45 protein-coding genes, 2 tRNA genes and 2 pseudogenes (1 of these 49 only partly in view) are annotated in these 42,139 nt (G+C 70.0%); 31 read left to right on the forward strand and 18 right to left on the reverse strand.

Annotated elements, in window-relative coordinates; translation table 11 throughout:
* On the reverse strand, positions 1 to 1,701 hold the 5' portion of the coding sequence (locus tag HBH26_RS10630; protein ID WP_168134564.1) for a pilus assembly protein. Its footprint begins 318 nt before the window's first position; 1,701 of the gene's 2,019 nt are visible here — the first part of the coding sequence; the start codon lies at positions 1,699 to 1,701; the stop codon falls past the left edge of the window.
* A 121-nt stretch (positions 1,702 to 1,822) separates the two neighbouring features.
* Here HBH26_RS10630 and HBH26_RS10635 point away from each other — a divergent pair, with 121 nt between their 5' ends.
* Positions 1,823 to 2,473, forward strand: a complete 651-nt coding sequence (locus HBH26_RS10635; protein WP_168134565.1) for a squalene/phytoene synthase family protein — start codon at positions 1,823 to 1,825, stop codon at positions 2,471 to 2,473.
* On the opposite strand, the gene HBH26_RS10640 is transcribed toward HBH26_RS10635, so the two are convergent.
* The 6 genes from HBH26_RS10640 to HBH26_RS10665 form a co-directional block, all read right to left on the reverse strand.
* On the reverse strand, positions 2,470 to 2,913 hold the full coding sequence (locus HBH26_RS10640) for an NfeD family protein (protein ID WP_168134566.1): 444 nt from the start codon (positions 2,911 to 2,913) through the stop codon (positions 2,470 to 2,472). The two genes, HBH26_RS10635 and HBH26_RS10640, sit on opposite strands and share 4 nt — an antisense overlap.
* Positions 2,910 to 3,884: an SPFH domain-containing protein gene (locus HBH26_RS10645; protein WP_168134567.1), complete on the reverse strand. Its 975-nt coding sequence runs from the start codon at positions 3,882 to 3,884 to the stop codon at positions 2,910 to 2,912. The genes HBH26_RS10640 and HBH26_RS10645 overlap by 4 nt, the downstream gene beginning before the upstream one ends.
* 80 nt (positions 3,885 to 3,964) lie before the next feature.
* Positions 3,965 to 4,639, reverse strand: a complete 675-nt coding sequence (pyrF, locus tag HBH26_RS10650; RefSeq protein ID WP_168134568.1) for an orotidine-5'-phosphate decarboxylase — start codon at positions 4,637 to 4,639, stop codon at positions 3,965 to 3,967.
* Positions 4,639 to 5,010 (reverse strand): lipopolysaccharide assembly protein LapA domain-containing protein, encoded by a 372-nt coding sequence (locus HBH26_RS10655; RefSeq protein WP_168134569.1) that lies wholly within the window; start codon positions 5,008 to 5,010, stop codon positions 4,639 to 4,641. Before HBH26_RS10655 ends, pyrF begins: the two co-directional genes overlap by 1 nt.
* 49 nt (positions 5,011 to 5,059) lie before the next feature.
* Positions 5,060 to 7,408 (reverse strand): patatin-like protein, encoded by a 2,349-nt coding sequence (locus HBH26_RS10660; RefSeq protein ID WP_168134570.1) that lies wholly within the window; start codon positions 7,406 to 7,408, stop codon positions 5,060 to 5,062.
* Positions 7,405 to 8,100: an endonuclease/exonuclease/phosphatase family protein gene (locus tag HBH26_RS10665; protein WP_168134571.1), complete on the reverse strand. Its 696-nt coding sequence runs from the start codon at positions 8,098 to 8,100 to the stop codon at positions 7,405 to 7,407. Before HBH26_RS10665 ends, HBH26_RS10660 begins: the two co-directional genes overlap by 4 nt.
* Positions 8,101 to 8,272: 172 nt before the next feature.
* On the opposite strand from HBH26_RS10665, the gene HBH26_RS10670 reads away from it, so the two are divergent.
* On the forward strand, positions 8,273 to 8,944 hold the full coding sequence (locus HBH26_RS10670; protein ID WP_168134572.1) for an energy transducer TonB: 672 nt from the start codon (positions 8,273 to 8,275) through the stop codon (positions 8,942 to 8,944).
* A gap of 13 nt (positions 8,945 to 8,957) precedes the next feature.
* Here HBH26_RS10670 and HBH26_RS10675 read toward each other — a convergent pair.
* The 4 genes from HBH26_RS10675 to HBH26_RS10690 all read right to left on the reverse strand — a co-directional run bounded on the left by HBH26_RS10675 (position 8,958) and on the right by HBH26_RS10690 (position 11,577).
* A tRNA-Thr gene (locus HBH26_RS10675) sits at positions 8,958 to 9,033 on the reverse strand.
* Positions 9,034 to 9,049: 16 nt separating this feature from the next.
* Positions 9,050 to 9,925 carry a hypothetical protein gene (locus HBH26_RS10680; protein WP_209308465.1) on the reverse strand — a complete coding sequence of 292 codons (876 nt, stop codon included), beginning with the start codon at positions 9,923 to 9,925 and terminating at the stop codon, positions 9,050 to 9,052.
* Positions 9,909 to 10,274, reverse strand: a complete 366-nt coding sequence (locus HBH26_RS10685; RefSeq protein ID WP_338057325.1) for an MmcQ/YjbR family DNA-binding protein — start codon at positions 10,272 to 10,274, stop codon at positions 9,909 to 9,911. Before HBH26_RS10685 ends, HBH26_RS10680 begins: the two co-directional genes overlap by 17 nt.
* Positions 10,258 to 11,577, reverse strand: a complete 1,320-nt coding sequence (locus HBH26_RS10690) for a replication-associated recombination protein A (RefSeq protein WP_168134573.1) — start codon at positions 11,575 to 11,577, stop codon at positions 10,258 to 10,260. The genes HBH26_RS10685 and HBH26_RS10690 overlap by 17 nt, the downstream gene beginning before the upstream one ends.
* A gap of 111 nt (positions 11,578 to 11,688) precedes the next feature.
* On the opposite strand from HBH26_RS10690, the gene HBH26_RS10695 reads away from it, so the two are divergent.
* Both HBH26_RS10695 and HBH26_RS10700 read left to right on the forward strand, forming a co-directional pair.
* Positions 11,689 to 12,276 (forward strand): PadR family transcriptional regulator, encoded by a 588-nt coding sequence (locus tag HBH26_RS10695; RefSeq protein ID WP_168134574.1) that lies wholly within the window; start codon positions 11,689 to 11,691, stop codon positions 12,274 to 12,276.
* Positions 12,273 to 12,578 (forward strand): DUF2218 domain-containing protein, encoded by a 306-nt coding sequence (locus HBH26_RS10700; RefSeq protein ID WP_168134575.1) that lies wholly within the window; start codon positions 12,273 to 12,275, stop codon positions 12,576 to 12,578. The genes HBH26_RS10695 and HBH26_RS10700 overlap by 4 nt, the downstream gene beginning before the upstream one ends.
* Here the strand turns inward: HBH26_RS10700 and HBH26_RS10705 are convergent.
* The 5 genes from HBH26_RS10705 to HBH26_RS10725 form a co-directional block, all read right to left on the reverse strand.
* Positions 12,545 to 13,696, reverse strand: a complete 1,152-nt coding sequence (locus HBH26_RS10705; protein ID WP_168134576.1) for a glycosyltransferase family 4 protein — start codon at positions 13,694 to 13,696, stop codon at positions 12,545 to 12,547. The two genes, HBH26_RS10700 and HBH26_RS10705, sit on opposite strands and share 34 nt — an antisense overlap.
* A 47-nt stretch (positions 13,697 to 13,743) precedes the next feature.
* On the reverse strand, positions 13,744 to 15,531 hold the full coding sequence (locus tag HBH26_RS10710) for a cation:proton antiporter domain-containing protein (RefSeq protein WP_168134577.1): 1,788 nt from the start codon (positions 15,529 to 15,531) through the stop codon (positions 13,744 to 13,746).
* Between the two features lie 47 nt (positions 15,532 to 15,578).
* Complete coding sequence (locus HBH26_RS10715) at positions 15,579 to 16,619, reverse strand: hypothetical protein (protein WP_168134578.1); 1,041 nt, start codon at positions 16,617 to 16,619, stop codon at positions 15,579 to 15,581.
* Positions 16,616 to 16,867 carry a PadR family transcriptional regulator gene (locus HBH26_RS10720; RefSeq protein ID WP_239024705.1) on the reverse strand — a complete coding sequence of 84 codons (252 nt, stop codon included), beginning with the start codon at positions 16,865 to 16,867 and terminating at the stop codon, positions 16,616 to 16,618. The genes HBH26_RS10715 and HBH26_RS10720 overlap by 4 nt, the downstream gene beginning before the upstream one ends.
* A 208-nt stretch (positions 16,868 to 17,075) precedes the next feature.
* Positions 17,076 to 18,296: an NADP-dependent isocitrate dehydrogenase gene (locus HBH26_RS10725; protein WP_168134580.1), complete on the reverse strand. Its 1,221-nt coding sequence runs from the start codon at positions 18,294 to 18,296 to the stop codon at positions 17,076 to 17,078.
* A 181-nt stretch (positions 18,297 to 18,477) separates the two neighbouring features.
* Here HBH26_RS10725 and HBH26_RS20695 point away from each other — a divergent pair.
* The 4 genes and pseudogenes from HBH26_RS20695 to HBH26_RS10740 all read left to right on the forward strand — a co-directional run.
* A pseudogene (locus tag HBH26_RS20695) lies at positions 18,478 to 19,314 on the forward strand (SGNH/GDSL hydrolase family protein); the annotation flags it as partial.
* Positions 19,315 to 19,350: 36 nt separating this feature from the next.
* A pseudogene (locus tag HBH26_RS21295) lies at positions 19,351 to 19,452 on the forward strand (PEPxxWA-CTERM sorting domain-containing protein); the annotation flags it as partial.
* Between the two features lie 44 nt (positions 19,453 to 19,496).
* Positions 19,497 to 20,234, forward strand: coding sequence for a phosphatidylserine decarboxylase (locus HBH26_RS10735; protein ID WP_168134581.1), 738 nt, complete (start codon positions 19,497 to 19,499; stop codon positions 20,232 to 20,234).
* Between the two features lie 85 nt (positions 20,235 to 20,319).
* Positions 20,320 to 21,099: a CDP-alcohol phosphatidyltransferase family protein gene (locus HBH26_RS10740; protein WP_168134582.1), complete on the forward strand. Its 780-nt coding sequence runs from the start codon at positions 20,320 to 20,322 to the stop codon at positions 21,097 to 21,099.
* On the opposite strand, the gene HBH26_RS10745 is transcribed toward HBH26_RS10740, so the two are convergent.
* Positions 21,038 to 21,274 carry a hypothetical protein gene (locus HBH26_RS10745; RefSeq protein ID WP_209308466.1) on the reverse strand — a complete coding sequence of 79 codons (237 nt, stop codon included), beginning with the start codon at positions 21,272 to 21,274 and terminating at the stop codon, positions 21,038 to 21,040. The two genes, HBH26_RS10740 and HBH26_RS10745, sit on opposite strands and share 62 nt — an antisense overlap.
* A 317-nt stretch (positions 21,275 to 21,591) precedes the next feature.
* Here HBH26_RS10745 and rpsB point away from each other — a divergent pair, with 317 nt between their 5' ends.
* The 13 genes from rpsB (at position 21,592) to HBH26_RS10810 (ending at position 33,531) form a co-directional block, all read left to right on the forward strand.
* A complete protein-coding gene (gene rpsB / locus HBH26_RS10750) occupies positions 21,592 to 22,410 on the forward strand; it encodes a 30S ribosomal protein S2 (RefSeq protein WP_168134583.1) in 819 nt (272 codons plus the stop codon).
* Positions 22,411 to 22,540: 130 nt separating this feature from the next.
* The gene (tsf, locus tag HBH26_RS10755) at positions 22,541 to 23,494 is read left to right on the forward strand and encodes a translation elongation factor Ts (protein WP_168134584.1); all 954 of its coding nucleotides are present in this window, start codon (positions 22,541 to 22,543) and stop codon (positions 23,492 to 23,494) included.
* Between the two features lie 212 nt (positions 23,495 to 23,706).
* On the forward strand, positions 23,707 to 24,438 hold the full coding sequence (gene pyrH, locus HBH26_RS10760; protein WP_168134585.1) for a UMP kinase: 732 nt from the start codon (positions 23,707 to 23,709) through the stop codon (positions 24,436 to 24,438).
* Complete coding sequence (gene frr / locus HBH26_RS10765; RefSeq protein ID WP_168134586.1) at positions 24,438 to 24,995, forward strand: ribosome recycling factor; 558 nt, start codon at positions 24,438 to 24,440, stop codon at positions 24,993 to 24,995. The genes pyrH and frr overlap by 1 nt, the downstream gene beginning before the upstream one ends.
* A 46-nt stretch (positions 24,996 to 25,041) precedes the next feature.
* Positions 25,042 to 25,764, forward strand: a complete 723-nt coding sequence (uppS, locus tag HBH26_RS10770) for a polyprenyl diphosphate synthase (RefSeq protein ID WP_168134587.1) — start codon at positions 25,042 to 25,044, stop codon at positions 25,762 to 25,764.
* Positions 25,765 to 25,829: 65 nt separating this feature from the next.
* Positions 25,830 to 26,573 carry a phosphatidate cytidylyltransferase gene (locus HBH26_RS20700; protein WP_168134638.1) on the forward strand — a complete coding sequence of 248 codons (744 nt, stop codon included), beginning with the start codon at positions 25,830 to 25,832 and terminating at the stop codon, positions 26,571 to 26,573.
* Positions 26,570 to 27,727, forward strand: coding sequence for a 1-deoxy-D-xylulose-5-phosphate reductoisomerase (gene dxr, locus HBH26_RS10780; RefSeq protein ID WP_168134588.1), 1,158 nt, complete (start codon positions 26,570 to 26,572; stop codon positions 27,725 to 27,727). Before HBH26_RS20700 ends, dxr begins: the two co-directional genes overlap by 4 nt.
* On the forward strand, positions 27,724 to 28,863 hold the full coding sequence (locus HBH26_RS10785) for a M50 family metallopeptidase (RefSeq protein ID WP_168134589.1): 1,140 nt from the start codon (positions 27,724 to 27,726) through the stop codon (positions 28,861 to 28,863). Before dxr ends, HBH26_RS10785 begins: the two co-directional genes overlap by 4 nt.
* Positions 28,864 to 29,019: 156 nt before the next feature.
* Entirely contained in the window at positions 29,020 to 31,671 is a 2,652-nt protein-coding gene (gene bamA / locus HBH26_RS10790; protein ID WP_168134639.1) for an outer membrane protein assembly factor BamA, read from the forward strand.
* Positions 31,671 to 32,333, forward strand: coding sequence for an OmpH family outer membrane protein (locus tag HBH26_RS10795; protein WP_168134590.1), 663 nt, complete (start codon positions 31,671 to 31,673; stop codon positions 32,331 to 32,333). Before bamA ends, HBH26_RS10795 begins: the two co-directional genes overlap by 1 nt.
* Before the next feature lie 7 nt (positions 32,334 to 32,340).
* A complete protein-coding gene (fabZ, locus tag HBH26_RS10800) occupies positions 32,341 to 32,814 on the forward strand; it encodes a 3-hydroxyacyl-ACP dehydratase FabZ (RefSeq protein WP_168134591.1) in 474 nt (157 codons plus the stop codon).
* Between the two features lie 95 nt (positions 32,815 to 32,909).
* Positions 32,910 to 33,140, forward strand: a complete 231-nt coding sequence (gene rpmE, locus HBH26_RS10805; RefSeq protein WP_168134592.1) for a 50S ribosomal protein L31 — start codon at positions 32,910 to 32,912, stop codon at positions 33,138 to 33,140.
* A gap of 61 nt (positions 33,141 to 33,201) precedes the next feature.
* Positions 33,202 to 33,531: a PilZ domain-containing protein gene (locus tag HBH26_RS10810; protein ID WP_168134593.1), complete on the forward strand. Its 330-nt coding sequence runs from the start codon at positions 33,202 to 33,204 to the stop codon at positions 33,529 to 33,531.
* Positions 33,532 to 33,545: 14 nt separating this feature from the next.
* On the opposite strand, the gene HBH26_RS10815 is transcribed toward HBH26_RS10810, so the two are convergent.
* Positions 33,546 to 33,635: transfer RNA gene (locus tag HBH26_RS10815), tRNA-Ser, on the reverse strand.
* Positions 33,636 to 33,748: 113 nt separating this feature from the next.
* Between HBH26_RS10815 and HBH26_RS10820 the strand changes: the two genes are divergently transcribed.
* From HBH26_RS10820 to HBH26_RS10865, 10 genes are all read left to right on the forward strand, one after another.
* On the forward strand, positions 33,749 to 34,786 hold the full coding sequence (locus HBH26_RS10820) for a lytic murein transglycosylase (protein ID WP_168134594.1): 1,038 nt from the start codon (positions 33,749 to 33,751) through the stop codon (positions 34,784 to 34,786).
* On the forward strand, positions 34,770 to 35,612 hold the full coding sequence (locus HBH26_RS10825) for an SPOR domain-containing protein (RefSeq protein WP_168134595.1): 843 nt from the start codon (positions 34,770 to 34,772) through the stop codon (positions 35,610 to 35,612). The genes HBH26_RS10820 and HBH26_RS10825 overlap by 17 nt, the downstream gene beginning before the upstream one ends.
* Positions 35,613 to 35,620: 8 nt before the next feature.
* Positions 35,621 to 36,805 carry a D-alanyl-D-alanine carboxypeptidase family protein gene (locus HBH26_RS10830; RefSeq protein ID WP_168134596.1) on the forward strand — a complete coding sequence of 395 codons (1,185 nt, stop codon included), beginning with the start codon at positions 35,621 to 35,623 and terminating at the stop codon, positions 36,803 to 36,805.
* A 7-nt stretch (positions 36,806 to 36,812) separates the two neighbouring features.
* Entirely contained in the window at positions 36,813 to 37,439 is a 627-nt protein-coding gene (gene tmk / locus HBH26_RS10835) for a dTMP kinase (RefSeq protein ID WP_168134597.1), read from the forward strand.
* Complete coding sequence (locus HBH26_RS10840; RefSeq protein ID WP_168134598.1) at positions 37,436 to 38,416, forward strand: AAA family ATPase; 981 nt, start codon at positions 37,436 to 37,438, stop codon at positions 38,414 to 38,416. The genes tmk and HBH26_RS10840 overlap by 4 nt, the downstream gene beginning before the upstream one ends.
* A gap of 10 nt (positions 38,417 to 38,426) precedes the next feature.
* On the forward strand, positions 38,427 to 39,980 hold the full coding sequence (gene metG / locus HBH26_RS10845; protein WP_168134599.1) for a methionine--tRNA ligase: 1,554 nt from the start codon (positions 38,427 to 38,429) through the stop codon (positions 39,978 to 39,980).
* The gene (locus HBH26_RS10850) at positions 39,980 to 40,759 is read left to right on the forward strand and encodes a TatD family hydrolase (RefSeq protein WP_168134600.1); all 780 of its coding nucleotides are present in this window, start codon (positions 39,980 to 39,982) and stop codon (positions 40,757 to 40,759) included. The genes metG and HBH26_RS10850 overlap by 1 nt, the downstream gene beginning before the upstream one ends.
* Positions 40,756 to 41,535, forward strand: a complete 780-nt coding sequence (locus tag HBH26_RS10855; RefSeq protein ID WP_168134601.1) for an MBL fold metallo-hydrolase — start codon at positions 40,756 to 40,758, stop codon at positions 41,533 to 41,535. The genes HBH26_RS10850 and HBH26_RS10855 overlap by 4 nt, the downstream gene beginning before the upstream one ends.
* Positions 41,532 to 41,696, forward strand: a complete 165-nt coding sequence (locus HBH26_RS10860; protein ID WP_168134602.1) for a hypothetical protein — start codon at positions 41,532 to 41,534, stop codon at positions 41,694 to 41,696. The genes HBH26_RS10855 and HBH26_RS10860 overlap by 4 nt, the downstream gene beginning before the upstream one ends.
* Positions 41,697 to 41,832: 136 nt before the next feature.
* The gene (locus HBH26_RS10865) at positions 41,833 to 42,081 is read left to right on the forward strand and encodes a helix-turn-helix domain-containing protein (RefSeq protein ID WP_239024706.1); all 249 of its coding nucleotides are present in this window, start codon (positions 41,833 to 41,835) and stop codon (positions 42,079 to 42,081) included.
* Positions 42,082 to 42,139 lie beyond the last annotated feature (58 nt).

Genomic DNA, 42,139 nt, shown 5'->3' on the forward strand with positions numbered 1-42,139 from the left:
TGCCTCGCCATCCGTCATGAAGATCAGGTGCCGCTGGATCTCTCCGCCGCGTGGTGTGAATTCGTTCTCCGAGCGGAAGATGCCCGTAGGCCACATCAGGCGAGCACCCCATATCAGACCGATATCATGGTACGTATTGCCGGTAGGCACGAGAGAATCGACGTAGTTGTCAAAGAGGCCTGGATCGTCCATCACCTCGAGCTTTCGCGCGGCTGCGGGACAAGTTACGGTCACGCGGCCGCTCTGGTTTGAGCCCCACAAGTGATTGAAGGTGCGCACCTCGTCGCGCGTAAGTTGACCATCCGCGTTTCTGCGCGCAAAAATGGCGCTGGGGAGCAGGGGTGCCCACTGCGTCGTCTCGTCGCCCGTCGGCGAGCTCTCGACGTCAAGATCGAGAGCACCCGCGGGAATGGGATCGTAGTTCATCGCGCGGACGGTCTGGCGCTCCTCGATGCAACCGTTCCAAGGAACGTTGACCCAAGACCCGGACACTCCAATGGGCAACGACACCTGCGCCATGTTGGGCGAGTTCTTGAGGGCGGCAATATTGTGCCGCACGGGGCGGTAAACCCAGATCGGGAAGGCAACGGCATTCTCGTCGGTGCGATTGGCGCGGCGGTGCCAAGCGTTTCGCGTAGCCGACCGCTCGCGATACCGCAGCGTGCAGACCCGCGTCGATGACGTGTAGGTCGTCGAGTATAGCCGGTGCGTTACCGGCGTTAGTGCGCGCCAGTTCGTCCCATCATAAGAGTTTTCAATGGGCCATCCACGGGCGGCTAGCGTCGGCGTATAGTTGTCGGTCGCGACACCGAAAGCGCCGACGTTGCAATCGGCGTCTCTGTTCGTCAGCATCGTCCGATCGGTCGTGAATCCGCCGTAGGCGCCCGTGTTGGTGACGCTGGTGTCCGAAAAGCCGTTGAACACGCCGAACGTCGAGTCATCTTCGACCTCGCGCGACTGATAGGTCCAATTATCCGCCAAGAAGTTCTGTGGCAGCAAGCGGCCCACGTTCACATTGCTGCTATACGGCACGAAGCCGAAGCGGACCTGCACCTGGTCGCTGAGGCCGCCCGATGGTGGTCCGCCGACACAATTCTCATCCGTGTCCAGCTTCTGCACGATCTCGTAGAAGCACTTCACGGCCGAGCGGAGCGCCTGGATCTTCGTCTGCGTGTCGCTGGACACGGCGCGATCGCTCATCGACCCGGTCACGTCGAGCACGAACATGACGTCGGTGTTCGGCAGCCGCATCTCCGCCTCGCAGGTGACGGCGATCGTCTCCTCGGTGAAGCCCATGATGCGGGTCAGCGTCATCGGCACCTTGGCCGACGCCTTGCCCGTGACCTTGCCCGCCTGTTCCGTGAACGTGCGCTGCGTGTCGCGGCTGCCATAAGCGTCGTTCTCGAAATTGGCGGTGAAGAACCGCTCGGCGGTGGTGCGCGGGCGATAGCTGGACTGCGACCACTGCCCTCCGCCCATCGACTTGCGCCCGGCGAGCGCCCCGGCGTCGCAGGCGTGCTGCATGCGCGTCTTCACCAGGTACATGCGGGTGAGGTCGAGGCCGCCGCCCAGCATCCCGGCGAGCGGGACCAGCGCGACCGCCATGATGGCGAGCGTATTGGCCCTGCGATCGCGCAGGAGGCGTGCGAAGAAGCCTTCGCGACGGTCGGTTCGGCGGTTGCGGTGGCGTGTCAGGCGCATGGATCACTCTCTTCCATCGCCCCGCATCGCACGGGCATGACCAACGCCGGTTCAACGGACGTGGTAAATGAGGCGTTAGCGCGCTTGCGCCCCACGGACAGCGTCCCCATCGCAGGATGCCATGACGCCACGCCCGCTCACCCCGCCCGCCACGGTCTTCGCCTGGAGCGCGACCGCCTTCGGCGCGGCGCCCGCGGCGCTGTTCGCGCTCGACGCGGCGCTGGCGGACGTCGTGCGCAGCACGCGGACGCCGATGGTGGGACAGATGCGGCTCACCTGGTGGCACGATGCGCTGCACGCGCTGGATGCCGCCGCCGCGCCGGCGCAGCCGGTCCTGCGCGCGCTGGCGGCGCACGTGGTGCCGCGGGTGCCGGGCGCGGTGCTCGCGCGGATGATCGAGGGGTGGGACGTGCTGATCGAGGAGGAGCGGCTCGATGCGGCGGCGCTCGAGCGGTTCGCGGAAGGACGGGGTGCGCGCCTCTTCGCCGCGCTCGCGACGGTGTTGCAGGCGGCCGACGACCCGGCGATCGGCGCCGCTGGGCGCGGCTGGGCGCTGGCCGACCTCGCCAGCCACGTCGAGGCCGGTGCCGACGCGATCGCGGCGGAAGCGCGCCGTTCGCTTGCCGAAGCGGAGATCATGCGATGGCGTGGCGCGGCGCGGCCGATCGGCGCGCTCGCCCGCGACGCGGCGCTCGCGCTGGCGGGCAAGGGGGAGTCCGGCGGGCCGCGCCGCGCGGCGGGGGTGCTGCGCCGCGTGGTGACCGGGCGCTAGAGCGGCTCGACCACCAGCACGCCGCCGTCGACCGCCGCCACGCGCATCCGCGTGCCCGCCACGGCGTCCGGCCCGCGTGCCGGCCAGGTGCCGTCGCCCAGCACCACGCGGCCGCGGCCGTCCGCCAGCTCCTGTTCGACCGTCACCACCTGGCCGACGATCCGTGCCCCGCGATCGTTGAGCAGCGCGTCACCGCTCGCCACCGGGAAGTCGCGATACCATCGGCGGCCGACCAGCACCGCCACCACGCTCCACGCCGCGAACGAGGCCAGCTGCACCGCCGCAGGTATTTCGCCCAGCGCCAGCACCGTCGCCCCGGTGATCGCCGCGGCGACCGCGAGGAAGACGAGGAAGACGCCGGGTACCAGCAACTCGGCGATGGCGAGCGCCAGTGCGGCGGCCAGCCACCACGCGCCCGGTCCGCCGATCCAGTCGGTCATTGCGGGGGCAGCTCGAACGGTCCGCGCTTCGTGGGCGCGGCAGGCTGCGCGGCAGGCTCCGCGGCCGGCTTGAACGCCTCCTTCGCCAGCTCGCCGATCCCTCCCAGCGTGCCGATCAGGTTGGTCGCCTCGACCGGGAACAGGATGGTCTTCGCGTTGGGGCTGGTGGCGAACTTGCCGACCGCCTCGACGTATTTCTGCGCGACGAAATAGTTGATCGCCTGCGTGCCCCCGCCCGCGATCGCGTCGCTGACGACCGCGGTCGCCTTGGCCTCCGCCTCCGCCGCGCGCTCGCGCGCCTCCGCGTCGCGATAGGCGGATTCGCGGCGACCCTCCGCTTCGAGGATGCGGGCCTGCTTCTGCCCCTCCGCGCGCAGGATCTCCGACGCGCGGGTGCCCTCCGCCTCAAGGATGTTGGCGCGCTTCTCGCGCTCCGCCTTCATCTGCCGGCCCATGGCGGACACGATATCCGCGGGCGGGCGGATGTCCTTGATCTCGACGCGGGTGATCTTGACGCCCCACGGAACGGTAGCGTGATCGACGACGGACAAGAGGCGCGCGTTGATCTCGTCGCGCTTCGACAGCGTCTCGTCCAGGTCCATCGCGCCCATAACCGTGCGCAGGTTGGTGGTCGTCAGCTGCAGCAGCGCGACGTAGAGGTCGCTCACCTCGTACGCCGCCTTGGGCGCGTCCAGCACCTGGAAGAAGACGACGCCGTCGGTGGAGACGATGGCATTGTCCTTGGTGATGATCTCCTGCCCGGGGATGTCGATCACCTGCTCCATCATGTTCACCTTGCGGCCGACGCGATAGAAGAAGGCGGGGTAGAAGTTGAACCCGGGCGATGCGGTGGTGGTGTACCGGCCGAAATGCTCGATCGTGTACTGATAGCCCTGGCGCACGATCTTGATGCTGCTCATCAGGTAGAACAGCACCAGAGCCAGCAGCAATATGGCAATCCCGATCGACATGTCGTCCACCCTCCCGTCACGCTACGATAGCGGGCGGCGGGAGCGACTCCTAGGTCGAACGCCGGCGAAAAATGCGTACCCTACAACGTGCCGGCGATGGCGCGGGCGGCGCCGTCCGGATCCTCCGCCTGGGTGATCGGACGCCCGACGACCAGAATGGAGGCGCCGTCGTCCAGCGCCTGTCGCGGCGTTACCACGCGCTTCTGGTCGCCCGCATCCCCGTTCGCCGGACGAACGCCGGGGACGACGAAGAAGCCCTTGGGCCAGGCGGCGTGCGCGGCCTTCACCTCCGCGCCCGAGCAGACGATCCCGTCCAGCCCCGCGACCCGCGCCAGTTCGGCGAGGCGCAGGACGTGGTCGTGCGCGCTGCCGGCGACACCGGTGGCGACGAGATCGCTCTCGTCCAGGCTGGTCAGCATCGTGACCGCGACGACCTTCGTCGACGGGTGCGCCGCCGCCTTCGCATCCTCCAGCATGGCGCGGCCGCCGGCGGCGTGGACCGTCAGCACCGCGGGGGCGAGCGGAGCGAGCGACTGTACCGCCTTGGCCACCGTGTTCGGGATGTCGTGGAGCTTCAGGTCGAGGAAGACCGGAAGCTCCAGTTCCTCGATCGCGCGTACGCCGGCGGGCCCGTTGGCGCAGAAGAATTCCAGCCCCAGCTTCACACCGCCGACGTGGTGCCGCACGCGTGCGGCGACGTGGCGCGCGCGGTCGAGGTCCGGCGTGTCGAGCGCGACGAAGATGCGGTTCGACATCACGCCACTCCCGGCGGTACGGCGGTGGGAACCGTCGCCGGAGCGGGAACAGGCGTCGGAGGGGAGGCGGGCGGCGGGACGACCTCCGGCTCCGTCGCCGGGTCGACGCGCGGAGCATATAGCGCGCGCTCGGTCTCCAGCGCCCGCTCCGCCGCGGTCAGCCGCTGCCGGAGCCGCCAGCGCACCCAATGCTGGTAGGCGAGCGTCGGCACGAAACCGAGCAGGAAGGTGACGAGCAGCAGCAGCGGCAGGTTCACCTCCGCCACCAACCCGCCGAACAGCTGGAGCGATACGGTGGTCCAGTTGCCGAACGTGAAGACTGCGGCGACGAACGCCAGCAGGCACCAGAACAGGATCTTCAGGAACTGCATTGCGCGAAAGCTACGGGAGGATGCGGCGGATTGCCAGCCCGTACGTCGTTCACCCGATCTCGCGCCGCAGCGACCCGATCAGCTCGCCCGCGGTGGAAAGGCGCGGTGCCTCCTCGTCGAGGACGGCGAGGAACGCCTGCCGCTTCACCGCGGCTACACGGCCCGGCTTCAGCCGCGCGTCGGCGGGAAGGGTGGAGACGAGGATGTCGATCATCCGCTCCGCCCCGTGCAGCCGCCCCCACAGATAGTCGTTCTCGCGGTAGGCGCGGCTGAAGAAGGCGCCGAAGGCGTTGAACTGGATCCCCTTCAACGTCGCCTCCGCGCCCCCCTCGCGGATGCCGCGGGCGTCGTCGGGCGAGATGCGGTCGACCTTGATCGGGTCGTACTCATCGACGCCCTCGCCTTGCAGCAGCGGCAGGGCGACCACGTCGAAATAGGGGAAGCCCAGATAGTTGAGCAGCATCGGTCGCCGCACCTCGCGCGGCAGACCCGCGAGCGCGGCGGCGATCCGCTCGTCCGTGGCGGCGTCCAGCGCGGTGAGGTCCAGCCCCGCCGCCAGCCGGTCGAGCGCCGCGCCGGCATCGTCGCGCAGGTTCCGCACCGACTCTTGCAACGCGGCGTGATGGCCCGCCTCCTTGCGCGCGACATAGTCGGTCAGCGAGGCGAAGATCGCCTCGCGCAGCGGTCCCAGCGCCTCGTCGTCCTCGCCGCCCTCCACTTCGCCGACCCGGCGCGCCAGCATCCGCAGGCGGCGGACGCGAAAATTGAGGTCGTAGGTGCGCAGAAAGTCGATCATCGCGTCGCTGGCACCGCCGGCATGGATCGCCTCCGCCACCACGCCGCGCGCCGCCAGCGCGGTTTCGACCAGCGCGCGGGTGCGGCTCCACCGATCGCCCCCCGTCTCGCCGCCGGCAGCGTGGAGCAGCCCGGTGACGAAATCGACCACCCCCGACGCCTTCAGATTGCCGTAGCCGGCATAGGCGTAGCCGGAGCGGTCCGCCGCCGCCTGCTGCGCGCGGCGCCGCCATGCCACGAGGCGCGCGGGGGTGGGGCGGTCCAAGAACAGCGTGCGGCCGAACAGCGCCTCGATCTCGCCCTCCACCTGCGGGCGGATCGCATCCATGATCGCACGCATCCGCTCGATCCGGCGGGTCCGTTCGGCGATCGCTTCCAGGTTGTCGCGGATCGGCTGGTGCCGGGGCAGCTCGCTCAGCGCGCCGAGGATCGTCTGGAAAAAACCGGGGACGCCGGCGGGGCTGCCGCCGCCATCGTCGGTACTGCCGCCGGTCAGGCCCAGCTTGAACCCGGGGGAGGGGTCGACATAGACGAAGCGGCGGTCGACCTGTCGCCGCGCCGGCCGCTCGCGCAGGGCGTCGATGGCGGGGCGGAAGGGGCGGTTTGCCAGCACCGACCCGTCGATCAGGACCGCCTTCTCCGCCGCGCCGGCGGCATGGTGGCGCGGCAGGACGCGGCGAAGGAACGCGTCGCGGCCGTTCCAGTCCTGCTCTCTCGCCTGCAACGCGGCGTCCAGCTCGCCCACGGTGAAGGGCGGGAAGGCACCGGGAAAGCTGGAGGTCGCGCGCGCCGCAAAGGCGAGCTCGGCGGCGTCGGCCAGCGTCTCGCACGGGTCGCCATGATCGCTGAAGGTGACGACCAGGCGGTGCTCGGTCTCCAGCACCTCGGGCGGGGAGTGGAGCCGCAGCCGCTCGGGATGGCCGCTGAAGTCGGTGACGGTGACGAACAGGTCGAGCGGCTGGCCGGGGGGCAGCAGTCGCGGCCCGCGCGGCGCGGCGGCCATCGCGTCCAGCGCCTCCAGCAGCCGCGCGGTGAAGCCGCCGCCGCTGAACGGCGGCTCGAACCAGCGCGACCGGACGAAGTGCGACAGCTTGGCGCGCACCTCCTCGCGCGTCGTCTCCTCCAGCTCGTCCAGCTTGTCCGCGCTGCGCCCCGCCGCCATCCAGGCGAGCGGCAGCGCCCATACCTTGGAGAAGCGGGAGGAGGGGGCGGCGTCACGGTCGATCAGCTGCTCGACGTCGGCATGGTCCAGCCACAGGTCGGTCAGCGGGTCCAGGCTGTGCCCGGCCGCGATCGCCTGCGCCAGGAAAATGCCGTTGATGCCTCCCGCGCTCGCGCCCGCCACGATGTCCGGCATGACGCGCAGGCGCAGTCCGGCCTCGTCCGCGATCCCGTCCAGCAGCGCGGCATAGACCGCCGCGGTGCCCCCCGGGCCGGTGCCGTCCGTCAGCGGCTCGCCCGCCTGCACCGCGCGGCTGGCGCGGGCGACGTGCCACACCTCCTTGGTGATGCCGTGCATGTAGACCGCGAGGCTGATCCCGCCGTAGCAGACCAGCGCCAGCCGCAGCTCCTTCTCCCGCGCGCGGCCGCCCCCATCACTCATGCGGTGAGTTCCGCCCATATCGGCAGATGGTCCGACGCGACGCGCGAGGCGGGGGAGACGTGGACGCCGCACCGGTCGATCGCGAATTCGTGCGACACCATGATCCGGTCCAGCCGCGCGATCGGGCGGCGGGCGTGGAACGAGGGGCCCGTCTCCGCGAAGCGATAGTCGGCGCCGAAGTCGCGCAGGCACCCCGCGGCACGCGACCATTCGTTGAGGTCGCCCATCATCACCGTGGGATAGCGGTGCGTGCTGGCGGCGACATGCGCCAGGATCGCGTGCGCCTGCTTGCGCCGCCACAGGCCGGAGAGGTCGAGGTGCATGCCGACCACGCGCACCACCTGCCCGCCGATCCCCACGTCCACCATCACCGCGCCGCGCGGTTCCAGCGCGGGCAGGTGCACCGCCTCGCAGCCGAGGACCTCCGCCGAGCGGCGCACCAGCACCGCATTGCCGTGCCATCCCATGCTGGCGGCGCGCACGCCGAAATGCACCGCCTTCCAGTCGCCGTGCTCGTCCAGCAGGTGCGGCGCCAGCACCGCCGCGCGCTGCCCGAAGCGGCGATCCGCCTCCTGCAGCGCGACGATGTCGGCATCCACCTCGCGCAGCACCTGCAACACCCGCTCGGGATTGCGGCGGCGATCGGTGCCGATCGCCTTGCGCATGTTGTAGCTCGCGACCTTGACCTTCATGCGTGACGGATCTTCATGCTCGTGGCGTAACGATAGCGGATCGGCCGGGTTGCACCAGTGGCGGGCCGCTTGACCGTTGCCGCGAAGAAGCGCAGCTTTCCGTAACGGAAGCTTGTCGTCAGACGAGCATGACGCCCGGTCACGGCACCTTCCGCCAGCGAAGGGACATGCCATGGCATATGCAGACCAGGTTCGCGGTTCCCGCCGTGTCTCCATCATCGCCGGCGTGGCCGCGGTGCATGGCGCGATCGGCTATCTGTTCGTCAGCGGAATGGCGGTGGAGATCGCGACGAAGTTCGTGCCCACGCTGCTGACGACGAACGTGCCGATCGACGTCCCTCCGCCGCCCCCGCCGGAACCGGCGCCGCCCGCGTCGAAGTCGATCCCGGCGCCGCGGAGCGCGACGATGCCGGCGCCGCGGATCGAGGCGCCGGCGTCCAGTTGGACCGTGGCCGTCGATCCCGGCCTCGTGACGCTGCCCGGCGTGGATGCCGTGACCCTTGCGGTCGAACCCACCGCGGAGCCGACGCCGTCGCGGCCGAGCCTCGCCGCTGGTCCCAGCGTGCGCGGCAATCGCATCGCGTGGTTCAGCACCGACGACTACCCCGCCGCCGCGCTGCGTGCCGGGGACGAGGGGACGGTCGCGGTCACGCTGGCGATCGCGCCCGACGGGCGGGTAGCGGATTGCGCCGTCACGCAGCCGAGCGGTTCGGCCACGCTCGACCAGACCACCTGCCGGCTGTACCGCGCGCGCGGCCGATTCACCCCCGCCCGGGACGAGGCCGGCAATCCGATCGCGGCGACCTATCGCGACCGCGTGCGCTGGCAGCTTCCGCCGCAGTGAGGAGAGGGGGGCGTGGTGCCGGTTGCAGGGATCGAACCCGCGACCTTCGGTTTACAAAACCGCTGCTCTACCAGCTGAGCTAAACCGGCGTCCCGCCCCCATGCGTCAGCCGATGCCGAAGGTCCAGCCTTCGGTGGCGGCGACGTGGGGCGTCATGCCGGCTGGCCGCCACAGCGCAGCGTCGTGCGCGACGGTGCGCAGCCACGCCGCCGTCAGCAGCGCATCGCACTGATGATCGGTGACGGGATCGGCGATCCCGGCGGGCGGGCTGCCGATGGCGGCCAGCGCGGCGTCCAGTTCGGCCACGGTCCGCATCTTCGCGCGCCCCTTGCGCCGTCCAGCCGCCAGCGCGGCGATGGTGGTGTAGATCTCGACGATCACCGATCCTGTCGCGGGGACGCGATCGAACGGCCAGATCGCGATCGTGCCCGACAGGCGATGGAGCACGCGCATCCCGGTCAGGCTCGACTTGCCGACCTGCGCCGCGCCGACGAGGTTCAGGTTGGAATAGGGATTCAGCCCCGCCGCCGCCTGCGCCCGCTCCGTCACGCGCAGGCGTCCGCGACCGGGTTCGAACAGATCGCCCACCCGGCCGCCGTGCCGCCGGAAGTGCCGCGCCGCCTGCTCGTGCGCGACGAAGCCGGTGGCGGCGAGGTGCGGATCGGCCGCGCTCCACCGCTCCACCAGCCGCCACAGCGCCCGGGCGTCCGCCGGGCTCTCCGTCCACCCGGGGAAATAGGCGCCGCGATCGACGAACGGCAGCGCGGCGCCGAGGTCCAGCCCGACCAGCGTGTCCGGCGGCAAGGCATCGCATAGCCACCCGCCCACGTCCGCGCGCGACCAGACGTGTCCGGGCCTCACCAGCGCGGGCGCGCCTTCCCTCCCGCATATCGCCACGGCGATGCCGGGCTGGCGCTCGCCCACGGCACCGGACCAGTCAATTGCGGAAAAATGCCGGAAGCGGTCAGGGGCGATCGCCATAGTCCCTGCGCTGCGCCACCTTTGCCCGGTCCCACCACGCCCGCGCGAGCAGCAGCGCGATCCGCTCGCGCGCGGGCGTGCCGTAGCGCACGAGGACGGCGGGCCAGCCGCGATAGTGGTCGGTCTCATGGAAGGTGACGGGATCGGTGGCCATCAGCACCTCCTTGTCCGCCACCGCCACGTGGAGGACGAAGCTGCCCGCGTCGGGCGCGGTGGCGGCGGCGATCATGCGGCCATTCATCTTCACCGCGGGCTTGCCGTAGCTGGTGCCTTCCTCGACGCCGGGCAGCGCGGCGGCGAGCGCCACCACCTCGGCCCAGCCGTGCAGGCGGTCAGGCGTCGCGCTCACGCCGCCGCTCCTCCCACCACGCCATCCGCTCGGCGATCCGCTTCTCCGTGCCGCGCCCGGTGGGCTCGTAGAAAGTCTGCGGCGGCAGGTCGTCGGGCCAGTAGTTCGCGCCGGAGAAGCCGCCCTCGGCGTCGTGATCGTACTCGTATCCCGCGCCGTAACCGATCTGCCTCATCAGCTTCGTCGGCGCGTTCAGGATGTTGGCGGGCGGCATCAGCGATCCCGTTTCCCGCGCCGTGCGCCACGCCTTCTTCTGCGCCGTATAGGCGGCGTTCGATTTCGGCGCGGTGGCGAGATAGAGGCACGCCTGCGCGATCGCGAGTTCGCCCTCCGGCGAGCCGAGGAAGTCGTACGCCTCCTTCGCCGCCAGGCATTGCGCCAGCGCCTGCGGATCGGCGAGCCCGACGTCTTCCACCGCCGCGCGGGTCAGCCGCCGCAGCAGGTAGAGCGGCTCCTCCCCCGCGGTCAGCATCCGCGCGAGATAGTAGAGCGCGGCCTGCGGATCGGAACCGCGGATCGACTTGTGCAGCGCGCTGATGAGATTGTAATGCCCCTCCCGGTCCTTGTCGTAGACGGCGACGCGGCGTTGCAGAAAGGACGATAGTTCCGCAGGTTGCAGCGGATCGGTGAGGTCGACGGAGAACAAGGTCTCGACCTGGTTGAGCAGGAATCTCCCGTCGCCGTCCGCGCTCGCGACCAGCGCGTCGCGCGCCTCGAGAGAGAGGGGCAGGGGGCGCTCCTCCATCGCCTCTGCCCGCGCGATCAGCTGCTCCAGCGCGGCACGATCGAGCCGGTGAAGGATCAGCACCTGCGCGCGGCTGAGCAGCGCGGCGTTCAGCTCGAAGCTGGGGTTCTCCGTCGTCGCGCCGACCAGCGTCACGGTGCCGTCCTCGACATAGGGCAGGAAGCCGTCCTGCTGCGCGCGATTGAAGCGGTGGATCTCGTCGACGAACAGCAGCGTGCGCTTGCCCAGGCGGGCGTGGTCGCGGGCCTCGGCGAACGCCTTCTTGAGGTCCGCCACGCCGGAGAACACCGCGGAAATGGCGGCGAAGCGCAGCCCCACCGCATCGGCCAGCAGCCGCGCGATCGTGGTCTTGCCCGTCCCCGGCGGCCCCCACAAAATCATCGACGAGAGCCGCCCGGCCGCCACCATCCGCCCGATCGCCCCGTCCGCGCCGGTCAGATGCTCCTGACCCACCACCTCCTTCAATCGCTGCGGACGCAACCGGTCGGCGAGCGGCGCCTGCTCGGGCAGCGGGGCGGGGGCGGGCGCGGGGTCCATGCCCGCGAACAGGTCGGCCATGCGCGAGGAGATAGGCGCGCGCGGGCGCGCCGTCATCCTTTTGTCGGTGGCCCGGCTTGACGAAGCTGTATCGCGATATATCTTGATAGCATCACGTCACACAGGATCATCATGTTCGGACATCATCACCCCCGCTGCGGGACACGCGGCAGCCGGTCGTTCGGACCGTTCAACGTGGAGTGGAGCTTCGACGCCCCGCGCGGCCCGCGCGGCGGCGGTTACGGCGGCGGGCGCGGCCGGCGGATGTTCGACGGCGGTGAATTGCGGCTGGTGCTGCTGCGCCTGATCGCCGACGAGCCGCGCCACGGCTACGAGCTCATCAAGGCGGTGGAGGAGCTGACCGGCGGCGCCTACGCGCCCAGCCCCGGCACGGTCTATCCCACGCTGACGATGCTGGGCGAGATGGGGCTGACCCGCGAGCAGGCGAGCGACGACACGCGCAAGCGGTTCGAGGTGACGCCCGAGGGCGCCATGCACCTAGAGGAGAACAGGGAGCAGGTCGAGGAGCTGATCGCGCGCCTCCAGGCGGTCGGCGCACGGCGCGAGCGCGCGGACAAGGCGCCGATCCGCCGCGCCATGGGCAATCTGCGCGTCGCGCTGGGCCACCGGCTGGAGAAGGGCGAGTTCAGCGACGACACGCTCCACGATATCGCCGCGCTGATCGACGAAGTGGCGCAGAAGATCGAGCGGCTGCGATGATCGCCGTCACCGTCGCCCGCGTGCCCACCGCCTCGGCCAGCCGCTACCTGCAGCAGCTCGCCAAGCATTGGTCGCACAAGATGGACGTCGCCTTCTCCGAGGAGGAGGGGACGATCGCCTTTCCCAACGGATCGCGGCTGGAGATGCGGGCGGACAGCGCCACGCTGGACCTCGCGCTCACCGTGCCGGCGAGCGAGGACATGGCGCGGATGCAGGAGGTGGTGGCGACGCACATCGACCGCTTCGCCTTTCGCGAAGCGCCGCTGACCTACGACTGGCGCGACGCCAGCACCTCGCGATAGGCCCGGAGCACCGCCGCATTGGCGGTGTCCCACCGAAAGGTCGCCGCCCGCGCGTTCGCCGCCGCGCCCATGCGCGCGCGGAGCGCGGGGTCGGCGACCAGCCGGGCGATCGCGTCGGCATAGGCGGCGACGTCGCGCGGCGAGACGAGGAAGCCGGATACGCCCTCCTCCAGCAGGTCGACCGCGCCCGTCGCGCGCGCGGCCACGACGGGGACGCCCGCCGCCATCGCCTCCGAGGTCACCTGTCCCCACGTCTCCGTCACGCTCGGGTTGAACAGAACGTCCATGCTGGCCACGGCGCGGCCCAGGTCGTCGCCGGTCTGGAACCCGGCGAACGCGGCCTCGGGCGTCTGTTTGGCGAACCACTCCTCCGCCGGCCCCTTGCCGACGACGAGCACGCGGTGCTTCACGCCGCGCGCCCGAAGCGCCGCGATCACCTCGGCGAAGATGCCCAGCCCCTTTTCCAGCACCAGCCGGCCGAGGAAGCCGACCGCGACCTCGTCGTCGGCGATGCCGAGCGACCGGCGCCATTGGAGGCTGCGCGCCTCCGGCCGGAAGCGCTGGTGATTGACGCCGCGCGGCCACAGCGAGATCGGCGTGGCGACACCCAGCTCACGGATCGTCTCGGCCACGGAGGGTGTCGGCACGATCACCCGGTCGGCCCGATCGTAGAAGCGGCGCAGGATGGCGCGGATGCCGGGCTGGATCAGCTTCAGGCCGTAATATTGGAAGTACGTCTCGAACCGCGTGTGCACCGCCGCCACCACGGGGACGCCGTGCGTGCGCGCCCAGGTGACGGCGGCATGGCCGGTGAATTCGGGCGAGGAGACGTGCACCAGCGTCGGTGCGAACGCCTCCAGGTCGCGGCGCGGCCGCGCGGGCAGGCCGCGCCCCAGCCGGTACTCGCCGCGCCCTCCGGGGAAGGGAACGGAAGGTACGTCGACGACGTCGCCGCGCGCCTGGAACGCCGGGATCGGCGCGGTGGGCGAATAGACGCGGACGGGCACGCCGGCGTCCAGGAGCGAGCCGACCAGCAGGTTCTGCGCCTGGTTCGCGCCGTCGCGCGTGTAGTTGTAATTGCCGCTGAAGAGCGCGACGCGCAGGTCGGTGGGGGTCATCGCCATCGATCTACAACGTCTTTCCGGCGATTTGGCGACAGGATGTGTCAGGCCTGCGACGTTTCCACCTCGTCCTGCCGGCGCAACCGGCGGATCCGCGGCTCACGCGTCATCATCGCTTCGCTGCGGATCGCGGCGCGCAGCTCGTCCCGCTTCTCGTGGATGGAGGCGATCACCGGACCCATCGCGACTCCCAGGTCGACGAGCACCGCCTCGGACAGTTGCAGCGAGCTTTCCAGCGTCTCCGGCACCGCGTCGGTCACGCCGGCGCGGTACAGCTCCGCGGCATGGCCGGGATCGCGCGCGCGCGCGATGATCGGGAGATCCGGATGCGTGGTGCGCAGCCGCTTCGCCAGCCGCACCGTCAGCACCGGATCATCCATCGTCAGGATCAGCGCGCGCGCGTTCGCCAGGTCCAGCCGCTCCAGCAGCTCCGCCCGCGCCACGTCGCCGAAGACGATGCGATAGCCCGCGGCGCGCGCTTCCGTCACCGCGTCGATGTCCGCCTCCACGGCGACGTAGGGCTGATCGTGCCGCGCCAGCATGTCTGCGACCATGCGCCCCACGCGGCCAAAGCCGAAGACAATCGCGCGCGATCCCTCGCCCGCCTCCGCGCCATCGTCGGCCAACGTGTCGCGCCCCTCCAGCCGGCGCGAGACGAAGGTGCCCAGTTTCGCCAGCAACGGCGTCAGCGTCAGGCCGATGGCCGTCACCGTCTGCCAGAAGGCGGCGGTGGACGGCAGGATCAGCTGCGCCTGCGCCGCGGTGGCGAGCACGATCAGCGTCGTCTCCGACGGGCTGCCCATGAGGAGCCCTGTCTCCGCCGCCACCCCGGCGCGCGCCTGCGCCACGCGCAGCAGCAGGTAGGTGACGACCGCCTTCACGGCGACGACGCCGACGACGGCGAGCAGCAGCGACGGCCAGTTGGCGAGGATCAGCCGCAGGTCCAGGCTCATCCCCACGGTGATGAGGAACACGCCGAGCGCCAGCCCCTTGAACGGCGCGGTGATGACTTCGACCTCGCTGTGATACTCGGTCTCCGCGATCAGCAGCCCGGCGAGCAGCGCGCCGACGATCGGCGACAGGCCCGCCGCGGTGGTCGCGACGCTCGCGACGATCACCACGAGCAGCGAGGCGGCGAGGAACAGCTCGGGACTCTTCGTGCGGGCCGCCTGCGCGAACAGCCGCGGCAGCACCAGCCGCCCGGCGATGTAGATCGCGACCACCGTCAGCCCACCGCGCAGCGCCGTGCCCGCGAGCCCCGCCCAGCCGTCGTCGCTGGCCGTCGGCGCCATCGCGCCCAGCGCGAAGATGATGGGGACGAGCGCCAGGTCCTCGAACAGCAGCATCGCGAAGGCGCGGCGTCCCACCTGGCTCGCAGTCCCCGCCAGCGGCAGCACCAGCGCGGTGGACGACAGCGCGACGGCCAGGCCCAGCCCCGCCGACCCGGCCCAGTCCTGCCCCAGCCAGTGCAGCGCGACCGCGATCAGCGCGGCCGAGCCGAACAGTTCCGCCGCGCCGATGCCGAAGACCAACTGCCGCATCGCCCATAACCGCCGGAAGCTGAGCTCCAGCCCGATCGAGAACAGCAGCAGGACGATGCCGAACTCGGCGAACGGCTCGATCGATTCCCGGTCGGAGATGGTGAGATAATACAGCCAAGGGTGCTCCGGCACGAGCGCGCCCAGCCCCGCCGGCCCGACCAGCGCACCCACCAGGATGAAGCCGATGACGGGGCTGACGCGGAAGCGCGCGAAGGCGGGGATCACCAGCCCGGCGGCACCCAGGATCACCAGCGCGTCGGAGAAACCTGCATTGTCGAGACCGATCGCCATGCGCGCGACCTTAGGCGGAGGCGACCGGTCCTGTCAGCGCCTGTCGCTCAGGCGAGGCGAAAAAGTCTGTCGTCGCGCGCCGCGTCACGCATCGCGGGCACGGGATCGATGGCGCGTGCGGCCGGGCGGGCGGGCAGGCACGCGGCCGCGAGCAGGTAGCCGAGGATCGCGCTGCCGCCGTAGCCGACCAGCGGAGTCGGGTAATTGCCGAGCGCAGCCGCGGCGACGACCGCCCCCCATGTCGCGCCGAAGGCACGCGTGTCGGCACGGGCATCGCGCAGGGCGAAGAGGGCGGGCGCCAGCAGAACCGCGGTTCCGCCGATCACGGCGAGACCCGGCAGCACGCCGCGCGCGACCGCGGAGAACAGGACGCCGTCGACCCATTCCACCCCCGGCAGGTCGTCGACGCGCAGCAGCGTGATGGCGAACGCCGCCGCCGCCGCAAGGATCGGCACCGGCCCGGATCGCCTTCCGCCGGCGAGCAATGCCGCCAGCAGCGCGCCGGCCATCGCGCGGTCGGGCTGCCACGCCAGCGCGAGCGCCGCAACGACCATCGCGCCGGCCGTCAGCGCACTGCGTCGCGTCAGGTGCGCCAGGATCGCGGCGGGCAGCAGCACGAGGCTCGGCTGGACCGCGACGCCGAGGTGGAGCCAGCGCGCCGCGCCGTCCGCCGCCGCGCCGAGGAGCGCGGTGGCGAGCAGCAGGAAGGCGGTGAACAGCGCGGTCGCATCGGACAGCAGGACGCGCCGCGGCACGGCAACCCCCGCCAGTCCCAGCGCGATCGCTCCCGCGTTCGCTGCCAGCATGGTCGCCGGCGCCCCGGTCCTGCCGAGGTAGACGAGACCGAGCAGCGCGGCCACCACGCCGCAGGACACCGCCGTCATCCTCGGTCGCTCGCTCACCTGTTCCATTGCTCGTCCTCCAGTCGTTCGCAGGCGCAGCCCCATCGCCGCGCACAGGCATCCCATGGCGAAGCGTCGGTCGTCCCGCGCCGCCACGATCTCGCACGCCATCGCCTCCGCCCAAGCGGCATGCTCCGCGGGGACCACGCGCAGGATCGCGCGCGCGATCAGGCGCGGCGCGATCACGCGGGTACCGCGCGGCCGGCGCCGTCCTCGTTCGCGGAGAGTTCGGCAGCCAGCCGCGCGCCCTGCGCGGTCAGTCGATAGGCATGGCGGGGCGGGCGGCCGGGCTCGACCGGCGGTTGCCACTCCGCCTCGAGCAACCCCTGGGCCGCCAGCCGGATGAGCATGGGATAGAGCGTACCGGACTTGATCCCCGTCTCGCGCACGATGTCGTAGCCGTGCCGCCACGCTCCCCCGCAACCGGCGAGCATCAGGAGGACGCGACGGGTTGCGAATGAGGGAGAACGAGCCATACCCGTCTAATCTACATAGGTAGACTTGAAGTCAAGCGCGTCGTAGGCGTCTCACCGGTAATGAAGGATCGTCGAGAGCACCGGACGCCCGGCGTGGTCATCGTCGCCAACGAAAAGGGCCCGGCGGTCGCCCGCCAGGCCCTCGCCGCTTCCGGATCGCGACGGCTTACGCCCAGGTCGCCATCTTCTTCTCGAGGTTCAGGCGCACCGCCTCGAAGAACTGCTCGGTCGTCATCCACTTCTGGTCGGGGCCGATCAGGATCGCGAGGTCCTTGGTCATATCGCCGTTCTCCACCGTCTCGATGCAGACGCGCTCCAGCTCCTCGGCGAAGCGGGTCACGTCCGGCGTGCCGTCGAAGCGGCCGCGGAACTTCAGCCCGCCGGTCCAGGCGAAGATCGACGCGATCGGGTTCGTCGACGTCGCCTTGCCCTGCTGGTGCTGGCGATAGTGGCGCGTGACGGTGCCGTGCGCGGCCTCCGCCTCCACGGTCTTGCCGTCGGGCGTCATCAGGACCGAGGTCATGAGGCCCAGCGAGCCGAAGCCCTGCGCCACCTGGTCCGACTGCACGTCGCCGTCGTAGTTCTTGCACGCCCACACGAACTCGCCGTTCCACTTCAGCGCGCTGGCGACCATGTCGTCGATCAGGCGGTGCTCGTAGACGATGCCCAGTTCCTTGAACGCCTCGGCGAACTCCGCCTCGTACACCTCGGCGAAGATGTCCTTGAAGCGGCCGTCGTACGCCTTCAGGATCGTGTTCTTCGTGCTGAGGTACACCGGCCACTTGCGATTGATGCCGTAGTTCAGGCTGGCGCGCGCGAAGTCGCGGATCGATTCGTCGAGGTTGTACATGCCCATCGCGACGCCCGCGGCGGGGAAGTCGAACACCTCGCGCTCGATCTCGTCGCCGTTCTCGCCCGTCCACTTCATCGTCAGCTTGCCCTTGCCGGGCACCTTGAAGTCGGTGGCGCGATACTGGTCGCCGAAGGCGTGGCGGCCGACGACGATCGGGTGGGTCCAGCCCGGGATCAGGCGCGGCACGTTGCGGATCACGATGGGCTCGCGGAAGACGACACCGCCCAGGATGTTGCGGATCGTGCCGTTGGGCGACTTCCACATGCTCTTCAGATCGAATTCCTCGACCCGCGCCTCGTCCGGCGTGATCGTGGCGCACTTCACGCCGACGCCGTACTTCTGGATGGCGTGCGCGCTGTCCACCGTCACCTTGTCGTCGGTGGCGTCGCGGTGCTCGATGCCGAGGTCGTAATAATCGAGATCGATGTCGAGGTACGGCTTGATGAGCCGCTCGCGGATCCACTCCCAGATGATCCGCGTCATCTCGTCGCCGTCGATCTCCACGACGGGCGTCTTCACCTTGATCTTCGCCATCTTCGCTTCCTTGCAAGGGGGAGGGTTGCCGGGGGCGATAGGCATTCGCCCGGCGGCTGGCAACGCCCGGCGCCGCGGCGATTTGCGCGTGCATTGCCGATCAATGACGATATCATGACGCCATAACAGAAAAGCGAAGGGATCGAGGATGTTGACCAAAGGGTTCGCGATGGCCGCGGTGATGCTGGCGGCCTTGCCGGCGGGTGCGCAGACGGCAAAGCCGTACGATCGGCTGTTCGTGTTCGGCGACAGCCTGGTCGATGCCGGCAATGCGCAGGCCGGACGCGCCGCCTCGGGCGGGGAGGATCCGGCACCCGCCGCGCAGGGATATTACCAGGGCCGCTTCTCCAACGGGCTGACCTACGCCGACTGGCTGTCGCGCGGGGTGGAGGGGCAGGTGACCACCGCCTCGGCCTATGGCGGCCGCAACTTCTCCGTCGGCGGCGCGCAGGCGCGCGAGGTGGCGGGCGACGCCAGCCCGAGCTTCGCCGAGCAGGTGGCGAGCTTCCGCACGTCGGGCCAGCAATTCACCGCCGATTCGCTCGTGCTCGTCACGCTGGGCGGCAACGACATCCGCAGCGAGCTGGCCAAGCTGGGTGCCAATCCGCGCTACGTGCCCGATTTCGCCCCCACGCTGACCGCGATGAGCGAGGGGCTGACCTCGCTCTACACGCTGGGCGCGCGCAACTTCGTCATCACGGGGCTGCCCGATGTGGGGCAGATTCCGGTGGTGACGCAGTTCAACTCGGACGCGCTGGAGGCGGCGGGGCGGCAGATGTCGCTCGGCCTCAACACCGCCTTCGACGGACTGACCGACCAATTTGCGGAGCGTACCGGCGCCAACTTCATCTTCTTCGATTTCTTCGCCTACCAGGCGCGCATCTACGCCGATCCGACCGCCGCGGGGTTGCCGGCCGGGCTGAACACCACCGACGCGTGCCTCGGCACCACGGCGGCGCCGGCCTGCACCAACTACACCTATTTCGATGGCGTCCACCCGACGCGCGGCATCCACCAGGCGCTCGGTTCCGGCATCGCTGGCCAGCTGGGCGTGAACGGCGTTCCCGAGCCTGCGACCTGGGCGCTGATGATCCTCGGCTTCGGCGCGGTGGGCGGAGCGATGCGGCGGCGTGGTCGCGCGCCCGCGACGGCGTGACGCGTGCGATTGTCACGACGGGGCGCGCCCGGTAGACCGCAGCCATGCCATCGTTAGAGAAACCGCCGCAGCACGGCGGCGTGCCCGTCACCACCACCGTCAAATGGCGGTTCCCCGCGATCCATCCCGAAGGGCAGAAGTTCACCGCGATCGCCTTTGGCATCACGCTGCTGGCGACGATCCTGTCCAAGGTATTCTTCTGGCCGCTGCTGGGCGTCACCATCTGGGTGGCGGCGTTCTTCCGCGACCCCGTCCGCACCACGCCGGTGGGCGACGACCTGGTCGTCTCGCCCGCCGACGGACTGGTCACGATGATCGAGCGGGTGCCGGTACCGCGCGAGCTGTCGGGCGAGCTGGGCGAGGGGAGCCGCGTGCGCGTGTCCGTGTTCATGTCGGTGTTCGACGTGCACATCAATCGCGCGCCGATCGCCGGCACCATCCGGCAAGTGGTCTACATCTCGGGCAAGTTCCTCAATGCCGACCTCGACAAGGCGTCGGAGGAGAACGAGCGCCAGCATTTCGTCGTCGAGGGGCATGATGGGCGCAAGGTCGGCTTCACGCAGATCGCCGGGCTGGTCGCGCGGCGCATCGTGGCCTTCGCGAAGGTGGGCGACATCGTCGCGGCGGGCCAGCGTGTCGGCCTGATCCGGTTCGGCAGCCGCGTCGACGTGTACCTTCCGGACGGCTGTGCGCCGCAGGTCGCGCTCGGCCAGCGTGCCATCGCCGGCGAGACGGTGCTCGGTCGTCACGGTGCGCTGCCCGCCACCGGCGTGGCGCAGTAAGGGGGGAGCCGCAGTGAGCCCAGGAGGCAGTGGACCCGGGAGCGGAGCGGGCCAGCCGCGATCCGAGCCCAAACGCCGCCCGCTGGTGCTGCGCCGCGGCCTGCCGCTGCGCGCGGTAGCCCCCAATGCCGTCACCGCGCTGGCGCTCTGCTCCGGTCTTTCGGGCATCCGCTTCGCCATCGCTGGGCGCTGGGAACTGGCGGTCGTGCTGGTGCTGGTCGCGGGCGTGCTCGACGGTCTGGACGGGCGCGTCGCGCGGATGCTGCACGGCGAGAGCCGCTTCGGCGCCGAGCTGGACTCGCTGTCCGACGCGATCTCCTTCGGTGTGTCGCCCGCGCTGATCCTCTACCTCTGGTCGCTGCAGACGCTGCCGCGCTTCGGCTGGATGGCGTCGCTGATGCTCGCGGTCTTCTGCGCGCTGCGGCTCGCCCGCTTCAACGCCGCGATCGACGCGGACGAGCAGCCGCACAAGTCCGCGGGCTTCCTGACCGGCGTACCCGCCCCGGCGGGCGCAGGACTGGCGCTCGCGCCGATGTTCGCCTGGTTCTGGAGCGGCGAGCCGGTCCTGCGCGATCCGCGGCTGGTGGCGCCCTGGGTGGCGGTTGTCGCCCTGCTGATGGTCTCCAGCCTCGCCACCTTCTCGTGGACATCGCTGAAGCTGCGGCGGACCGTCCGGTTCGAAGCGCTGGCGCTGGTCGTCATCGTCGCCGCGGCGGCGGTGAATGCGCCCTGGGAGACCGCGACCGTGGCCTGTCTCGTCTATCTCGCGTGCCTGCCGCTCAGCATCGCAAGCTATGCCAGGGTCAGGCGGCTTCGCGCGCCCGCAGCGTCGCCCGCCCCGCCGGCACCGCCGCCCAGCGCCTGACGGCGATCCGCCGCTCCGCCCGCACCAGCGCGGCGAGCGGCTCGAAGCGGGGCTGCTGCCGACCGAACAGCACGTCGGCGATCTGTTCGACACGCGGCGAGAGCGTCGCCACCAGCGCGTAGACCGAGGCCGCGAGTGCGCCGCCGAACACCAGGAAAGTCATCACCGTCGCCATGTCGTTCGCCCTTCGCTCGGTCGCGAGCCATTCGTCGCAAACCTGTGGATAAGTGTGCGGTTCCCCCTTGACGGCAATATTCCGGTAACATTCCACTGCCGAAACATCGACCCGCTACGAAGGTTCGCATTCTGTTCTTTTGTCTTGTTCCATTTTCGTTCCCTCGCGTCAAGCACCTCTTCGCGCTTGAGGTGCGACGCGCGATCGGCTAAGGGCGCGCCCCTAAACCCCGCATGGGAAGCATCATCACCCGGTGCGCCGGCCTTCCAGGCCGCGTCACTCGCTTCCCAGAGGCTCAACCGGAAGGAATTACGACCATGGCGGCACCCGTCGTCACCATGCAGCAGCTGATCGAGACCGGCGCGCATTTCGGCCACCAGACGCATCGCTGGAACCCGAAGATGAAGCCCTACATCTTCGGCGACCGCAACGGCGTCCACATCATCGACCTGTCGCAGACCGTGCCGCTGTTCGCGCGCGCGCTGGAGTTCGTCAGCTCCACCGTCGCCGCGGGCGGCAAGGTGCTGTTCGTCGGCACCAAGCGCCAGGCGCAGGAGCCGGTCGCAGAGGCGGCGCGTCGCGCCGGGCAGCATTTCGTCAACCACCGCTGGCTCGGCGGCATGCTGACCAACTGGAAGACCATCAGCAACTCCATCAAGCGGCTGAAGGCGCTGGAGGAGCAGCTGTCGGGCGACACGCACGGCCTGACGAAGAAGGAAGTGCTGCAGCTGACGCGCGAGCGCGACAAGCTGGAGATGAGCCTGGGCGGCATCCGCGACATGGGCGGCGTTCCCGACGTCATGTTCGTGATCGACGCGAACAAGGAAGAGCTGGCGATCAAGGAGGCCAACACGCTGGGCATCCCGGTCGTCGCGATCCTGGATTCGAACGTCTCGCCGGACGGCATCGCTTTCCCGGTGCCGGCCAACGACGACGCCAGCCGCGCCATTCGCCTGTACTGCGAGGCGATCGCGATCGCGGCGACCCGTGGCGGCCAGCAGCAGCAGGCCCGCTCGGGCCGCGACCTGGGCGCGATGGACGAGCCGCCGGCGGAAGCGGCGCTGTCGGCAGAGGTGGAAACGCCCGCAGCGCAGCCCGGCGACGTCCCGGCGAGCGAAGAGACCGCCGCCGCGTAACCGTCATGGAGGCGTGGTAACCCGCGCCTTCAAACCTCCGTTCGCCCTGAACGAAGTCGAAGGGCAGCCGCTGCGCTCGGGCTTCGACTTCGCTCAGCCCGAACGGCTTTTGCAGATTGAGGATAGAACGATGGCCGATATCACGGCAGCGATGGTCAAGGACCTGCGCGAGAAGAGCGGCGCGGGCATGATGGACTGCAAGAAGGCGCTCAGCGAGACCGGCGGCGACATGGACGCCGCGCTCGACTGGCTGCGCACCAAGGGCCTGGCCGCCGCGCAGAAGAAGTCCAGCCGCACCGCGGCCGAGGGGCTGGTCGGCGTCGCCGTGTCGGGCACGAAGGGCGCCGCGGTGGAGGTCAATTCGGAGACCGATTTCGTCGCGAAGAACGACCAGTTCCAGGCGTTCGTGCGCGAAGTGACGCAGATCGCGCTCGCCACTGGCGGAGACGTCGAGGCGCTGAAGGCCGAGGCGATGCCGTCGGGCACCACCGTCGCCGAAGTGCTGACGAACAACATCGCGACCATCGGCGAGAACCAGTCGCTGCGCCGCGCGAAGCGGCTGGAAGTGTCCGAGGGCGCGGTCGTCGCCTACGTGCACAATCAGCAGGCGCCGGGCCTGGGCAAGATCGGCGTGCTGGTCGCGCTGGAGAGCAAGGCGTCGGACGAGGTGCTCCAGTCGCTCGGCAAGCAGCTGGCGATGCACATCGCCGCGGCCTTCCCCAAGGCGCTGAACGAGGAGGACCTGGACGAGGCCGAGATCGAGCGCGAGCGCGCCATCGCGGCGGAGAAGGCGGGCGAATCGGGCAAGCCGGCCGACATCGTCGCCAAGATGGTCGAGGGCACGATCGCCAAGTACCGCAAGGAGCACGCGCTGGTCAGCCAGTTGTTCGTGATGGACGGCAAGACGAAGATCAGCGACGTCGTGGCCAAGGCGGGCAAGGATGCCGGTGCCGAGATCAAGCTGAAGGACTATGTCCGCTTCCAGCTGGGAGAGGGTATCGAGAAGGAGGCGTCGGACTTCGCCGCCGAAGTGGCCGCCGCCTCGGGCGTGCCGCAGGGCAAGCAGCCCGAGCCGACCGCGTAAGGATCCTCACGTCACCCGTGCCGGCATGCCGGTTTCGAGCCGGTATCCACGGCGCCACGATCCTCGTCATCCGGGGATGTGCGGCGCGGTGGATGCCGGGACGAGGCCGGCATGACGTTTATGGCGAAGCGGCCGTTTATCCTGTCGCCGCGGTTGCCCGCGCCGCTCGCGCCGCCTAAGGTTCGCGCCACTTTCCCAGCGTACCGGACTTCATGACCTCTCCCCGCTACAAACGCATCCTCCTGAAACTCTCGGGCGAAGTCCTCATGGGAGAGGGGGGGCTGGCGATCGACCCTGCCGTCACCGCGCGGGTGGCGGAAGAGATCGCCGACGTGAAGGCTGAGGGATACGAGCTGTGCGTCGTGGTCGGCGGCGGCAACATCTTTCGCGGGCTGGCCGCGGCGGCCAAGGGGTTCGAGCGCGGCACCGCGGATTACATGGGCATGCTCGCCACCGTCATGAACGCGCTGGCGGTGCAGAACGCGCTGGAGCAGATCGGCGTCGACACCCGGGTGCAGTCCGCCATCCCGATGCAGTCGGTGTGCGAACCCTTCATCCGCCGCCGCGCGGAGCGGCACCTGGAGAAGGGCCGCGTGGTGATCTTCGCCGCCGGCGTCGGCTCGCCCTTCTTCACGACGGATAGCGGCGCCGCGCTGCGGGCGGCAGAGATGAACTGCGACGCCTTGTTCAAGGGCACGTCGGTGGATGGCGTCTACGACGCCGATCCGAAGAAGGTGCCCGACGCAAAGCGTTTCGAGACAGTCAGTTACGATACGGTCCTGGCAAGGAACCTGAAGGTGATGGACGCCAGTGCCATCGCCTTGTGCCGCGACAGCAACATCCCCATCGTCGTCTTCAACATCCGCGAGCACGGCAATTTCGCCGCCGTGCTGCGTGGAGAAGGCACCTCGACGGTGGTGCAAAAGGAAACGGAGAGCGTCTGATGCCCGCGTACGACAAGGCCGATCTCGAGCGCCGCATGCACGGCGCGGTCGAATCGCTGAAGGGCGATCTCGGCGGTCTGCGCACCGGCCGCGCGTCCACGTCGCTGCTCGATCCGGTGACGGTCGAGGTGTACGGCGCACACATGCCGCTGAACCAGGTGGCGACCGTGTCCGTGCCGGAACCGCGGATGATCTCCGTGCAGGTGTGGGACAAGACCAACGTGGGCCCGGTGGAGAAGGCGATCCGCTCCGCCGGGCTGGGCCTCAACCCGATCAACGACGGCAACACGCTGCGCCTGCCCATTCCCGATCTGACCGAGGAGCGGCGCAAGGAGTTGGCCAAGCTGGCGGGGCAATATTCGGAAAAGGCGAAGGTCGCCGTCCGCAACGTGCGCCGCGACGGCATGGACGCGCTGAAGACCGACGAGAAGAAGGGCGTGTTCAGCGAGGACGAGCGCAAGCGCCACGAGACCGAGGTGCAGAAGCTGACCGACGCGACCATCGCCGACATCGACCAGGTGGCGGACGCGAAGGAAAAGGAAATCCTGGGCAAGTGAGCCGCGGTCCGTTCGTGACGAAGGCGGCCGGTCGAGGCGCGGTCGCGTGAGCTCCGCGCCGATCCTGTCGGCCGTGCCCGCGGCGGCCGTGCTGCCGCGCCACGTCGCCATCATCATGGACGGCAACGGACGCTGGGCCAAGGCGCGGCACCTGCCGCGCGCCGCCGGGCACAAGGCGGGGGTGGAAGCGGTGCGCGCCGTCACCCGCGCGGCACGGGCGATGGGGATCGAGGCGCTGACGCTCTACGCCTTCTCCAGCGAGAACTGGCGCCGCCCGGCCGAAGAGATCGGCGACCTGATGGGGTTGCTGAAGTTCTTCATCCGCAACGATCTGGCCGAGCTGGTGCGCGAGAATGTGCGGCTGCGCGTGCTCGGCGACTATCGCCGCTTCGCGCCCGACGTCGTCGCGCTGGTGGACGACGGGCTGGCGCGCACCGCGGGCAACACCGGGCCGATCCTGGCCATCGCGCTGAACTATGGCGCGCAGGCGGAACTCGCCGCCGCCGCGCGCCGCCTGGCGGAGCGGCTGCCGCCCGAGCGGATTGACGAGGCCGCGATCGAGGCCGAACTGGAGACGCGCGAGCTGCCGCCGCTCGACCTCCTCATCCGCACCTCGGGCGAGCAGCGGCTGTCGAACTTCCTGTTGTGGCAGGCGGCCTATGCCGAGCTGCTGTTCGTCGATACGCTGTGGCCGGACTTCGGTGCGGCGGAATTGGCGCAGGCGGTGGCGGTGTTCGGCGGCCGCCAGCGCCGCTACGGTGGGTTGTGACGCCCGAGCCGTTGCCGCCGACGCCGGACGCCAGGCTGCGTACCCCGTCCAACCTGCGGCTGCGCATGATCGCCAGCGTGGTGATGATCGCCGTCGCCAGCGTGGCGCTGTGGATGGGCGGCTTCGCGTTCTGGCTTCTCGCCGTCGTCGTTTCGCTGTTCATGATGGCCGAATGGTCCGACCTTCAAAAGGTGTCGGCGAAGACCAAGCGGCTGGCGCAGTTCGCGCTCAGCGTGCCGCTGGCGACAATGGCACCGGCGTGGCTGGTGCTGGAAACGCGCGACTTCTTCACGCTGGGCCTGGTGGCGGGAGCCGCGTTCTTCGTCGTCATCGTCACCCGGCTGCCGCAGCTTGCGCTGGGCGTGCTCTACTGCGCGCTGCCGGTCATGGCGCTGATCGTGCTGCGTCGGCAGGAATGGGGGCTGCTGTTCGCGTTCTGGACGATGGCTTTGGTGTGGTCGACCGATATCGGCGCCTTCTTCGCCGGGCGCACGATCGGCGGGCCGAAGCTGGCGCCGCGGCTCAGCCCCAACAAGACCTGGGCGGGGCTGGTCGGCGGGATGGTGGCCGCCACCGCGCTCGCGCTGGCGCTGCACGCGGGGGAGGGGTTGCCGCTGCGCTTCGTGCTCGCGACGCCGCTGCTGGCCGCGCTGGCGCAGGCGGGCGATCTCTATGAAAGCTGGCTGAAGCGGGTGGCGGGCGTGAAGGATTCGGGCAACACGCTTCCCGGCCACGGCGGCGTGCTGGACCGGATCGACGGGTTGGTTCCGGTCGCGCCCATCGCCGCCCTGCTCGTCCTGCTGCCGTGAGGACGGTGACGATCCTGGGTGCCACCGGATCGGTCGGCACCTCCACGCTGGATCTGGTGGAGCGCGCGCCGGACCGTTTCCGCGTCAAGGCGCTGACCGCCAATTGCGACGTCGCGAAGCTGGCCGCAGCGGCGATCCGCACCCGTGCGGAACTGGCGGTGGTGGCGGACGCGACCTGCCTCGCCGAGCTGGAGCGGGCACTGGCCGGCACCGGCATCGCCGCGGCGGGCGGTGCGCGCGCCGTGTGCGACGCCGCCGCGCTGGGCGCCGATGTGACGATGGGGGCGATCGTCGGCTGCGCGGGGCTCGCGTCGACGATGGCGGCGATCGAGTGCGGCGGCACCGTGATCCTGGCGAACAAGGAGCCTTTGGTCTCCGCCGGCGACCTCGTCACCGCCGCGGCGCGCGCCCACGGCGCGACGATCCTGCCCGCCGACAGCGAGCACAACGCGATCTTCCAGTGCTTCGATTTCGCCCGGCCGGAGCGCGTGCGGCGGATCGTGCTGACCGCCAGCGGCGGCCCGTTCCGCGACGCCTCGCTGGACGAGATGGCACGGGTGACGCGGGAGCAGGCGGTGGCGCATCCCAATTGGTCGATGGGCGCCAAGATCTCGGTCGATTCGGCGACGATGATGAACAAGGGGCTGGAGCTGATCGAGGCGGCCCGCCTGTTCCCGGTGCCGGCAGACCGGATCGAGATCGTCGTTCATCGGCAGTCGGTGATCCACTCCATGGTCGATTACGTCGACGGTTCGGTGCTGGCGCAGCTGGGCCCCAGCGACATGCGTGTGCCCATCGCACACTGCCTCGCCTGGCCGGACCGGATGGCGACGCCGATGGAGCCGCTGGATTTGGTCGCCATCGGCCGGCTCGACTTCGAGGCGCCCGATCCGGTGCGGTTCCGCGCGCTGGCGCTGGCGCGCTCTGCGGTGGAGGAGGGGGGCGCCCGCCCGGCGATCCTGAACGCCGCCAACGAGGTGGCGGTCGCCGCCTTCCTGGCCGGCCGTATCGGCTTCCTCGAAATCGCCGCAATCGTCGACGATACGATGCAGCGCTACGACCCGGCCGCGCCGGAGACGCTCGACGCCGTGCTGGCGATCGACGCGGAAGCGCGGCGGCTGGCGGGCGAGCGCGTAGAGGATGGCGTGGCTTGATCCAGACCCCCGGTATAGTGCTGACCCTGCTGGCCTTCGTGCTGGTGATCGGTCCGCTCGTCTTCGTTCATGAGATGGGCCATTATCTCGCCGGGCGCTGGTTCGGCGTGAAGGCGGACGCCTTCTCGATCGGCTTCGGCCGCGAGGTGGCGGGCTGGACCGACCGGCGCGGTACGCGGTGGAAGATCGGCTGGATGCCGCTGGGCGGCTACGTGAAGTTCGCCGGCGACATGAACGCGGTATCGCAGCCCTCGGCGGAGTGGCTGGCGCTGCCCGCGGAGGAGCGCGCGCGCACCTTCCAGGCGAAGCCGGTGTGGCAGCGCGCGATTATCGTCGCGGCGGGGCCGGTCGTGAACTTCCTGCTGGCGATCCTGATCCTCGGCGGTTTCGCGCTCGCCTATGGCGACGCGCGCACCCCCGCCACGGTGGGGCAGGCGATCCCGGGCACGGCGGCGGCGGCGGCGGGGCTGGCCGCGGGCGACCGCATCACCGCCATTGGCGGGCGATCGATGGACACGTTCGAGGACATGGTCCGCTACGTGAAGATCCGCGCAGGCGAGCGGGTGCGGATCGACTATGTCCGCGGCGGCCGTGCGGCGAGCGTGGAGGCGACGATCGCCACCGATCGCCAGCGCGACCGGTTCGGCAACGACTATCAGGTCGGCTTGCTCGGCATCGCGCCGGCGGCGCCGCTGGTTCGTCCGGTCGGGCTGCTGGAGGCGCCGGTGATCGCGGTCGAGCGGACCGGGCAGATCGTCCAGATGATGGTGGAGACGATCGGGCAGATCGTCACCGGACGCCGATCCGTAAAGGAACTGGGCGGGCCGCTGTCGATCGCGAAGGTATCGGGCGAGCAGATCACGCTCGGCTGGGACGCGTTCGTGTTCCTGCTGGCGCTGGTTTCCATCAATCTGGGGTTCATCAACCTGCTGCCAGTGCCGATGCTGGATGGCGGGCACCTGCTGTTCTACGCGATCGAGGCTGTCCGTCGGCGGCCGGTCGCGCCGGAGGCGATGGAATGGGCGTATCGCGGGGGGCTGGCGGCGGTATTCGCGCTGATGCTTCTCGTGACGATCAACGACCTCGGCAATTTCGGCCTGTGGCGTGCCCTGTCGGGCCTGCTTCAGCCAAGCTGATCGAGCGGCGATATTGATCGCGCGGGCGGGTTCGGGCAGGGCGACGCGGCCCGGCCCTGATGACGAGGCGCGCGGATTTTCTCGAGTGGGATTTTGGTGACGGTGCTCAACCTTTCGACTTCGCGGGCCCGCGTGGCGGCCCTGCTCGGCTGCACCATGCTGGCCGGCATCCCCGCGTCGGCGTTCGCGCAGGCCCGGCCCGCCGCCGCCACGCCTGCGGCAGCCACCGCCCCGGCAACGTCGCCGACGGATAACGTCCGCACGATCAAGTCGTTGCGTGTCGAAGGGTCGCAGCGCATCGAGGCGGAGACGGCGCTCAGCTACACCAAGCTGCGCCAGGGCCAGCCCTATACCAACGAGCTGCTCGACCAGGCGATCAAGGACCTGTTCGCGAGCGACCTGTTCGCCGACGTCTCCATCTCCGGCGCGGAGACGGGCGACATCGTCATCCGCGTGCGCGAGAACCCGATCATCAACCGCGTGATCCTGGAAGGGAACAAGCGGCTGAAGGACGACAAGATCGTCAAGGAGATCAAGCTCAAGCCGCGGCAGATCTTCACCCGCGCCGCGGTGCGCCAGGACGTGGCGCGCATCATCGAGCTTTACCGGCGCCAGGGCCGCTTCGCCGCGTCGGTCGAGCCGAAGATGGTGTCGCTCGACCAGAACCGCGTCGACGTGGTGTTCGAGATTGCCGAGGGGCCCAAATCCAAGGTCCGGCAGATCAACATCCTCGGCAACGAGGTATTCGACGACGGCAAGCTGCGGGCGCAGATGGCCACGAAGGAGGCGCGCTTCTACCGCTTCCTGTCGTCCGGCACCTCCTACGACCAGGATCGTCTGGCCTACGACCAGCAGAAGCTGCGCCAGTTCTACCTGACGGAGGGCTACGCCGACTTCCGCGTGACCAGCGCCGTGGCGGAGCTGACGCCGGACAAGAAGGACTTCATCATCACCTACGTGGTGGAGGAGGGTCCCCGCTACAAATTCGGCGACGTGACGGTCGACAGCGACATCCGCGATTTCGACGGCAAGAAACTGGCGACGACGCTGCCGATCAAGAAGGGCGACTGGTACAATGCGAAGGCGGTGGAGGACACCGTCGACAACCTGTCGCAGACGACGGGGCTGTTCGGCTACGCCTTCACCCAGGTGCAGCCCGAGTTCCAGCGCGACCGCGAATCGCTCACCATGTCGATCAACTTCCACATCGGCCAGGCGCAGCGCACCTATGTCGAGCGGGTGGACATCACGGGCAACACGAACACGCAGGACAAGGTGATCCGGCGCGAGGTACGCCTGGCCGAGGGCGACGCCTTCAACACCTTCCAGGTGAAGCGCTCGCAGGATCGCATCAACAGCCTGGGCTATTTCCAGGACAAGTTCGAGATCAAGCAGACGCCGGGCAGCGCCGCGGACCGCGTCGTGCTGGAAGCGAACGTGGAGGAGAAGTCGACCGGCGAGCTTCAGCTCTCCGCCGGCTATTCCTCGCTGGAGCGTTTCATCATCCAGGCGAACATCACCCAGCGAAACTTCCGCGGTCGCGGGCAGGAGCTGCGCGCGGGCGTCAACTATTCGACCTACTCCAAGTCGATCGAGCTGGGCTTCACCGAGCCGTACCTGTTCGACCGCAACATCGCCGTCGGCGTCGACGTGTTCCGCCGCGACTTCAACTCGTTCAACTTCATCGGTACCAATCGCAACACCACCTACGAGCAGACGACCACGGGCTTCCAGGTGCGCGCGGGCGTGCCGCTGACCGAATTTTGGCAGCTCGCCGGGCGGTACAGCCTGTCCTACGACGACGTGGGGCTGGACGAGGCGACCTTCTTCACCAACGGCGAGTGCGATCCGCTCAAGGCCGGCCGCTACCTGTGCGACGCGCTGGGCAAGCGGCTGACCTCGTCGGTCGGCTATTCGCTGATCTACGACAGCCTCAACAGCCGGCTGCGGCCGAGCGCGGGCCAGCGCCTGTCGTTCAGCCAGGACTTCGCCGGGCTGGGCGGCGACGTGAAGTACATCCGCACCCGCGTCGAAGGCTCCAAGTTCAAGAGCCTGGGCGGCGGCTTCATCGCCTCCGTGGTGGCGGAGGGCGGCTACATCCACTCGCTGCAGGGGTCGCCGGGGCCGGGCCGCGACGCGATCCGCATCAACGACCGCTTCTACCTGGGCGAGCCGCAGTTCCGCGGCTTCGACATTCGTGGCGTCGGCCCGCGCGTGCAGCGTATCCGCTACACGACCGACACGACGGGCGCGCAGGTGCTGGTATCCGACCGCGACCAGATCATCGACGACGCGCTGGGCGGCAAGGCCTATTATCTCGGCCGCGTCGAGCTGGAGATCCCGCTCGGCTCCGGCGCGCGCGAGATGGGGCTGCGCCCGTCGATCTACGCGCAGATGGGCAGCCTGTTCAACATCACCCGGCCGCGCCCCACCGCCGTGTTCCCGACGACGACGGACGCCAACGGCAACACCGTGGTGCTGCCGCTGCCGCAGGTCGACGGAGCGGGCAATCCGCTCTATTACTACGTCAACGCGGCGGGCGCCGCGGTGCAGACGATCTGCGCCGCGGGCCTTCCCGACGGCAGCGGCGCCTGCAACGGCATCGTGCCCAACGTGCCGCTGATCGCGTCCGAGCCGTTCCTGGAGCGGTTCCTGGGCGATTCGGCCCGGCCGCGCGTGTCCGTGGGTATCGGCGTCAACTGGAACTCGCCGTTCGGTCCGCTCCGCATCGATCTCGCCAAGGCGCTCGTCAGCCAGCCCGGCGACGATCGCAAGCTCATCACCTTCAACGTAGGGACACAGTTCTGATGACGACGTTCAAGACGCTCCTTCTCGCCGCCGCCCTCGCGGTGCCGGGTGTCGCCGCCGCTCAGGTCGGCGGCGTGGCCGTGGCCGATCCGGAGGGTGCGGTCGCCAATTCCAAGGCGTGGGCCGCCGCGCGCGGACAGATCGCGACCACGTACAAGACGCAGATCGACCAGGCGAACGCGCGTCGCACCGCGATTACCACCGAGTTGCAGCCGCTGGTCGCCGCGTATCAGCGCGCCGCCGCCGCCCCCGGCGCCACGGAGGCCTCGCTGCGCACCCAGGCGCAGGCGATCCAGACGAAGGAGCAGGCCGCCAACGCCGAGCTCGGCCGTCTGACGGCGCCCGCCAGCCGCGCCCAGGCGTACGCGCTTGAGCAGATCTCGGCGAAGCTGCCCGAGGCGGTGAACGCCGCCGTGCGCGCCCGCAACGTCAGCCTGCTGCTGCGGCCGAACGCGGCGCTGTTCGCGAACCCGGCGGCGGATATCACCGCCGCCATCACCGCAGAGCTCGACCGCACGGTGCCCAGCGTGACGATCACGCCCCCGGCCAACTGGCAGCCGGGGCAGCAGCAGCAGGGCGCCGCCGCCCCCGCCGCGGGCACGCCCGCCGCGCCGGCGACCACCGCTCCCGCGACGACCACGCGGCGTCCCACCGGACGCTGATCGCACGATGGGCGACACGACCGACACGAACCCGGGCGCGCTCGACATCGGGCGCGTCATGGCCGCGCTGCCGCATCGCTATCCGATGCTGCTCGTCGATCGGGTGGAAGAGCTGGTGCCCGACCGCTCGATCGCGGCGATCAAGGCGGTGACGATCAACGAAGGCTTCTTCCAGGGCCATTTCCCCGGCCGGCCGATCATGCCCGGCGTCCTCATCGTCGAGGCACTGGCGCAGGCGGCGGGGGTGCTGGCGGTGGAGAGCCTGGGGCTCGCCGGGTCGGGCAAGCTCGTCTATTTCATGGCGATCGAGGGCGCGAAGTTCCGCAAGCCGGTGGAACCCGGCGTCCTCCTCCGCCTGGAAGTGACGTTCGTCCAGAAGCGCTCCAGCGTGTGCAAGTTCGCCGGCGTCGCGCGCGTCGACGGGCAGGTGGCGGCGGAGGCGAACTTCACCGCCATGATCGCCGACCCGCCCAAGGCCTGAACGCCGGGTCCATGCTTTGACTTTTCGCGCGCCCGCCGCTAGGCGCGCGCCTTCCTTCCGGCTGGTCGGAAACCAGCCATTTCGGAGAACGGAACATGAAGAAAGACACGCACCCCGACTATCACATGATCAAGGTGCAGATGACCGACGGCACCGTGTACGAGACCCGCTCCACCTGGGGCAAGGAAGGCGACACGATGACGCTGGAGATCGACCCGCTCGCGCATCCGGCCTGGACCGGCGGCAAGGGCCAGCTGCTCGACCAGGGCGGCCAGGTGGCGCGCTTCAACAAGCGTTTCGGTGGCGGTCTCACGCTCCGCAAGTAAGCGGAGAGCGACTGATCCAGATTTAGCGGATCCTTAACCATGGCGGCGTAGCATCGCCGCCATGTTCGCTGCCCAATACGAACCTGCCGAACGCGAACGCCGGCGCCGCGGATCCCGCGCGCCGGCGGGCGTGGTCGCCCGCGTCGACCCGGGCGACGAGCAGGTGCTGGGTCCGAAGACCCTCTGCCGCGTGGCCGACATCACGGTGCACGGCTGCAAGCTGGAAACCTATACCGCACTCAGCCGCGGCGCCGCGATCTGGTTGACGCTGCCGGGCGGCGGCATCGTGGCGGCGGACGTCATCTGGGCGGACGACTTCAACGCCGGCTGCGTCTTCCTCGACCCGCTGCGCCAGGCGCTGGTCGACCGGTTGGCGAAGCTGCACCGCTGATCGCGAACTTTCGCTGGCGGACAGGGTGGGATTCGAACCCACGGTGAGCGTGAACCCACGGCGGTTTTCAAGACCGCTGCCTTAAACCACTCGGCCACCTGTCCTCGCGCGCTCCTTTGCGCCGGAAGCGGCGCGCTTGTCGAGAGGCGCGATAGGCGGAGGGCCGGCAGCGACGATCGGTGGTTCCGCGCGCCCGGACGCTATGCCACAAGGCGGCATGGCCACGCGCAACGCTCCCTTCCTCCATCTCCTGCGGCTGGCGGCCGCGCTGTGCGCGGCAGCGCCGGCGGCGGGGCAGGACGATCCCGGCTTCCAATCCTATCTGTCCCAGGTCCGCGCCCGCGCCGCGGCGGAGGGTGTGCGCGCGGCGACGATCGACGCCAGCTTCGCCGGGCTCACCTTCAACCCCCGCGTCGTCGCGCTCGACCGGCAGCAGCCGGAAACCGCGCCCAATGCGCCCGTCTCCGATTTCGCACCCTATCGCGCGCGCCACGTCGATGCGGCACGCATCTCGCGCGGGCGTGCGACCTATCAGGCGCAGCGCTCCCGGCTCGCCGCGGTGGAGGCGGCGACCGGCGTGCCCGAGCAGATCATGGTCGCGATCTGGGGGCACGAGACCAATTACGGCAGCTACACCGGCAACTTCGACCTGGTCCGCAGCCTCGCCAGCCTCGCCTACGACGGGCGTCGGCGACCGCTGTTCGAGGGCGAGCTGGTCGCCGCGCTGAAGATGATCGACCGCGGCGTCATCTCGCGCGAGCGACTGGTCGGCAGCTGGGCCGGGGCGACCGGCAATCCGCAATTCCTGCCGTCGGTCTACCTGCGCCTCGCCCGCGACGCCGACGGCGACGGGCGTGCGGACATCTGGAACAGCGCGCCCGACACGCTGGCGTCGATCGGCAACTACTTCGTGCAGGCGGGCTGGCGCCCGGGGCAGCCCTGGGGCGTGCCCGTCACCGTGCCGGCGGGCTTCTCGCGCGCGGCGGTGGCCAACCGCCTCGTGTCGCCGCGCTGCCCGCGGGTGTTCCAGCGTCATTCGGGCTGGCGCTCCATGGCGGAGTGGCGCGCGCTGGGGATCGTGCCGGAACGGGGCAGCTGGCCCGCGGACGACATCCAGGCGGTGCTGATCGAACCGGACGGGCAGGGGAGCACCGCCTATCTGCTGACCGGCAACTATCGCGTCATCCTCGACTACAATTGCTCGAACTTCTACGCCCTCTCCGTGGGATTGCTCGCCGATGAGATTGCTCGCTAGCCTCCTCACTCTCGCGTTGGTCGCCCCCGCGGCGGCCTCCGCGCAGCTGCCGCCCGAGGCGGCGGGGGCGAGTGGGCTCAGCGGGACGGCTGGCGGCGGCAGGTCGAGCGGTGCGTACGATACCGTCCTCTACGCCGACGTGGAGCCGCTGCCCGGCGCCCCGTCGATCGCGGCGCCGCTCGCCGTGGGTAGCTACGCCGAGGTCACGGCGCTCGACAGCGGGCGCACCGTGCTGGTGCTCGTCGCCTCCACCGCGGAACGATTGCGCCTGTCGCGCGCGGCGGCCGAGGCACTGAGGCTGGCGTCGCGCGGCGCGGTTCGCGTGCGCGCGGTGACGCCGCCTGCCGCGGATGTCGCCGCGCTGCGCCGCGGCGAACCGGCGTCACCGCGGCTCGATACGCCGGAAATGGTGCTTCGCCCGCTGCGCCGGCAGCTGCCGGTCGAGACGGCCACCACGCCGCCGCGCATTCCGCTGGCGCCGGATGCGCGCGCGAGGCCCGGCGCCCGCACCGTCGCCGACTTCGCTCCCCCGCCGCCCACCGCGCTGAAGGTCGGCGCGGCGACGGTTCCCGCCACGGAAGTGCCCCCGGTCGAACTGGTGGGGCCGCCCTTCGCCGCGGGCCGGTTGATGGTGGGGGTCGAGACGGGCAGCGACGAGCGCCGGGCGCGTGACATCGCCGGCGCGCTGGGCGGAACGGCGGAGCGTCGCGAGAGCGGGTGGCGGGTCCGCGTCGGGCCCTACACCGATCTGGCCAAGGCGCAGGCGGCGCGTGACGGGGCGGTCGCGCGCGGCTATGCCGACGCCTTCATCTTCATCGTCGACTGAGTATCGCCATGACCAAGCTCCTCTCCGCCCTCGCGATTCCCGCAGCGTTGGTCGCGGTCGCCTATCCCGTCGCCGCTCAGGCACCGCAGGCGCCGCGGTTCGACACGCCGGCACCGGTCGCCTTCATGGAGGACCTGTCGTCGGGCGCGGTATTGTTCGAGAAGGACGCCGACCGCCGGATGCCGCCCGCGTCGATGGCGAAGATGATGACGGTCTACACCGCCTTTCAGATGATAAAGAACGGCGACCTGCGGCTCGACACCGAGTTCGAGGTGCGGCCGGAAACGTGGCAGCGCTGGCACGGGCCGCAGGCGGGATCGACGATGTTCCTGTCGGTAGGCGAGCGGGTGTCGGTCGCCAACCTGCTCTACGGCATCGTCGTCCTGTCCGGCAACGACGCCTGCGTCGTGCTGGCGGAGGGGATTTCGGGGACGGAGAGCGCGTTCGTCGACCGGATGAACGACCAGGCGAAGAAGCTGGGACTGACGAACAGCCATTTCGGCACGTCGAACGGCTGGCCCGACAACGGCGTCACCTACGTCACCGCGCGCGACCTGGCGAAGCTGGCCGCCGCCACGATCGAGCAGCATCCCCGGCTGTACAAGCAATTCTACAGCCGACGTGATTTCACCTGGGGCAAGACACTGGGCAGCGGTGCGGACATCACCCAGGCGAACCGCGACCCGCTGCTGGGTCGGGTCGCCGGGGCCGACGGGCTGAAGACCGGGCATACCGAGGAAGCGGGCTACGGCTTTACCGGATCGGCCGAGCAGGGCGGGCGCCGGCTGGTGATGGTGCTGGCCGGGCTCACCAGCTTCAATCAGCGCGCTGCCGAATCGGTGCGCTTCATGGAATGGGGTTTCCGCGCGTGGCAGGCGAAGCCCGTGGTGAAGGCGGGTCGCACCGTCGGCCAGGCCGACGTGCAGCTGGGCAATGCCGCCAGCGTCGATCTGGTCGCGGCGAAGGACCTGAAGGTCTCCGTCCCCTCCGGCAGCATGCCGCAGCTGTCCGGCAAGATCGTCTACCAGGGGCCGGTGAAGGCGCCATTCAAGAAGGGCGACCACGTCGCCGACCTGGTCGTCTCCGCCCCCGGCCTGCCGCAGCAGACGATGCCGCTGGTGGCCGGCGCCGACGTGGGCGAGGCCGGCTTCTTCCGCCGGGCGTGGCACGGCCTGACCAGCCTGTTCGGCTGATCGCGCGATGACGGAGGGACGCTTCCTCAGCCTGGAGGGCGGGGAGGGCGCCGGCAAGTCGACGCAGGCGCGCGCGCTGGTGTCGGCCCTAGCGGCGCGCGGCGTCCACGCCATCGTCACGCGCGAGCCAGGCGGCAGCGAGGGCGCCGAGGCGATCCGCGGACTGCTGATGCAGGGAGAGGCGACGCGATGGAGCGCCCATAGCGAGGCGCTGCTGTTCGCCGCCGCGCGCGCCGACCATGTCGAGAAGGTGATCCGCCCGGCGATCGGCGCGGGCCATTGGGTGATCTGCGACCGCTACGTCGATTCGACGCGCGCGTATCAGGGAGCGGCCGGGGGCGTGGACGATGCCGCCATCCTCGCGCTCCATGCGTTCGGCGCCCGCGGGCTGCTGCCCGATCGAACCTATTACCTCGCGCTCCCCCCCTCGGAGGGCGCCGCCCGCGCCGCCAAGCGGGACGGGGGTGGAGACCGGTTCGCGATGCGCGGCGAGGACTTCCACGCCGCCGTCGCGCGCGCCTTCGACGGCTTCGCCGCAGCCGAGCCGGCGCGCTATCGCCGCATCGACGCGACGCTTCCCGCCGAGGCGGTGACCCGCGCGATCGTCAACGACCTGGCCGACTGGCTGGCGTGACCGTCCTTCTCGGCCAGGATGCCGCGCGCGACGCCTTCGTCGCGGCGCTTCAGGGCGGCGCGATGCACCATGCGTGGCTGCTGGCCGGCCCGCCGGGAGTAGGGAAGGGCACCTTCGCGCGTCTCGCCGCGCGGCGCCTGCTGGCCGAGGGCATGACACCCGGCACGCTGCCGCCGGGCATGGACGTGCCCGACGGGCATTACGCCGCGCAGCTGCTCGCCGCGGGGACGCATCCCGACTATCGCGAGCTGGTGCGCCTCCCGAAGTCGGAGAAGGAGGCTGAGCTGCAGCGCAGTATCAAGGTCGATCAGGTCCGCACCCTGCTGCCGTTCCTCGGTACCGCGCCCTCGCTGTCGCCCCGCCGCGTGATCGTGATCGACGCCGCCGACGATCTCGAGCGGCCGGGCGCAGGCAACGCGCTGCTGAAGAGCCTGGAGGAGCCGCCTGCGGGCACCGTCTTCTTCCTCGTCAGCCACGCGCCCGGCCGGTTGATGCCCACCATCCGCTCGCGCTGCCGCCTGCTGCGGTTCGAGGCGCTGGCCGATCGCGACAGCGCCGCGGTACTGCGCGGCGCGATGCCCGATGCCGACGCCGACGAGGTCGACGCGCTGGTCCGCGCGGGCGCGGGCTCGCCCGGGCGCGCGCTCGGCTATGCCGGGCTCGACCTCGCGAAGATCGACGCCGCGCTGGCGGGCATCGCCGGCGACGGCGACGCCGACAACCGCCGCCGTCTGTCGCTGGCGAAGGCGCTCAGCGGCAAGGCCGCGCAACCGCGCTACGAGGCGTTTCTCGACCGCGTTCCCACCACCATCGCCGAGGCTGCGGCGCTGCGCCGAGGCGAGCCGCTGCGCGTGGCGCTCGATGCCTACGATCGCGCGCGAATGGTGGCGGCCAGCGCGCGCGCGCTGTCGTTCGACCAGCAGGCGACGGTGCTGGAACTCGCCGGGATCGTTGCCCGGCTGGCCGCACCGCGATAAGGCCGCCCGCATGGGCGAGCCCTTCTACATCTCCACCGCGATCAGCTACCCCAACGGGCGCCCGCACATCGGCCACGCCTATGAGGCGATCGCCGCCGACGCCATCGCGCGCTTCCAGCGACAGGCGGGGCGCGACGTCTACTTTCAGACCGGCACCGATGAGCACGGCCTGAAGATGGTGCAGACCGCGCGCGACCAGGGCCGCGACGTGCGCGATCTCGCGTCCGAAATGTCGGGCCATTTTCGTGCGATGTGCGACACACTGGGGATCGGCTACGACCGCTTCATCCGCACCACCGACGACGATCATTACCGTGCCAGCGCCGCCATCTGGCGCGCGATGGAGGCGGCGGGCGATCTGTACCTGTCGCGCTACGAAGGCTGGTATTCCGTCCGCGACGAGGCCTTCTACGACGAGAAGGAACTGGTCGAGGGGGAAGGGGGGGCGAAGCTGTCGCCACAGGGAACCCCGGTGACGTGGACCGCGGAGGAAACGTGGTTCTTCCGCCTCTCGAAATACCAGCAGGCCCTGCTCGACCTCTACAACGAGCGACCCGACTTCATCCGGCCGGAGGCGCGCCGCAACGAGATCGTGCGGTTCGTCGAAGGCGGGCTGTCCGACCTGTCCGTCTCGCGCACCACCTTCGACTGGGGCGTGCCGGTGCCGAACAGTCCCGGGCACGTCATGTACGTTTGGGTCGACGCGCTGACCAATTACCTGACCGGCGCTGGCTATCCCGACGCGCTGACGCCGCACTGGCCGGCCGATATCCACCTGATCGGCAAGGACATCGTCCGCTTCCACGCGGTCTACTGGCCCGCCTTCCTGCTGTCCGCCGGGCTGCCGCTGCCCAAGACCGTGTTCGGTCACGGCTTCGTCCTCCACCGCGGGGAGAAGATGTCGAAGAGCGTCGGCAACGTCGTCGATCCGCTTGATCTCGCAGGTCTGTTCGGCGTGGATGCGCTTCGCTACTTCCTGCTGCGCGAGGTGAGTTTCGGACAGGACGGCAGCTACTCGGCGGAAGCGATCGTCACGCGCGTCAACGCCGAGTTGGCCAACGCCTTCGGCAATCTCGCGCAGCGCACGCTGTCGTTCATCGCGAAGAATCTCGGCGGCGCGCTGCCCGACGCGGGGCGGGCGGAGCCGGCGGACGGGCAGCTGATCGAGGAGGTCGTGGTCGCCTGCGCGGGCTTGCGCACTGCCTTCGACGACCTGCTGCTCAGCCAGGGCGTGGAGGCGTGGCTGCGCGGCGTGTCCGCCTGCAACCAATACATCGACGCGCAGGCGCCCTGGGCACTGCGCAAGACCGATCCGGAACGGATGCATGCCGTGCTGCGCACGCTGGTGCGCGCCATCCGCATGCTGGCGATCGCAATCCTTCCGGTCGTGCCGACAGGCGCCGGCCACGTCCTCGACATCCTGGGTGCCGAGGACCGCGACCATGCCGCGATCGACGATGACGGCTGGTACGAGCGGATGGTAAACAGCGGATTTACCATCGCGGCGCCGACGCCCGCCTTCCCGCGGCTGGAGCTGCCCGCGGCGGCGGAGGAGGAAGCCTGATGCTCGCCGACAGCCACTGCCACCTGAACTACAAGGGGCTGGCGGAGGAGCAGGACGCGGTCCTCGCCCGCGCCCGCGCCCGCGGGGTGACGGCGATGCTCAACATCGCCACGCGGGAGAGCGAGTGGGACGCGGTGCTCGCCACGGCGGAGCGCGAGCCGGACGTGTGGGCGACGGTCGGCATCCACCCGCACGAGGCGGACCAGCACCCGCACGTGGACACCGCCAGGCTGGTCGCACGTGCCGCGCACCCGCGCGTCGCCGGCATCGGCGAGAGCGGCCTCGACTATTTCTACGACCATTCCGACCGCGCGCGCCAGCAGGCGAGCTTCCGCGCGCACATCGCCGCCGCGCGGGAGGCGGGGGTGCCGATCGTCGTCCATACCCGCGACGCGGAGGACGATACCGCCGCGATCCTGGCCGAGGAGATGGAGCAGGGCGCCTACACGGGCGTCATCCACTGCTTCACCGCCAGTGGCGCCTTCGCGGACCGGGCGCTCGACCTGGGCCTCTACGTCTCGATTTCCGGCATTGTCACGTTCAGGAACGCCCGCAACCTGCAGGAGACCGCGGCGCGCCTGCCGCGCGAGCGGCTCCTGATCGAGACGGACGCCCCGTTCCTCGCGCCGGTGCCGCATCGCGGGAAGACCGGCGAACCCGGCTTCGTCGCCGACACCGCCGCCTTTCTCGCCCGCCTTCGCGGCGAGGAAACCGAGGAATTGCAGGAATATACCGCACGAAACTTCCACGCATTGTTCACAAAGACACGAGTGCCGTGAAGGTTCGGATCCTCGGCTCAGGCACCTCGTCCGGCGTACCCAGGATCGGCAACGACTGGGGCGAGTGCGATCCAGCGGAGCCCCGAAACGCGCGCACCCGCGCGTCGATCCTGGTCGAGCACGAGGGCACGCGCATCCTCGTCGACACCGGACCGGACATGCGCGCGCAACTGCTCGCCGCGCGGGCGGGGACGGTGGACGCGATCATCTGGACGCACGAGCACGCCGACCACGTCTTCGGCATCGACGACGTGCGGCAGATCTACCACGCCCTCGGTCGCGAGGTGCCGGGCTACGCGCGTGCCGCAACCGAGGCGCGGTTGCGGGCGCAGTTCGGCTACGTGTTCGAGGGCCGGCACGGCTATCCACCCACCGTCGCACTGACGACCTTGCCCGACCGGCTCCGGATCGGCGGAATCACCGTCGGCGTAGTCGACCAGCCGCACGGGTCAATCACCTCGGCCGGGCTGCGCTTCGACGCCGGCGGCGCCAGCGTCGGCTATGCCACCGACATCAGCGACATGACCGAGGCGATGCGGTCGCTCTACGCCGGACTGGACGTGTGGATCGTCGACGCGCTACGGCGACGTCCGCACCCGACGCATCCCGACCTCGCTACCGCACTGCGCTGGATCGGCGAGCTGCGGCCCGCGCGCGCGGCGCTGATCCACATGGATCAGTCGATGGACTATGCGACACTGCGGGCCGAGCTGCCGGACGCCGTGGAACCCGGCTACGACGGGCTGGAGTTCGACTTGGCCAGGCCGGCGGCATGAGCGACGACGTCGGCCAGGCGCTGATCTACGCGCTGCTGCTGATCCTGCCGCTCTCCGCGCTGGCGGCGCGGCGGTTGCCGCTGTCGACGACGGTCCGCTACGCTTTGGCGTGGGGCGCGATCTTCCTGTTGGCCACGATCGTCGTGGCGAGCTTTACATAATGCTTATTATCGTTTCAAATTGCTGTAAGCGCTAAGTACAAATGGCACCAGCCCGCTAGATAGAAATGGCACTCTGCGGTGCTATCGGCGGGTCGCCGGTGTCATAGCCGTTCTCGGCAACGAGGACGCGCATTGTATGACGGTGCTGGCGATGAGTGCTGCTGAGATCACCCGTTTCGACACGCTGATGCGGCTCGACCGCGGCGAGATCCGGGTCGCGGACGCGATGGAGCTGCTCGGCCTTGCGAGGCGGCAGGTGTACCGGCTGCTGGGCCGCCTGCGAGAGGACGGCGCCAGCGGCCTGGTGTCGCGCAAGTGTCAATCGGCGTCCAAAAAGGACCCCCTATCGGCGTGCAAAAGGGACCCCCTTCGTCAAGCAGCGTGACGGGTATGGGGGTCGCACCGTTCGCGCTGGTTGCGGCGTAGGGCGGGCGTAGCCCGAC

This window comes from Sphingomonas corticis (assembly GCF_012035195.1).
GTDB classification, from domain to species: Bacteria; Pseudomonadota; Alphaproteobacteria; order Sphingomonadales; family Sphingomonadaceae; genus Sphingomonas; species Sphingomonas corticis.

Coding starts and splice junctions, on each gene's coding strand:
- HBH26_RS10635 (WP_168134565.1), top strand. CDS start 1,823: ATGACGCCACGCCCGCTCACCCCGCCCGCCACGGTCTTCGCCTGGAGC.
- HBH26_RS10640 (WP_168134566.1), bottom strand. CDS start 2,913: ATGACCGACTGGATCGGCGGACCGGGCGCGTGGTGGCTGGCCGCCGCA.
- HBH26_RS10645 (WP_168134567.1), bottom strand. CDS start 3,884: ATGTCGATCGGGATTGCCATATTGCTGCTGGCTCTGGTGCTGTTCTAC.
- pyrF (WP_168134568.1), bottom strand. CDS start 4,639: ATGTCGAACCGCATCTTCGTCGCGCTCGACACGCCGGACCTCGACCGC.
- HBH26_RS10655 (WP_168134569.1), bottom strand. CDS start 5,010: ATGCAGTTCCTGAAGATCCTGTTCTGGTGCCTGCTGGCGTTCGTCGCC.
- HBH26_RS10660 (WP_168134570.1), bottom strand. CDS start 7,408: ATGAGTGATGGGGGCGGCCGCGCGCGGGAGAAGGAGCTGCGGCTGGCG.
- HBH26_RS10665 (WP_168134571.1), bottom strand. CDS start 8,100: ATGAAGGTCAAGGTCGCGAGCTACAACATGCGCAAGGCGATCGGCACC.
- HBH26_RS10670 (WP_168134572.1), top strand. CDS start 8,273: ATGGCATATGCAGACCAGGTTCGCGGTTCCCGCCGTGTCTCCATCATC.
- HBH26_RS10680 (WP_209308465.1), bottom strand. CDS start 9,925: ATGGCGATCGCCCCTGACCGCTTCCGGCATTTTTCCGCAATTGACTGG.
- HBH26_RS10690 (WP_168134573.1), bottom strand. CDS start 11,577: ATGGCCGACCTGTTCGCGGGCATGGACCCCGCGCCCGCCCCCGCCCCG.
- HBH26_RS10695 (WP_168134574.1), top strand. CDS start 11,689: ATGTTCGGACATCATCACCCCCGCTGCGGGACACGCGGCAGCCGGTCG.
- HBH26_RS10700 (WP_168134575.1), top strand. CDS start 12,273: ATGATCGCCGTCACCGTCGCCCGCGTGCCCACCGCCTCGGCCAGCCGC.
- HBH26_RS10705 (WP_168134576.1), bottom strand. CDS start 13,696: ATGACCCCCACCGACCTGCGCGTCGCGCTCTTCAGCGGCAATTACAAC.
- HBH26_RS10710 (WP_168134577.1), bottom strand. CDS start 15,531: ATGGCGATCGGTCTCGACAATGCAGGTTTCTCCGACGCGCTGGTGATC.
- HBH26_RS10720 (WP_239024705.1), bottom strand. CDS start 16,867: ATGCTCGCCGGTTGCGGGGGAGCGTGGCGGCACGGCTACGACATCGTG.
- HBH26_RS10725 (WP_168134580.1), bottom strand. CDS start 18,296: ATGGCGAAGATCAAGGTGAAGACGCCCGTCGTGGAGATCGACGGCGAC.
- HBH26_RS10735 (WP_168134581.1), top strand. CDS start 19,497: ATGCCATCGTTAGAGAAACCGCCGCAGCACGGCGGCGTGCCCGTCACC.
- HBH26_RS10745 (WP_209308466.1), bottom strand. CDS start 21,274: ATGGCGACGGTGATGACTTTCCTGGTGTTCGGCGGCGCACTCGCGGCC.
- rpsB (WP_168134583.1), top strand. CDS start 21,592: ATGGCGGCACCCGTCGTCACCATGCAGCAGCTGATCGAGACCGGCGCG.
- tsf (WP_168134584.1), top strand. CDS start 22,541: ATGGCCGATATCACGGCAGCGATGGTCAAGGACCTGCGCGAGAAGAGC.
- pyrH (WP_168134585.1), top strand. CDS start 23,707: ATGACCTCTCCCCGCTACAAACGCATCCTCCTGAAACTCTCGGGCGAA.
- frr (WP_168134586.1), top strand. CDS start 24,438: ATGCCCGCGTACGACAAGGCCGATCTCGAGCGCCGCATGCACGGCGCG.
- HBH26_RS20700 (WP_168134638.1), top strand. CDS start 25,830: ATGATCGCCAGCGTGGTGATGATCGCCGTCGCCAGCGTGGCGCTGTGG.
- bamA (WP_168134639.1), top strand. CDS start 29,020: ATGCTGGCCGGCATCCCCGCGTCGGCGTTCGCGCAGGCCCGGCCCGCC.
- HBH26_RS10795 (WP_168134590.1), top strand. CDS start 31,671: ATGACGACGTTCAAGACGCTCCTTCTCGCCGCCGCCCTCGCGGTGCCG.
- fabZ (WP_168134591.1), top strand. CDS start 32,341: ATGGGCGACACGACCGACACGAACCCGGGCGCGCTCGACATCGGGCGC.
- rpmE (WP_168134592.1), top strand. CDS start 32,910: ATGAAGAAAGACACGCACCCCGACTATCACATGATCAAGGTGCAGATG.
- HBH26_RS10810 (WP_168134593.1), top strand. CDS start 33,202: ATGTTCGCTGCCCAATACGAACCTGCCGAACGCGAACGCCGGCGCCGC.
- HBH26_RS10820 (WP_168134594.1), top strand. CDS start 33,749: ATGGCCACGCGCAACGCTCCCTTCCTCCATCTCCTGCGGCTGGCGGCC.
- HBH26_RS10825 (WP_168134595.1), top strand. CDS start 34,770: ATGAGATTGCTCGCTAGCCTCCTCACTCTCGCGTTGGTCGCCCCCGCG.
- HBH26_RS10830 (WP_168134596.1), top strand. CDS start 35,621: ATGACCAAGCTCCTCTCCGCCCTCGCGATTCCCGCAGCGTTGGTCGCG.
- tmk (WP_168134597.1), top strand. CDS start 36,813: ATGACGGAGGGACGCTTCCTCAGCCTGGAGGGCGGGGAGGGCGCCGGC.
- metG (WP_168134599.1), top strand. CDS start 38,427: ATGGGCGAGCCCTTCTACATCTCCACCGCGATCAGCTACCCCAACGGG.
- HBH26_RS10850 (WP_168134600.1), top strand. CDS start 39,980: ATGCTCGCCGACAGCCACTGCCACCTGAACTACAAGGGGCTGGCGGAG.
- HBH26_RS10860 (WP_168134602.1), top strand. CDS start 41,532: ATGAGCGACGACGTCGGCCAGGCGCTGATCTACGCGCTGCTGCTGATC.
- HBH26_RS10865 (WP_239024706.1), top strand. CDS start 41,833: ATGACGGTGCTGGCGATGAGTGCTGCTGAGATCACCCGTTTCGACACG.